Origin of the sequence: Lutibacter sp. A64 (assembly GCF_022429565.1) — a bacterium.
Classification (GTDB): Bacteria; Bacteroidota; Bacteroidia; order Flavobacteriales; family Flavobacteriaceae; genus Lutibacter.
Genome location: NZ_CP092487.1, coordinates 150,001 through 207,671 on the forward strand (window position 1 = coordinate 150,001; position 57,671 = coordinate 207,671).

Here is a 57,671-nt window from a genome sequence, read left to right on the forward strand (position 1 = left end):
TTATTGAAGGTTTTTTTATACCCTTTTTTTTATTTTTACTATTATATCTTTTATTACTATTTCAACTCTAATCTTTATTTTCTATTTATATTGACTCATTCTCAAAAGTTGTGTGTGAAATGAAAAAAAGTTAGATTTTTGTAAAAAAAATATTTGGACAATTATCTAGACCTACTGAAATTCATCTTACCAGAATTTCTGATCAATCACTTAGATTTAGTTAAGAGTACTAAAAAAGGTGAAGTAATGCAGCTATATTTTAAGAACGTAATATAGTGCCAAAAGAAGAATTTACTAGTATCTTAGTAGCTTACGGATTCCACAAAGAAGTAACTATTCAAGATTTTCCATTTAGAGGTAATACAGTTTATTTACATGTAAAGCGTCGCAGATGGCTGGATAAGGAATCTAAAGATGACTGGAATTTAGTAGCACAGGGAACGTGAATGACAAATGAGCTCGCTTCTTTTTTAAAAGAAATTAGTAGATACTAGAATTTGGTATTCCTACAAAAATGATTACATTTTTAAGCGGCTCGTTTAGTTTTGGTATTTTTTAATATTACCCCAACAACTAGCGCTTGTACTACAATTTTTTTTGAAAGAACATCAATTACTGCTTAGTTTTAAATGTTTTTAGATAAATAGATTATATTTACAAATATTAATTCTTTTACTTAATTATGAAAAATCAAAATTATAAAAGCCATAGTAGATTGGTTTTTGGCTTTCACGGTATTTTATTTGTATTAATTGTAGCTTTACTTATTGGCTCTTTTAGAAATTTAATGAAATCTGATGTAAGCACAACTTACGGAGCTTATTTGTTAGTTTTTATTCCGTTTATTCTTTTTTTTATGATGTATTATATAAGAGCTTTCGCTTTAAAAGCCCAAGATAGAGCTATTAGAGCTGAAGAAAAATTACGATACTTTATTTTAACAGGAAATACAATGCCAGATAAAATTACAACGCGTCAAATTATAGGTTTGCGCTTTGCTTCAGATGATGAATTTGTAGCTTTGGTAGATAGAGTGTTGAATGAAAATTTATCAGAAAAAGAAATTAAAAAAGCAATTAATAATTGGAAACCCGATACTTATAGGGTTTAATATAAATCATTATAAATAGCTTATAATGATTTATAGTTAAGAATATTTAAAATTTCTTTTTTCATTATAAGCTCTTACTTTTAGTGTTATTACCGCTATTATAAAATAAATTATAGTAAGCGCCCATAAGCGATACCAATCATAAATAACATCATTAAAAGTGGCTTCCATTTGAATTAATTTTACAAAACCTGTAATTCCAGATGTTGATGGCAATAGTTTTGCTAACTGCTGGTAAAAAACAGAGAATCCTTCCATAGGAAAAGACAACCCGCTTAACATTAAAGACGGTACAGATAATAATACTAAAAATATTGTAGAATCTTCTCGTCTTTTAAAAAGACTACTAATTGCAATTCCTAAGAAAATTACAGCTGTTAAATATGGTAATGAAAACAAATAAATTTCACCTAAAGACGCTCTAATAGGAATATCAAATATGGTATAGATTATTCCAATTTGAATAGGTAATATAACCGCAAATATTAACGAATACAAACTAGCTTTGGCTAATAAAACCGGCACTGTTCCGCCTTTATGTAACAATCTAGGGAAATTAGTATGTATAGATTTATCTTCTTTTCTAGAGCCATTAATAATACCAATTCCCATTAATATTACCAATTGAACTATTAAAGCTGTAAGTATTGGTATTAAATATGTTGCATATCCAGCAGATGTATTAAATAAGCTTGTAGAAATAGGCTGTATTGGACTATAATTTTTCTTTGCAATTGCTATAGGCGTACCACTAGACATATCCTTTTTTATAACAATTCCTGCATTAAAAGTTCCTGTTGTTACTGTAATATCAACTAATACTTTTTTATAAAAAATCATATTTGAAGCATCGGAAAAAGACGTAATAGTTGTTTGTTTTCCGCTTCTAATATCTTTTTCAAAGTTTTTAGGAATAATTACAATTCCCATCACTTTTTTAGCATAATAATCTCTTTTAGCTTCTTGAATGTCGGTGTAATTTGTAATTGTTTTTGTGCCTTCCGAAGCATCTAGCATTGCAATATAATCTCTACTTGTTTTAGAGCTATCTTGATTTACAATAGCTACAGGAACATCTGTAATAACTTCTTTAGAATAGATGTATGTGTATATTGTTAAAATACCAAATGTTACTAAAAGAAATGTACTAATTACAGCTTTGTCAGATTTTATAGCATTCCATTCTGTAATAAATGTATTTTTAAATGAAACCTGAACTCTATGATATTTTTTATATAAATTTTTCATTATTAAATACGTTGAAGAAAAGCTCCCTGCTTTAAAAGTTTTTTTAGCTTATTGTAACTTAATAAAAGAGGTGCAATTGTTAATACAACCAATGCGCAAATGGAATAAAATGAGTAATACACAGGTATTCCCCTTTGCGTTTGATCTAAAAATAAATCTAAGAAATGTGTAAACGGAAATAATTCACTCATCCACTGTAATACTTTAGGCATACCAAATATTGGAAACGTAATTCCAGAAAAGGATAAACCCACAGCAGCAAAACCAGATCCAAATGTTAGTGCTTCTCTAAAACTTTTTCCTATTACTAAAAATAGAATAGCAAAAGCTTGTGATGCTGTTATTAATAGAAATAAAGAGAGTAAAACTACGGCTTTATTTCCATGTAAAGGAAAATCTTCAAAAACAAACATGGTAATTAAAAGTATGATGCCAACTAAAAAGAACCACAGCGTATAAGGCGTAATTTTACCCAAAACTATTGTTGTTATATTGCCTTTTCCTATATTATAAAGCTTTTCTCCTTTATTGAATTTTAAATCGTTTCCAAAACAATAAATAGTGGTCAGTATTACAAATATTTGGAAAAAGAGGGTTAAAAATCCCGAATTTAAATAATAGGAGTAATTGGTATATGGATTAGCAAATACGTGATTATTTTGGGTTATTGGTTGATAATTGGTTTTAGCTTGCTCAATATAAACACCTTTTTTTAGTTGTTTTTGAACATTTATACCAGCAGATATAATTCCAATAGCCTTTTTAAACGCTTTATTTTCTAATCCAGAAGCCAATAACAAGTTACTATTAAATTGATTGATAATAGAAACTTGTTTTCCTTGATTAAGATCTTTACCAAAATTTTTAGGAACAGTAACTAGCCCATAAACTTTTAATTCTTGAATTAATTTTTCGCCTTCTAATTGGCTAGTAGGTTTAAAAGCCACTTTTAATTCTGGAGTTGCTTCTAATTGACTAATTATATTTCTTGAAGTTGAAGAATTATCTAGATCTATAACAGCTATTGGTAAATCTCGGGCAACACCATTATTTAATAAGCTAAGGAAAAATAGCATAGAAACAAATGGTAATATTACCGCAAAAATAAACATAGACTTGTTATGAAATAACATTCTAAATTCGCGTTTTACAATATGTAAATACGATTTCATTTTATTTATTAAATTGTGAATAATCAATTAAAATACTCATCCCTGGGCGTAATTCTGTCTCTGAAGTTTTTGGCGTTGCTTTTATTTCAAAAGTTCTAATGTCAAAATCACCAGTAGATTTTGTGGCATTCCAAGTAGCATAATCACCTAAAGCAGCTACATAATAAATTTGAAAAGTAATTTCTTTATTTTCTAAAGCAGGAACCGTAGCCTTAAACTCTGAGCCTTTTTTAAAATTATAAAGATCTGTTTCCTTTACATTTACTATGGCGTAAGAATTTGATAAATCTACCAAGTGGGCTACAGGATAACCAGCTCCAATTAATTCGCCTTCTTCAGGTAAAAAATCCAATACTTCTGCATCTATAGGACTTATAATAAAACGCTCGTTTTTATAACTTTCTAACTCACTTAAAGCTCCTTCAGCTTTTCTAACTAAAGCATTTGCAGCTTCAATATCTTCACTTCTTGCACCCTTTAAAGCTAATTGATATTTGTTATACGCTGCTTTTTGATCGTTTAAAGCTGCTTCTTTTTTAGCAAAAACTTCATCTTTTTGTTGTTCCGAAACCACACCATCTTTAAATAAATTTTCAATGCGTTCGTATGATTTCAACATAACATTTGCACCTGCTGTTGCTTTTTCATATAAACTTTTATAAGCATTTATTTCTTCTTTTCTTGCGCCATTTCTAGCTTTATCTTTTTGTGCATTTGCAGCATCTTTAGCGGCTAGAGCTTGTAATTCTCTAGCATCTATTTCTGGACTTTCTAAGGTAGCTAATAATTGTCCTTTTGTTACACTTGTACCTTCTTTTACTTCAATAGATTTTAAACGTGTTGGTAATTTTGAAGATAAATATATTTCTTTAGCTTCAACTCTACCTTGCAAAATAGTTGTTTTTGGTTTGCTAATAAACCATATTCCTGTTAGCACTAAAATTAAAATAATAATGGTAGTGACAGCTGATTTTATAACTTTTGAATTTTTCATTTTCGATTTTAAATTTGATTCAAGAAATTTTCTGTTTTATTTAGACTTACCATTAATTCGCCATAGGTTGTATTATAATGGTAAAGCGCTTTCATTTTAAATAATTTTATTTGAGTTAATTGAAGTGTTGCATCAATAACTTCTAGAGAAGTACCTGTTCCTTCTTCAAAAGCACGAGTTCTCATATACTTTAATTTTTCAGCTAAAGCTAAATCTGCTTCTAAACTATTGTATTGCTCTCGTTGTTTTTCTAATTCGTTATATAGCTTTTCGGTATAGGTCAATAAATTTAATTTTGCTTGTTTTTCTAATTCTTGAACTTGTAAAACTTTATGTTTTGCGGCTTTAATTTTATGTTCTCTTTCAAAGCCATTAAACAATTCCCAAGAAGCACCAACACCAACTAACCATTTTGTTTTTAAAAGTGATAAGTTATTTTTCCAAAACGTATGCTTACCAAATAAGGCTATTTTTGGAAAATATTCACTGTTTTCAACTTTAATGCCAACTTCAGCTAGTTTTTCATTTTTTTCTAAAAACTTTAATTGTTCATTTTCTTGAATCATTTCTTGTTGAAATTCATTTAATGAAGGTTGTATTAGTGGACTTATAAAATCTGTAGAAGTTGTATTAAACGTTGCGTCACCAATTAAGTTTTTAATGGCTGTGGTAGCTAAAGAAACATCTTTATGCGCAGCTAACAACTCGCGTTTAGCATTAGATAAAGCAACTTTTGCATTTAAAGTTTCTACTTCAGGAATTATACCGTTTTCAAATAATTTAGTAGCGTGATCGTTGTGCAATTGTATTGTTTCATACACTTTTTGACGTAAATCTTCTGCTTCTTTGGCCAGCTTAAGTTTAAAATAATAATCGATTAATTGAATTGTTAAAGCATTCGTTTTTATTTTATGGTGGTTTTCTGAAAGCTCATATTTAATTTTTGAAGCTTTATTTGCAGCATTTATTTTTCCTCCAGCAAATATTGGCCAATTAATATCTGCTGATGCAAAACCTAAATTTTTATCTTGCAATGTAAAATTCCAATCTCCTAATACCGAAGGGTCGGCGACACCAAGAAGTCCGCTAACCATTGTACGTTGTTCATTTAAATCGACTTCTATATCGTTGTCTAAATTTAAATAAGTTGCAGAAACACTAAGTGACGGGTACCCTAATCCCTGTACTGCTTTTTGCTCTTCCTGTTTTGCATTTACTTCTTCTTGAGAAGCATTTAAATCACCATTTTTTGAAAGCATTAAACTGTAAGCTTCTTTTAGTGATAACTCTTGCGCCGTAATACTGGCAGTAATAAAAACTAATAAAAATGTAATTTTTTTTACAGTTGGTTTTAACACCAAATTTAAATGAGTAAGCATTGTTAATTATCTTGTTTTAGTATATTTAAAATGTTATTTGTAATGTAGTTAACCTTATCTTTGTAAGGGTCTTCTTCTTCAATACCTAAAAAATTATTCTTTTTATAATGAACATAATCTATGGCATAAATAAGTATGTGATAACTTAAATCTAGAATTCCAACATTTTTGCCAATTTCACCAGATTTTTTACCAATATTTAAAAGTTCTTGCATTAAAGACAAGCCTTTATCTTTTAAAATATCTGGTATTATAAAGTTATCATTGTGTAATAGTTGGTAAAAGAAATTGGAGGCTTCAGTTTCGTTTATGGCAAATACAAATCTGTTTTGAATAAAGATTTTGATAATAGGAGCGATGCTTGTGTGTTTTAAGTTAATTAGAAATTCTAATTCACCTATTATAGAGTTAATTTTATCAAAATATAATTCATCAATCAACGCTTGTTTACCACTGTAAAGTCTGTATAAATAACCACCACTAACATTTGCATTTTTAGCAATCATAGCGATAGTAGTTTTTTCTATTCCACAGTCAACAATGGTTTTCATAGTTGCTTGTTTTATACGAGCCAATTTCTCTTCATCTATTTTTCTAGCCATTTATTTTAAAAATTAAAATCTGACTGCAAATATATGAATAAACATTCATTCATTAATTATTTTTTTAATTTTTTTATTTATAAACGATATTCTTTATAATTTAGACGCATGTATGCTATTTTAGATTGTAATAGTTTTTATGCCTCTTGCGAGCGTGTATTTAAGCCTAATTTAATAGGGAAACCCATAGTGGTTTTATCTAATAATGATGGTTGTGTAATAGCGCGCAGCAGTGAAGTAAAGGATTTAATTCCTATGGGAGCAGAAGCTTTTAAGTACGAAGCTGTTTTTAAAGAAAATAACATTCATGTGTTTTCGTCAAATTATTCATTATACGGAGATTTAAGTACACGGGTAATGAATATTATTCGGCTATTTTCGCCAGATGTTGAAGTCTATTCTATAGATGAAGCTTTTTTTAAATTAGATCATATTAAAGATGAAGATTTAGAAGCGTATGTTTTAAAAATTAAAAAAACTGTTGAAAAATGGGTAGGAATTCCAGTTAGTATTGGTGTAGCACCTACAAAATCGCTATCTAAAGTAGCAAATAAAATTGCGAAAAAATTTACAGACAGAACAAAAGGAGTGTATGTTATTGCTTCGGAAGAACAACGAATTAAAGCCTTAAAATGGACAAAAGTTGAAAATGTTTGGGGAATAGGGAGGCGTATTGCAAAAAAACTAAAACAATTAAACATTAATACGGCTTATCAATTTACGCAGTTACCAGATCAATTTGTAAAAAAACAGTTTTCAGTTGTTGGTTTACGATTAAAGCAAGACTTATCGGGTATAGAGGTTATTGGAGCTGAAAAAATACAGGACAAACAAAATATATCTACTACGCGTACTTTTGAAAAAGCCTTGCGAGATTTTGAACCTATAAAAGAACGTATTGCTACGTTTGCAAATTCATGTGCTCAAAAATTAAGAAATCAAAGGTCGGAGTGTACTTATTTATACGTTTTTTTAAGAACTAGTAGTTATACAGAAATAAAGCGAAATGTTGGAATGGTGGTACATTTACCGTATGCTACAAATTCTAGTATTACTATTTGTAATTTTGCAATTAAAGGTCTTCAACAATTATATGAAAAAGGATATAATTATAAAAAAGCAGGTGTAAATGTTATGGGAATTCGCCCAGAAAAAGTACATCAGTTTTCTTTATTTTTAGACGAAGCGCCTAAACATAAAGTTTTAATGAAAGTTATGGACCGTATAAATTTAAAATACAGAACTCCAAAAATTAAAATAGCAAATCAAAATTTAGATAAAACTTGGAAAATGAAACAAGAGCATTTGTCGCCAAGATATACAACGGTAATTGATGAAATAATAGAAATTAAATGCGATTAAAAAAAGAAATAGCAACTGATAAATTAATGTTTTATGTTCCAGAAAAATCGGTACATATAAAACGGCCAATTGTAAATGAAGATATTGCAGCTGGTTTTCCTTCGCCTGCTGAAGATTTTAAGGAAATTAGAATCAGTTTAGATAAAGAATTAGTACAAAACGAAAATGCTACTTTTTATGCGCGTGTAAGAGGAAACTCTATGATTGATGCCAATATTGAAGATGGCGATTTATTAGTAATAGATAGAAGTATTGAAACTAGAGATGGAAAAATTGCTGTGTGTATGTTAGATGGTGAATTTACGATTAAACGCTTAAAAGTTGAAAAAGATTGTATGTATTTAATGCCAGAAAATAGCAATTATAAACCTATAAAGGTAACAGCTGAAAACGAATTAATTATTTGGGGAATTGTTACTTATGTGGTTAAGAAAGTTTAAAAGTTGAAAGATTTATAGTTTAAAGGTTGAAAAGGTGTAATATTGAGTTAAGAGTTAAGAGTTAAGAGTTATGAGTTATGGAGTATGAGTGGAATGCGTGAGCGGTTGAAGTGGTATCCTTTTGCTTTTTTGCAAAAGATTTAACGGAAGACGCGACGGCAATTTTTTTGCCGGCACGCCCAAATTATATTAATTATTTAAAACACTTCGTGAAATAACAATTTTTTGAATTTCTGAAGTGCCCTCGTAAATTTGTGTAATTTTAGCATCTCGCATTAAACGTTCTACGTGGTATTCTTTAACAAAACCATAACCACCGTGAATTTGAACGGCTTCAATAGTAATTGCCATTGCCATTTCTGCCGCATATAATTTAGCCATTGCTCCACTTAAATCGTAATTTAACTTTTGATCTTTTTCCCAAGCAGCTTTTAAGCATAACATACGCGCAGCTTCAATTTGAGTTGCCATATCGGCTAATTTAAAGGCAATAGCTTGGTGTTTGCTTATTTCTTTGCCAAAAGATTTACGTTCTTTAGAATATTTTAAAGCTAATTCGTAAGCTCCAGAAGCTATTCCTAATGCTTGGGATGCAATTCCAATTCTTCCACCAGCAAGTGTTTTCATTGCAAATTTAAAACCAAAGCCATCTTCTCCAATTCTATTTTCTTTAGGTACTTTTACATCGGTAAACATTAAAGAATGTGTATCTGAACCTCGAATTCCTAATTTATTTTCTTTTGGTCCTACAACAAAGCCATCCATTCCTTTTTCAACAATTAAAACATTAATACCCTTATGTCCTTTGCTAACATCTGTTTGTGCAATAACTAAATAAACGCTTGCATTATTACCATTTGTAATCCAATTTTTTGTACCGTTTAAAAGGTAATAATCGCCCTTGTCTATAGCTGTTGTTTTTTGAGAAGTAGCATCAGAACCGGCTTCAGGTTCGCTTAAACAAAATGCACCAATAATTTCACCAGTAGCTAATGGAACTAAATATTTTTGTTTTTGTTCTTCGGTTCCATAAGTTTCTAATCCCCAACATACTAATGAGTTGTTTACAGACATTATTACCGAAGCTGACGCATCAATTTTAGAAATTTCTTCCATTGCTAATACATACGAAACAGTATCTAAACCACTTCCTCCATATTTAGGATCAACCATCATTCCTAGAAAACCAAGTTCTCCCATTTTTTTTACTTGTTCAGCTGGAAATTGTTGTTGTTCGTCGCGTTCAATTACACCTGGTAATAGTTCTTTTTGAGCAAAATTACGTGCAGCATCGCGTATCATTATTTGTTCTTCTGTAAAGTTAAAATCCATAATTGATAAAAGTTATTAGTAAAAAGTTGCTTATACACAAATATAAGTTTTTTTTTAGATTGTTTTTTATTAAAAATGTAAAGGCGGAGAAATATAGGTATGAAAAGAATTATACTTCTTAAAAAAAACTTGTTAAAATACGTATTAGATTTTAGTATATTTACAGCCTCATTAGTAATTATATTAAAAAAGAAATTACAGTGGTTTTAACTATAAAAGTATATTGCTGTAAAAATTGAAATAATACATTTCTTTTAACAAACAGTGTATTTATGTTTTTAATACAATTTTAAATTATTATCATCGTTAAAGAAAAATAAAATAAAGAATAATCTATGTTATTAACAATGTTACAAAATTCAGACGATTTGTTAAACGAAACTATTTCTGAAGAAAAAACACTTTCAATTTATAAATTAATTATGGATGGAGGCGTTGGAGGTCAAGTTATTATTGCTATTTTAATTGTATTATTGGCTGTTGCGCTATACATATATTTTGAACGATTTTTTGCCATAAAAGCAGCTGCAAAAACCGATAGTAATTTTATGAATCAGATTAGAGATCACGTTTCACATGGTAAATTAGATGCAGCAAAAGTGTTATGTGCACAGGTTAATTCTCCAGCTTCACGTTTAATTGAAAAAGGAATTTCTAGAATTGGAAAACCTTTAGCTGATATTAATTCGGCTATTGAGAATGCGGGTAGATTAGAGATTTATAAATTAGAAAAAAATGTTCCTGTATTAGCAACTATTGCTGGGGCTGCACCTATGATTGGGTTTTTAGGAACCGTAATTGGTATGATTGTAGCAATTCACGAAATTGCAAATGCAGGTGGCCAAATAGATATTAAAATGCTGTCAGATGGATTATATACTGCTATGACAACTACTGTGGCTGGTTTAATTGTAGGTATTATTTCGTACATACAATACAATCATTTAGTAGTTAGAACTAATAAAGTTGTATATGAAATGGAGGCAAAATCTGTTGAGTTTTTAGATTTATTAAACGAGCCAATTTAAAATTATTCAAAGATTAAAACATTAAAAAATTGAAAGATTAAATGAAGATTTTCAATTTTTCAATTTTCAATAATAAATAAAGCAAATGGATATTAGAGGTAGAAATAAAGTAAATCCAAATTTTAACATGTCGTCTATGACAGATATTGTGTTTTTACTCCTCATTTTTTTTATGATTACTTCAACATTGGTTACAACTAGTGCTTTAGATATTTTATTGCCTAAAGCAAGTGGTAAAACCGAAAATAGACAATCAACGGCTGTAAGTATCACAAAAAATTTAACCTATTATATTGATAGTAAAAAGGTAAATGAAAACAGTTTGGAACAAGACTTGTTAAAAGTATTAGCAGGTAAAGACAATCCAACCATAGTTTTAAGAGCAGAAGAAGGAGTTCCTATCGAAAAAGCTGTAAAAATTATGGATATTGCAAATAGAAACAGATTTAAAGTAATATTAGCAGTAAGACCAAAATAAAAAATGTTCAGCTTTTTAAATACAAAACATAAAAGAAAATCCGTCGCTATAACTAGCGCTATAATGTGCTTGTTATTAATTCTAATGTTTTTTGTTGGAATGACTTATTTAGATCCACCTGAAGAATATGGAATAGCAGTTAATTTTGGTACTTCAAATGTAGGGCAAGGAAATGTGCAACCAAAAGAACCTTTGGCACCAGCTCCAGAACAAGTTGAAGAAGAGATAGAAGAAGTACAAGAGGAAATTAAAGAAGAAGTTGTTGAAGAAAGTACAGTTGAAGAAGTAGAAGAAGTTTCTGAAGATGTAGCTACGCAAGAGAGTGAAGAGTCCATCGCTATAAAAAAGAAAGAAGAAGCTAAGAAAAAAGCAGAAGAGATTGCCAAACAAGCCAAACTTCAAAAAGAAAAGATAGAACGAGAAAAACAAGCCGCAATTGCTAAACAAAAAGCCGAAGAAGCAGAAAAAAGAAAAAAATTAGATGCTTTAATTGGTGGTGTTAGCAATTCTGAAGGAACTGCAACAGGTGGTGAAGGAAATGACAATGAAGCTGGTGATAAAGGTAAAATAACTGGAGACCCTAATGCTAGTGGATACTATGGAAATGGAGGCGGAGGAGGAGAAGGTGATTATAACTTAGGTGGTAGAAAACCTTTAAACAGGCCAAAGCCAAATTATATTTGTAATGAAGAAGGTTTAGTTGTTGTTAGTATTGAAGTAGATACTAACGGCCGTGTAATTAAAGCTACTGCAGGTGTAAAAGGGTCTACAAATACAGCAACTTGTTTATTAACACAGGCAAGGGAAGCAGCTTTAAAAACTACCTGGCAGGCAGATTCTAATGCTCCATCTAAACAAGTAGGTACTATAAAATATAGATTTTCGTTATCTAAATAATTTTAATGAATTATAACAACACCCTTAGTTGGATGTTTTCTCAGTTGCCAATGTATCAAAGGCAAGGAAACACCGCTTTTAAAAAAGATTTAACCAATAGTTTAGCCTTATCTAAACATTTAAATTTTCCAGAAAAAAAGTTTAAAACCATTCATGTAGCTGGTACAAATGGCAAAGGATCTACCAGTCATATGTTAGCTTCAATTTTACAAGAAGCAGGTTATAAAGTTGGTTTATATACGTCTCCACATTTAAAAGATTTTAGAGAGCGTATTAAAATTAATGGTACAGTTATTCGTAAAATTGATGTCATAAATTTCATAAAAAAGAATACTGAATTTTTAACCACGCATCAGTTGTCTTTTTTTGAAATGACGGTTAGTTTAGCTTTCGAATGTTTTGCAAAACAACAAGTAGATATCGCAATTATTGAAGTAGGCTTAGGCGGAAGGTTAGATTCAACAAATATTATAACTCCAGAAGTTTCTGTAATTACAAATATAGGGTTAGATCACACACAATTTTTAGGGGAAACATTACCCGAAATTGCTTTTGAAAAGGCAGGAATAATAAAACCAGCTGTTCCTGTTGTAATTGGTGAATTTCAAGAGGTAGTTTTTCCAGTATTCGAGAAAATTGCTTTAGAAAAAAATGCGCCGCTATTTTTGGCTTCAAAAAATTACAAGGCTAATTATCTGTCCGACTTAAAAGGTAGTTATCAGCAGCATAATATAAAAACTGTTGTAAAAACTATTGAAGTACTCAAGGAAAAAGGGTTTAGAATTTTAGAAGAAAATATACAGCAAGGGCTCTTAAATGTTAAAAACAATACAGGCCTCTTAGGAAGGTGGCAACTTTTAAATACTTCACCTAAAGTTATATGCGATACAGGGCATAATAAAGAAGGTTTGGGTTATGTGTTAACTCAGTTACAAAATGAAGAATTTGAGACCTTACATTTTGTTTTTGGAGTTGTAAATGATAAAGATCTAAAGGGAGTTTTACCTATGTTTCCAAAAAATGCTACTTATTATTTTTGTAAGCCAGATATTCCAAGAGGATTAGATGCCGAAAAGCTACAGTTACAATGTACATCTTTTGGTTTAAAAGGAAAAAAATATAGCTCGGTACAAGTTGCTTATAAAGAAGCTTTAAAAAAAGCTTCAGATAATGATTTAATTTTTATTGGAGGAAGTACTTTTGTTGTTGCTGAAGTTGTTTAATAATTTAGCTTGTATTTTAATATTTTTAATATTTTTATTGAATACTTATTAAATTAAGTGATTAAATTTTTTTTTTTAAAAGATTGATAAAGAGCGTTTTGTTTTTTTAATAAAAAAAATAATTAATTATATGTCATTTTTATAGCAAAAACCTTTGGCAAATTAAAAATAGATTATATATTTGCATCCGCTTAGGGCAATTAGCTCAGTTGGTTCAGAGCACCTCGTTTACACCGAGGGGGTCGGGGGTTCGAATCCCTCATTGCCCACCAAAGTAAATCCTACTAGAAATAGTAGGATTTTTTTTATGTAAAACTTTTGTGAAGTTAAAAATAGGTTATATATTTGCATCCGCTTAGGGCAATTAGCTCAGTTGGTTCAGAGCACCTCGTTTACACCGAGGGGGTCGGGGGTTCGAATCCCTCATTGCCCACCAAAGTAAATCCTACTAGAAATAGTAGGATTTTTTATGCATTATATTTTGGTGAAAGGCTTATTCTGGATCAATCCTAATTGTTGTGTTTAAGCAAAAATTGTAGTTAATCTATATAGGAAAAATTCTACATTTTTAACACCTATAAATTGAGTTCTATCCATTTTTAAATAACTTTTCAAATTTTAACATTAAAAAAATCTTCTGGTTCTATCTAATACTTTTTATAAGTTTAGAAGTGGGCAGAAGATTTTTTATACAAGAAAACACGAAATTGCTTAATATACAGTATGTATTTTAAATAATTAATTTAAATTTTTAACTTGCTGGTATTGATTACTATGTGGAAATACTTTTATTAATGTATTTAAAACATTTTCAGCTTTAGTAGAATCTCCTTTATTTTTATAAATAGAATAAGCTAAAGTTAATAGCTGTTCATTGTTCGGATATTCTTTTAAAGCTTTTGTAATGGTTTTAATAGCTTCTTCGCTGTTACCTAAATCATTTTGCATTACAGCATAATAGTAGTGATTTTGAGCATCATTTTTAACTACAGACTTAGCGGTTTCTAATGTTTTAAAAGCCTTTGTTTTATCACCTATTCTAATATAAGCAAAAGCCAATGCTTGATATGCCATTGAAAAGGTTTTATCTATTTCTATAACTTCTTTTAATAACGAAATGCATTCTTCATTTTTACCTTGCATTCTTTTTAAGTCAGCGTAGTTAATTTTTACAATTAAATTTAAAGTATCTAATGCCACTGCTTTTTTAAAGTAATCTTCAGCCTGATCTAATTTACCTAAGCCTATAGCTGCAACACCTATAGATGATAATCCTAAAGAGCGATCTTGCCAATATAATAATTGATTGATGTATTCTTTCCTTGCTTTATCAACTACTTGTTTTTGCTTTGTAGGTAAATTTGTTGTAGGTATGTCATAAATTAAGCTGTTGGCCATATGTCTAACACCATAAACGGTATCATTAGCTAAAGGTAAAGCATATTTGTATTGTTGTTGCTTAGATAGACTTCTTAAAGATTCTAATCCAGCTCGTCTTACTAAAGGACTTGTAGATGCTAGTGCCATTTTTAAATTTTCAAAAGCTAAAGGGTTGTTGTTATAATCTTGAAATCTAATTGCAGTACCAACTACAATATTAGCCATATCTTTATCATTAATAACTTTATTTAAGTCTGATTGTGCATCTGGTTTATTTGTTCTTATATTATGAAAAGCAAAGCCATAATGTGGTATTGTATCATATTTATTACCATACCAATTTTTAAATTCTTTAGCAGCCCACTCGTTAGATTTATCTGTATGACAATTATTGCAGGCATTTACAGCTCCTGTTTTTACACTAATATCAGGTCTTGGAATTCGCATACTGTGGTCTGAACGCGGGTCAACTACCATTATGGTAATTTTTGGTAAATGGCAACTTATACAGCTTGCTCCAGTTCCGTTTTCGTCATGTTTATGATGTTCTTTGGTTTTGTATTTACTAGGCATATGACATTGAAAACAAACATTTTCTTTACCACCTTTTAATTCTCCACTATGTACATTATGACAATCTTTACAAGTGACACCTTTTGCGTACATTTTGCTTTGTAGGAAAGAGCCATACACATAATCTTCGTCATTGTTAGTACCATCGTCATTATATAAAGGATAATCTAAATAAGCTATTTGGTGTGTATGTTCAAGTACTTTTCCAAAGATATATTCATCTGTTAGTTGGGCTCTTCTTGAATGACAACGACCACACCATTCTACTTGCATATTTGAAGTTCTAGGTTTTGAACGCGTAACTTTTGCAGTTTCAGGATCTATAATCCACCTACTAGGGTCTCTATCCATTATATCGAAGACAAATCCCATATTTTCTACATTTTGAAGTGTGTCTTTTGCCCATTTTTCGTGTAGATCACCTGGTCCGTGGCAAGCCTCACAAGAAACATTTATTTCATCAAAAGTAGTATTGTAAGCTTGTGTATCTGGGTTGTAATTTTTTTTAACATTGGTTGAGTGGCATTCGGCACACATATAATTCCAATTCTGTAAAGCTCTACCCCAATTTAGTTCATCGTGTGAAGCTATAAACTCATCAGGATATAAGTGCTGCCATTTTTGACCTCCATCTTCTTTTGAACGTGAATCCCAAAAAGGAGTAAGTACTTGTAGACTACCCTTAGGGAATATAACTAAGTATTGTTGTAAAGGGTAAACTCCAAAGGTGTATTTAACTTCAAAATCGGCATATTTTCCATCAGGTCCTTGTGTATTGACCATAAACAAGCTGTCTTTTTTAAAGAAGGTACTAGTTACACCATAAATTGTATATTTTATATTGTTAAAATCACCCAAAACAGTACTATCTGTTGGTAATTGCATAGCTAGTTGATGGTCTGATCCCATCCATTCATTGTATTCAGTTTGGTGGCACTCAATACAATTTTTAGAGCCTATAAAACCTTCATCGTGTTTATGATTGTTTAATGCAATTTGAAGAGGAGAGTATTCACTTTCTTTTTTTGAGTTACAAGAAATAAAAATAAAACTTAGAACTAAAATTGAATATTTAAATAATAAGTAATTGAGTTTGGGTGAATTTACTTTTGCATTCATTTTAATAAAATATTAAATGTAATATTTACGTTTTAAAGAGCTAATTTAAGCAAAATAGATGTAAATATTTGTGTTTTAATTTTAATTAAAATACTCTATTAGAAATAAGGCTATTAAAGTTTTAAAAATGAGATTTTATATTTTAAGTTAAGTTGTGAGAAACTTTAAAGGGCTCTTTAAATAGAAATTCAAAAATATAATTGAAAATAAATAACATAAAAATTTATACTTTTGTAAAATCACAAATATTTTAATATAATTTTTGATTATTTCTAAATGTTAAAGAAAAGTTACCTACTAATAATTCCAATTTTACTTTATTGTATAGGGTTAACGGCACAAGAAGAATCCCTTAAGTATTCTGAAAAATTAAGTATTTCTAACGGTTTAGCTCATAATGGGGTAACTTCAATTTTAGAAGATTCTAGAGGGTTTTTATGGTTTGGAACTTATGATGGGATAAATAGGTATGATGGATATGAGGTGAAAACATATAAAAATACCATAGATCAGAATATTTTAATAAGCAATAGAGTTAGAGCAATTAGTGAGGACGAGAAAGGAAATTTATGGTTTGGAACTGATGAAGGAGTTTCTATTTACGATGTATCTAAAGAAAAATTTGAGAAGATTTATTCAAATCAACTTCTAGGAAAAAATACAAGTGGTCCTATTGTTAGAAATATTTTAATTGCAAAAGAATTAGGTTTAATAGTTTGTTTAACTGAGGGGAATGGTGTTGCTTTATTTAATGAAGATCACTCATTTATAGGTCGATATATTCCAACTGGAGAAAGTTTTGATAAAAATATTTTGTTTTATAAAGGTATAAAGTTAAACAACACTAACTATGTTTTTACCACTTCAAGCGGTTTAATTCTTTTTAATTTAAAGACTAAGCAATTTAAAAAATTATTAGAAAATAAAATAGATTATTGTAACTCAGTAATTAAATTAGATGAAGAAACGTTACTAATTTCATTATTAAATGGTGTTGCTTTTGTAGATTTTAAAATTAAAAATGGGGCATTTAATTTTAAGCTAGTTCATAAATCTCTTGAAAATTATCAATTTAATAGTTTATTATTAGACCCTTTACAAAAATTATGGTTAGGTACTTTAAATGATGGGTTAATTAAAATTGATGATGTTAATTCTTTGAAGAATCTACCTCCTTTTAAAATTAAATCATTTAAGGATGGTATGAAAATTTTAAGAATGAGTTCTTTAGTTGCTACAAAAAATAATTATTGTTGGGCTGCAACCTTTAATAAAGGCCTCTATAAATTTAATATTAATCAAAATCCGTTTAAATATTATAATATAAAAATGGGACATAAACATGGATTGCTCACAAATAGTGTAACACATGTTGCTCCTTTAGATGATGATAGGGTTTATTTAACTGCGAGTTTTGGAGGTATGGCATTATTTAATACCAAAACAGAAAAGTTTGAAAAAGTTCCTTTAAAACTTTCAAAGCAACAGTTGCTAAATATATCTTCTGTTTTTGTAGATTCTAAAAAAAATGTATGGTTTAGAGCTTATAGGGAAAAGTTTTTATATAGACTTAAAAATGGAGAATCTTTATTAGAGAAAGTAGTTTTAGAAAATCTTTCAACAACAGATAATATTGGTATACGTTCTTTTACGGAAGATAAATATGGAAATATTTGGATAGGATTAAATAATGACGTTTATAAAATATCACTTAATAAAAATAATAAGATTATAAATGTTGAATCCTTAAATAAAAACGTATTATTTAATGATGAAAAATTATCACTCGCACGTTATATATATGCCGATCCAATTTATAATTATATATGGATAGGGGCCGATTCTGATGGTTTATTTAGAATTAGTTATAAAGAAAATGATAAGGTTGAAGATTTAAAGATAGACAGGTATGTAAAAGATGCTAAAAATCCATTATCTATATCAAGTAATTTTGTAACATCTATTATTCGTTTGCCTAATGAAGATCTTTGGGTTGGAACTGAAGGTGGAGGGATTTGTAAGGTTTTAAATAGCGATAGTAATCCTGAGTTTATAGCTTATACAGAAAAGAATGGTTTGTCTAATAATGTTGTAAAAAGTATTTTATATGATGATGATTATAATTTATGGATTTCAACAAATATAGGCCTCAACAAATACAATGCAAAAGAAGCTAGTTTTAGAAGGTTTAATGATTCTGATGGGTTGCCTTTTGAGGATTTTTGGTTTGCAGCAAGTAGGTTAGGAAATGGCAATATGTTGTTTTCTGGTTTAGACGGATTTTGTTATATAAATCCAAAAAATATAAAAAACGATGAAAAACTTCCAAAATTAGAATTTGAAAACTTTAAGTTGTTCAATAAATTAATTTTACCTGGAGATACTGTTAATAATAGAGTTTTATTAAAAAAACATTTAACCAATTCTGAAATAATAGAGTTAAAGTATAATGAGAATGTATTTTCTTTAGATTTAACAAGTCTGCATTTTTCTAATCCCGAAAATCATAAATTAAGATACAAATTATCACCCATAAATGAAGATTGGGTAGAAGTGCCTTCTAGTCAAAAAATAATTTATTACAATGGACTTCAGCCAGGGCCTTATGAATTAAATGTTATGGCGTCAAATTCATTAAATGAATGGACAGAACCAAAGAAGTTAAAAATTCTAATTACTCCACCATTTTGGAAAACAACTAAGGCATATTTTCTTTATATTTTATTAATTGGGTTAATTATATTTTTAATAGTTAGAGTTATTTTAAAAATTCAATCGTTAAACTATAAAGTACAAATAGAACAAATAGAAATTAATAATGTAAAAGAATTAAATAAGGCAAAACTTCAATTTTTTTCTAATATATCACATGAAATAAAAACTCCTTTAACTCTAATATCTGGACCTATATCAATTTTAATAAACCGTTTTAAAAATAATGCAGATGTAAAAGAAAAGTTAGAAATAGTTAAGCGACAATCAAAAAAGATTTCTCAATTAGTTGATCAAGTTCACGATTTCCAAAGGTCTGATGCCAATTTGTTAAAAATGCATTATTCAACTTTTTGTTTTGATACCTTTATTAATGAGTTGCTTACAGATTTTAAATTTTTAGCAAATAATGACAACAAAAATATTGAAATTATAAGAGAATCCGATGAAATATATGTGTCTGCAGATAAAGATAAGCTAGAAAAAATATTAAACAACTTATTAAATAACGCCTTTAAGTATACCAAAGCAAAGGATTCGATTAAAATTATATATAAAAAAGAACACAATAATTTAGTGTTAAAAGTTTGTGATACTGGTAGGGGAATAGATAAAGATGATATAGAGCATATTTTTGAACGATTCTATCAATCTCAGAAAAAACACAACACCTATATTGGAGGCTCAGGTATAGGTTTAGCTTTTTCTAAACGTTTAGTTGATATGCATTATGGTTATATTAAAGCCGAAAGTGAGTTAAATGAAGGAACTAAGTTTACAATAGTTTTGCCAATTGTACAAACAGAGTTTAATGAATATCAAAAAGAAAAAGAACTTGAAATATTAACCGCAGAAAAAACATATACTCCAAATCAAAATTTTGAAAACAATGATGATTTAAGTGGAATTGAAGTTAATAGTGAATTTGCTAATTCGAAAATATTTTTTGCCGAAGATAATAGTGACATGAGAAAGTTTGTTTCTGGAGTACTTTCAAATTTTTTCCAAATAAAATCATTTGTAAACGGAAAAGAGTGTATTAATGAAATGGAAAACGAATGGCCAGATGTTGTTGTAAGTGATGTTTTAATGCCAGAAATGAACGGGTTTGATTTATGTAAACGTATAAAATCTAATATTAAAACAAGTCATATTCCAGTAATTTTATTAACAGCTAGTACTGCTATTGAAGATCAATTACAAGGCTTAAAAGATGGTGCTGATTCTTATATTAAAAAACCTTTTAATATTCAATATTTAATTACTAGAATTGAATCGATTCTTCAAAATAGAAAACAACTTAGAGAGCGTTATAAAATGGATTTTCCTTTGAATATTGATAGGGATGAAACTAACTCTAAAGATGAAGTTTTTCTTGAAAAATTGTATAATTTAATAAAAGAAAATCTAGATAATCAAAATTTAGATTTAAATTCTTTTGCTAAAGAATTGTATTTAAATAGAACTCATTTTTATCAAAAAGTAAAGGTGCTTACTAACCAAACGCCGTTTGAATTACTTAAAAATTATAGATTAAAAAAAGCAGCTGAATTTTTACTGCAAAAGAAAATTTCAGTAAATGAAGTGTATGTAATGACTGGTTTTAAAAGCCGCACACATTTTACCAAACTGTTTAAAGAAAAATACAATACTACACCCGGTAAGTACGCAGCAGAAACTAAGAAAAAGTTTAATTCTTAGTTATTAAGTTAAACTTATTTACCTTAACAGACATATAAATAATTTAGAAATACATTATAAGAGGTATTTGTAACTAAGTTTGGCATTAAACTTAAAAAGCAACTATCTCTTAACTATATGGCTAAAAATTTTTTTGTTTTGGAATAGATATTGTTTAAACAAGTTTAAATAAGATAATAATAATTTTTAAGAAAGGTTTTTAATGAAAAAACATAGAAAAATATTTAGTTCAATAGTTGTATTTTGTACACTAATTTTAACATCGTTAAATGCGCAAAATAAAATTACTTCAGTAAATACAAATAAAGGTGTTTATAGTATTGAAACCGACTACACAATTTTAAAAGTACGTCCGGCTAAAAATAATAAAAAATCTTACATAGTTGCTTCCAGTTTTGAAGGTACATTAATAGGTGTTTCTTATGAAGGAAAAATACTTTGGGAAAATAAATTATCTGGATTTATGAATCATGATATATGGTGTGAAGATATAACAGCAGATGGTAAAGATGAGATTTTAGTTGCAAATGCAAATGGAACAATTTATTGTTTAAATTCAGAAGGGAAAACCATATGGGAGTTTAAAAAGAATGATGCACCAATGTATGCTGTTTCTGTTGTAAGTAAAGAGAATAATTCTTTTGTTGTAGTAGGTGGTTTTGATAAAAGTATTTATTATCTATCTTCAGAAGGAAAAGAAGTTAAAGAGATAAAATCTAAAACGTATTCTATTGAAAAACCTTGGAGTAAGTATAAAAAAGAAATACCAGAAAGTAATGTTTCAACAGCAAACTTTATAAGATCAATTAAAAAACCTGACGGAACAGAGATATTAGTTGTTTTAGGAACTAATAACCATATGAATGTACCAGGAACTTTATACTTTTTTAATGTTTTAGAAGACATACCTTTTAAAAAAGTAAAAATTAAAGCTCCTTCAGAACTTAAAAATAAAATTAGAATTAGACCTTTAGGAGATTTTAAATCTGCCGATATAAATAACGATGGCACCGAAGATATTATTTTAGGAGCTTCAGCTCATGCAAATGATTTGTTAGTTTCTACATATGATTTAGCAAATGATAAGTTTAGCTTTCAGAGAATTAACAAGGTTAAATTTGGCTACGATATTGCACAAACAGTTATAATTAATCAGAATAATGAAACAACCTATTTAACAAGAGCAGGAAGTCAGATTCATTTATATAAACCAAATTCAATAGAAAAGGAAATTGAACGATTAGTTGGTACTTATGCATATAACGATGTGTATAAAGATGAAATTACAGAAAAGGTAATTTTGGCTAGTGCGCAAAGCGGAGGAAGCTGTATTCATATTATAAATACAAAGGATAAAAATTGGAAAAATGAATTTCAAAATTTAGAGCCAAAAGGTAAAATATCTCAGATTATAAAGAATACCAATACAATAAGAAAGTATTTAAAAAACTATAAAAAACCTTTCAATCAAAATGTGTCACAATCAGTTTATTTAATGACTGAAAGTGTTCCAGAAAGTGAGTTGGCATTAAAAAATGAAATTGATAGAAAGTATAAAAATCCAATTTTTCTAAATTCTTTATTTATGAAAGAAGTAGAGAAATTTGATAGATCTTCATTTTTAAATGATAAATATAAAAAAGCTAGAGATAGAAGAAAACAATATACACTAAGCCAGAATGAAGCAATAGATTATATTTCAAAAAGATTTAAAGACGAACCTGGAATAGCTTATTGGGCGGGTCATGGAAACGATCCATATATGTTTAGTATTAACACTACAAAAAGTGTTATAGATAATGCTAAAAGTAAAAAAACAGTATTAATTTATCCAGAAGTTGAAGATCATTCTAAAGAAAATTTAGATTTTTTAGTAAACGATTTAATTTACCCATTAGCAAAATATGCACAAGGTAAAAATGCAAATGTATTTTTGCGCTCTAAAAATATATTTTGGTTAGGTTCTAATTATTTAGACTCTTGGTCTAGATTAATGTCGGGAGAATTTGCTGATGTTTTTGTACCATCAATGGAAGAAACTACAGATAAATCTATGGAACTAAGTTTTGCTGGTCGAATGGGAATGTGGGCAAGCGGAGCTGTAAATAGTTGGGGAACAAGAGCTGTTCCAGATAATACTGCATTTGATCGTTCAAGGCAATTAGGATACCAAAGATTGCCAAATCACTTTTTACGAATGTTAATTTTTCATACTTCAAATGGAGCTCAGTTTATTAATAATTTCTCTGTAAATCAGGAGTATATAAGTATTTATTGGGAGTTGATAGCAAAAGGAGCTTTATATGTTCCAAAACGAAATGAAATAGTTAGTATTTCACCGGTTCATTTAAGTATGAAAGCCCCAGATCATCATTATTTAAATGATGGTGCCAATGTAAAATGGACTACTTTTTATAATCAAGAATTTGAAGAAAATAATCCATTTGTATTTAGTAGGTTAAATGGTACTTGGCCAGGAGCACCAGTTACAGAATGGGATTTTTCTAGATATGCTGCTGGAGTTAAAGAAAGGAGATTAAATTTTTTAGCACCTTATGAAAATGGATTGGTTTTAGTAACGCCACCACAAAAAGGTGTATTTGCTAAAAAAGATGTTCCTAGAGGTGAAATGGTAAATAATCTACATCCATTGTATAAAAATATAATGAAAGAATACATTACAGATGGACGTAATTATTATTCAGCAGATGGAAAACAAACTTATAGTGCAGATGAATATTATAAAGTAATTGAAAATGATATAAAACAAAGTGCTAAAAAATTACCAATAACAGTCTCTGGAGATGTAGCTTGGGTAGTTGCTCAAACTTCGCCAAAACATTTAAGATTAACATTAATTGATAATGGTTATATAAACCCTAAAAATAGTACGGCAATTGTAAGTTTTAATACAATTTCACCAATTAAAATAACAGATGTTTTAAGTGGTGAAGAATTTAAACAATCAAATTCAACAACAAGTATCAATATTCCATTGGGTGGGTTTAGATTTATAGATGTAGAATTGACCAATAAATTAGTGCGCTAATAGCTTGTTTAAATAATTATTGAAAACTACATTTTATTTATTTTTAAATACAAAAAAAATGAGTGTTATCGTAAATTTACTCAAGAATCATTAAAAAATATATTATATGAAAATTTTAAAAGCAGTATTATTAATTGTTTTTTTAGCAGCAATATCAAATGTAAATGCGCAAGATAAAACTAAGGCTGAAAAAAAATTAAAATGGATGGATAAAGATAAAAATGGAACTGTTTCTTTAGAAGAAATGAAGATTTTTTACAAAGGAAAAACCAATAAAAAAGGTGAGCCTCTTAAAGTTGATTTAATGTTTTTAGGTCTTGATAAAAATAATGACGAACAAATAACTTTAGAAGAGCTTAAACAACCAATTGATTGGAAATTGGCTAAGCAAAAAAGCAAAGAGAAAAAATAGTGTATTTAATTATTTGGATTAGAAATTTGAAGTTAATAAAAGCCGAAATGTTTATTTCGGCTTTTTAATGCATTATAGTGTAGGCTATGTAATAATTGAGAAACTACATAACTTATGTACTGAAAAGTACAATTAATAAACGAGTAACTACATTAAAAGTTTCTCTTATTTTTAATTTTATTGCAATAGAAAATTATTAAGGTTTTTATGTAAAAACTATTGTTTAATAATAGAATAACTAAAGGAATTTACATTATTAATATTCAAAAAAAGTTAATTAAAGTTATTGGTTTTTAGATTAAAAACTAATCATAGAATTAATTAAAGAAGTATAATTATATAAGAGAAAATATATTTTAAATGAAAATAAAAGTTTTAAAAATTAGTTTTTTATTTTTTGCCGTTATTTTTAATAGTTGTAAAAATGCGTCTAAAGAATCTGAAACCGTAACATTAATTGAAAGACCAAATGTTATTTTATTTGTAGCTGATGATCACGGAACAGATGCTTTGGGTTGTTATGGAAATAACGTAATTCAAACTCCAAATTTAGATAAATTAGCTTCCGAAGGAACGATTTTTAAAAATGCATATTGTACAAGTGCAAGTTGTGCAGCAAGTAGGTCGGTAATTTTAACAGGAAAATTTGGACACGCAACGGGTTCTTATGGTCATGTACACGATTACCATCATTTTAGCACCTATGATAATGTAAAATCGTTACCAGTTTTATTAGAAAATTCTGGGTATGAAACTGCTCGAATTGGAAAATACCATGTAGCACCAGAAACAGTTTATCATTTTAATACGGTTTTAGAAGCAGATCCAAGAAATACAGTTGAAATGGCAGAACAGTGTGGAAGTGTTTTAAATTCAGATAAACCATTCTTTTTATATTTCTGTACCGATGATCCTCATAGAGGGCAACCTTTTGAACCAGACCCTTGGAATGCCCCTAATAATTTTGGAAATAAGCCAGAAGGTTATAAAGGTGTTGAAACTATAGTGTATAATCCAGAAGATGTATTGGTTCCTAACTTTTTACCTGATACAAAAGAGAGTAGAGAAGAGATAGCTCAATACTATCAAAGTATTTCAAGAATTGATCAAGGTTTTGGTAAACTAATGAAAATGTTACAAGAATCTGGTAAAGCAAACAATACAATTGTAATGTATATTTCAGATAATGGAATGGCTTTCCCAGGAGCTAAAACAACAGTGAATGAACCAGGAATAAAATTACCGTGTATTATTAAAGATCCTACAAATTCAACAAAAGGAATTATAAATAATGCAATGATTTCTTGGGTAGATTTAACACCTACTATTTTAGATATGGCAAAGGTTAATTATAAACCAGAAGATTTTCATGGGAAATCTTTTAAAAATATTATAGCAGAAAAAAAAACTGAAGGGTGGAACGAGATTTATGCATCACATACATTTCATGAAATAACAATGTATTATCCAATGCGTGTAGTTAGAAGTGGTAATTACAAGTTAATTTGGAATATAGCTTGGCGTTTAGAATATCCATTTGCGTCAGATTTATGGGCTTCCTCAACATGGCAAAGTATTTATAGAACCAATGAAGAATATTTTGGTCCAAAAAAAATAAAAGACTTTCTATTTAGACCAGAGTTTGAATTGTACAATTTAGCCGAAGACCCTGAAGAGTTGAATAATTTGGCGCTACAAAAAGATTTTGAAAAAGAATTAGAAATTATGAAAACAAAAATGAAAGAATTTCAAATTAAAACGGAAGATCCTTGGTATATTATGTGGGGACACGATGCATCATTACAAGGAACAGGAGTTAATCTTTAAAAAAAAATAAATATAGAAAAGATGAAGAACACAATTTTAACATACCTTTCAATAATAGCTTTATTTATATCTTATCAAGCAAATGCAGTTGAAATAATTAATATAAAGCATGCTGATGGAGATATGGCATACGTAGTAAGAAAAGCAATTGAAGAGGCTAAAGAGAAAGATATTAAGTTAGTTTTTGAAAAAGAAAATTATACATTTCATACAGATTATGCAATTGGGAAATATTTATACATAACCAATCATGGTAATGGATTTAAAAAAATAATTTTCAATTTTGAAGGGTTTAATTCTGTAGAAATTGAAGGAAATGGGGCTGAATTTATTTTTAGAGGTCAGGCTGCTCCTATGGTTTTTGAAGGCTGCAATACAATTAAAGTAAACAACTTAACTATTGATTGGGATATTCCTTTTAGTTTTCAAGGTGATGTAATGGCTGTAAATAAACAAGAAGGTTATTACGATTTAAAACCATATACAGAGGGGTTCTCATGGGAACTAAAAAAAGGAAAAATTGAATTCCCTGGAATTAACCATTTTAATTTTAATTCTTTAGGTAGTTCATTGTCACATAATAAAGAGACTAAAGCAGTAGATTATGGTGCTTGGGATCAATCTTTAAGACCAAATTATGTTGAAAAGTTAGCAAACGGAAATTTGCGTTTTTATGATAAAAACATGAAAAAATTTCCAAGAATAGGATCTGTTTTACAGTCTAAAGGAGATAAAAAAAGTAACCGTTATGCACCAGCATTTTTAGTACGTAATTCAAAAAATATTCGTTTTAATAATGTAATTGTTCACCATGCCTTAGGAATGGGGTTTTTGTTTGAAAGATCTGAAGATATAGATATTTTAAATAGTGGTATTTTTATTAGAGAAGGGTCAGACAGAGTAATTTCTATAATTGCAGATGCTACCCATTTTGCTAATTGTAAAGGTGAAATTTTGATAGAAAACTGTCGATTTGAAGGAATGTATGATGATGGAACAAATGTACATGGTACTTATGTAGAAGTAACAGATATTTTAGATGATAAAACCGTTCGTTTTACGTTAAAACACGATCAACAAATGGGGTTTGAATTTGCTGGAATTGATGATGAAATTTGGTTTATTAAAAATCCTAATCCTCAACGTGCAGATGTAAATAAAGTGATTGATGTAAAAGTAATTAACGATTATTATTCAGAATTAACATTTGAGAATAAATTACCTTCAGATTTAAAAGTAGGGGATATTTTAGAAAACAAAACTTGGAATCCTACTTTTACTATGCGTGGAAATATAATTCGAGACCATAGAGCAAGAAATATTATTATTAAAACACCGAAAAAAATAATTATTGAAGACAATGATTTATCATCAATGATGTCATCTATTATGTTAAGAGGTGAAACATTTTATTGGTTCGAATCTGGAAATGTAGAAGATGTTGTAATTAGAAATAATCGTTTTGTAGATTGTGCTTACGGAGGTGCAGAACATGCTATTTTAAAAGTATCTCCTCGTTTAGGAAAAACATTTGACCAAACAATTACATATGATAGAAATATTCTTTTTGAAAATAATACAATTGAAACTTTTGATAATCGTATTATTTGGGCAGATAGATTGGATGGTTTAATTGTTAGAAATAATACAATTAAGCAAACAACAACAGAAAAACCACAATATCCAAATGCATCTATGTTCGATTTTGAAAATTGTAAAAATATAGAGGTGTATAAAAATACTTATGAAGGAAATTGTACAAATGTTTTAAAAACAGATGCTGTTTCTAAAAAATCATTAAAGTTTAAAAAGAATAAAGGTTTAAAGGTTAAATTATAAATAATTTATGAGAATTAGACTTGTAATACTTGTAGTTTTTGGATGTTTTTGTCATTCAATACAAGCACAAAATGTAAAAGAATCTACGGTAGAGGTTGTGTTATTAGCAGGTCAAAGTAACATGGCTGGAGCTGGTAATTATGATGAGTTAGACGAAGCAATTAGGAATAGAGTTGAAGAAGTTTCGCATAGAGTTTCTTTAAGTTTTAATGGAAATGTAGCTAAACCATTAGCTTTTTATAATAATAAACCATCAGAGAAGTATCCATTTTTAAAACGTTTTGGTCCAGAATTGTTATTAGGTGTTACATTGGCTGAAAAATACCCTTCAAAAGAATTTTTATTAATTAAGCGTTCTCAAGGAGGTACGGCATTGTATGGGGCTTGGAATCCTTTTTGGAAAGAGAAAAAAGCAAAAAAAATAGAAAAAGGATTTAAACAAAATTTGCAGCTATTTAATATGCATATTGCTGATATTAATAAAAATTTAGAAGATTTAAAATCTAAAGGTAAAACGTATCAAATTATTGGGTTAGCTTGGATGCAAGGTGAAAATGATGCTATTTTAAAAGTAGCAGCAAAAAGTTATCAAAAGAATTTAAAAAAATTAGTAAAAGCATATCGAAAAACATTTAATGTACCTAAAATGCCAATTGTTATTGGGCAAATAAATTCAAGATATGGTATAGACGGTGGAGCGAATTTAGTACGACAAAATATGGAAAAGTTTGTAAATCAAGATAAGTATGCTGCAATTATTAGAACTTCAACTGATACATTGTGGAGCGATTTTCCAAAACATACTGATAATGTACATTACAATACCGAAGGACAAAAATGTTTAGGAATTGCTTTTGCAAAGGCATTATTCAACTTCAAAAAAAAATGAATATAGGTTTTTTCAAGAATGTAAATTAGCTTAAACTAAGAACAACTATTAGAGTGAAAGATCTAGATAAAATTAATATGATTTATAAAGTTTATACACCAACTACTTATTCTAAAACTAAAAAACACCAATAATAATTGTAATTTAGTCCTAAAGGAAATAGAAATGGTATTTTAAGCCACATGAAAGAAAGTGCTGAGAAATTTAGATGGATTTTGGTTGGATGTGATAAGCTTAAAATGGAATGAAGAATGAAGTCTTAGAGCAAAAAATGGAAGATGAAGTTATATATGGGCGATATTTTAAAGAATATTCCACAAGATTCTCATAGGGTTTATTTAGTAGGATCTTTTGGCGGAGCAATGCGCATATTGTTTAATAATATAAGGCCTGAAAAGTATGCAGGTGTTATTGTATATGGCGGATAGCTAGAAGGGAAAGATTATTAGGATAAAAATTATCAATTAGGAATGTTAGTTGTAATTGTAAATGGAGAGAAAAATAAAGGAGCAAACAATTGGAAAGAAATTGATTCTAAAATATTATTAAAATAAAATTGTGAAGTAAAACAAGTTTTCTCATTCTCGAGGTTATAAAATTGTATCGAGTAAAATTACTTCTGAAGTTTTAAGTTGGTTAAATAACAATTAAAAATCTAATATTTATTATGAAATGTTTTTATTTAATATTTACACTGCTAGTTATTGAATTAGCAATAGCGCAAGTAACGCCAAATTCATTATTTCAAAATAATATGGTACTGCAACGTAATCAGCCAATTGCAGTTTTTGGAAAGGCTGTTTCAGAAAAAACAGTTGAAATTATTTTTAAAAATAAACTCTATTCAGCCAAAGTTAAAGATGGTTATTGGAAAGTATTTTTAGACGAATCGGAAGCTGGAGGGCCTTTTACACTAACAATTAGAGGGAATAACGAAATTGTTATTAAGAATATTTTAGTTGGAGAAGTTTGGTTATGTTCTGGACAGTCAAATATGGAAATGCCTGTAAAAGGAAATAAAGGGCAGCCAATAAACGGTAGTAATTTAGCCATTTTAAAAAGTGGAAATTCGAAAATTCGATTTTTTAAAGTAGGAAGAAAAACAGCTTCTAAACCTTTAGAAACCTGCGAAGGTGAATGGAGTTTAGCAATACCTTCAACAGTAAAAGATTTTAGTGCAACAGCATATTTTTATGGAAAATTATTGCAAGAAACATTAGGTGTGCCAATTGGATTGATTTCTAGTAGTTGGGGAGGAACTCCAGCAGAAGCATGGACACCTAAAGAAGTTTTAGATACAGATTTAAAAGAGTTTACTCATTGGAAAACAGATATGTCTTTACCTCAAAAATTACCTTCTCAATTGTATAATGGTATGATTCACCCATTGAAACCCTACACAATTAAAGGGGTTATTTGGTATCAAGGAGAGGCAAATAAAACATACCATCAATCTTATACAAAATTATTCTCGTCAATGATAAAAAGCTGGAGAACTAAATGGAATCAAGGAGATTTTCCATTTTATTTTGTGCAAATTGCTCCATTAGCTTGGGGAGGTGTTGATCAAGCTTTTTTACGCGAAAAACAATTAAGAACAATGTTAACTGTTCCCAAAACAGGAATGGCTGTTACATTAGATATTGGAGAAGAATTTTGTATTCACCCAGCTGAAAAACAAAAAGTAGGTGAACGCTTAGCTCTTTGGGCATTGGCTAAGGATTATGGTTTTGAAGACATTCAATTTAGTGGGCCTGTTTATAAATCTATAAAAGTTAAAGAGGGGAAAGTTACTGTTGAGTTTGATTATGCGCCAAATGGGGTTACAAATTTTGGAAAAGAAATGTCCGGTTTCCAGGTTGCAGGAGACGATAAAATATTTCATGAAGCTGAGGTTAAAATAACAAAAGGTATATTAGAAGTTTGGAGTAAAAATGTTTCAAATCCTATTGCAGTACGCTATGGTTGGGATGCTTGGATTAACGGTTCTATTTTTAATACTGCAGGATTGCCCGCATCGTCTTTTAGATCAGATGATTGGGAAGAATAATTTTTCAAGTAGAAATATGCAAATTTCAATAAATAGCAAAATAGTATTCAGAAATACATTTAAATGGGGTAAAAATTAGGTTTGCTCCATTTTTTGTTTTGAAATAAACTATTAGATACATTTTATGAACTCTTAGTAACATACGTTTTTATTTTTAATTATTAATTTGATTATTGATAAATAAACTTTAAAATTTATGGTATTATTTAATATGTTTAAAAAAGTATTTGTACTAGCTTTTATACTGGTATCAGTTGTTGTAAATGCTCAATCATTAGATAAGCAGGCAAAAGATAAAATTAGAAAACTTGAAAAGCTAATTAAAAAAGCAGAAAAGAAAAATATAGATGTTTTAAAAGAAAAAACTACGGTTAGAACAGCTGAAATATTTTTAAAAAATGCAGCTTGGGATGAAGAAAATGTAGCCATAAATACCAAGAGTTTTCAATTGGTACCTTCATTTAAAAAAGATGCTTTAAAAATGGCTGAAAATTTAGCGACTTTTGAACGAAATGATGTGATTTTAATGTTAGATGACGCTATTGATTTTTTACAATTATTGATTGATGAAAAAGCCTATAGAAAACCGAGTCCAAATGTAGATTGGAGAAAAGTAATTGTAGAGGAAGATCAATTAACATTTAACGGACGTCCAGTTTTTTTAGCAGATTATACTTGGAAACCAAAAGTAAAAAGCTTAACAGAATATCATGGAAATCAAGATGGTTTCTTTTTAACACCTTCTTATGTAGTTAAAGAAGACGGAACCGTAAATCGTAATAAAATAAAAGAATTAACCACTAAACCAGAAGGATCTTTGGGGTTTATTTTTCTAAATCATAAAACAATACCTAATTGGGCAGAGCAAAAATATGGTCCAAATTATGGAATGCGAGAAGATACCTATACTGCTTATGATATTGATAATCCAGGAGCAAGAGAAATTCAACAAAAATTGTTAAAAAGTGTTGTTCCATTAATGGCAGGTAAAAAATATACACAGCTAGGCTATATGTTATGTAACGAACCACATTTTTATACATATACAGATGCTACAAAGAATAAATTACCATGGGCTTCGGGAGGAGTTTCTCAATATACAATTGAAAAATTTAAAGTTTGGTTAGCTACTAAACATAAAAATATAAAAGTCTTAAATAACTTGTGGAATACTAATTTTAATAGTTTTAATGAAGTTGTAATTCAAATTCCTATTGATATTAGTTTAAAAGGAACTCCAATTTGGTATGATTGGACTTCTTTTAATATGGATAGAGTAACAGATTGGTATTCGTTTTTAAAATCAGAAATTACAAATTATGATTCTGAAGCTAAAGTACATTTAAAAATTATGCCAAATCTTTGGACTGATAATAAACGTGCCCATGGTATAGATTTGGAAGCTTTAACAGAGTTAAGTGGAATTATTGGAAATGACTCTGGGGCTGATCATACTTATACTTGGGGGAAACCTCATGAATGGCAAAAATATTATGCTTTTGAATGGAGAGAGTTGTGTATGGGTTTTGATTTTATGAAATCTGTAAGTCCAAATAAAATAAACTTTAATTCAGAATTACATTATTTATCAACTGTTAGGTCTAGAAATTTATATTTAGATCCAATGTATGCAAGAGCAACTTTTTGGTTGGCACATTCCTATGGAATGACCGCAAGTCAAATTTGGTATTGGCCAAGAAATGAAGATGGGTCAATTTCTAAAAAAGCTATAAATGATAAAGGTTATGCAGGTTCAAATAATATGCAACCAAGAGTCACCAACGAAGTGGCAACTACATTAATCGATTTAAATTCGTATTCAGAAGAAATAATGAATATACAGCGTCAAAGAAAACCATTAAGAATTTTTTATTCAAAAACTTCAGCAATAAATAAAGAAGCACATATGGATGATCTTTATAAATTATACAAGTCCCTTAACTTTGAAGGAATATCTTTAGGTTTTGTAACCGAAAATATTATAAAAAAACAAGATGACAATAATTGGGATGTTGTATTGGTTTATAAAACCCCTTTTGTTACAACTAATGAATTAAAAGAACTTCAAAATTATTTAGATAATGGTGGAATTGTAATTGTTGACAATGAAAGTTTATTGAAAAATGAATACGGAAAAACACAAATAAGTTTAGAACAATCTAAAGGAACACTTATTAAGTTGAATTCTTTTTCAAAAATAAAAGAGAAAGCATTGTCTATTTTAAACAATAGAAACTTACTACCTGAAGTTGCTATTTCTGAAACAAATTCAGCAGATACAAAAGGTTGTATTTGGAAAGTGGTAAAAAATAAGGCAGGAAATAATGTGCTTTCTGTAGTAAATGTTGGTAAATCAAATGCCACTTTAGAAATTATGTTAAATGGAAGTTCAGAAATTGTGTGTAAAGATTTATTAAAAGGAATTGAAGTTAGTTCAAACCCAGTATTAAAACCTAATGAAGTATTTTTTGTTGAAGTAACAAAGTCAGAATAAAAAACAATAATTTATGAAAATCAAAGCACCATTCTTGTTAGTCGTTTTTTACCTTTTTTTAGGTTTTAAAATTGAGGCTCAAAATAAACCAAATTTAATAATAATCCATACAGATGAACATAGTTTTAGAACCTTAAGTTGCTATCAAGATATAATGTCTGAAGATCAGGCATTTGTTTGGGGAAAAGGAAACAATGTACAAACACCTAATATAGATGAAATTGCACGAGAAGGAGCAATTTGTACAAGTTACTATGCTTCATCTCCCGTTTGTACACCTTCTAGGGCTTCACTCGTTACGGGTTTATATCCACAAGCTACCGGAGCACCAAAAAATGGAATGCACATTCGTGAAGATATACCAACATTTGCAACAATCTTAAAAGACGAAGGTTATGCAACTTCTTATGTTGGGAAATGGCATTTAGATGGTCATGAAAAATATACTTTTGATATTAAATATAAAGCGGGTTTTGAGGATAATAGGTATATGATGCGAGGAGGTCATGCTCCTTATTTTCATATTAAAGATGGTAATATAAAGGGAATTAATGATAAAGTTGCAAAAAAATTACCTGCAGATGAAATAATTCATGTAACCGATTTTTTTACAGATAAAACTCTTGAGATTCTGGAACGTGATAAAAACAAACCATTTGCATTAATGTTATCTATTCCAGATCCTCATACCCCAGATTACGCAAAGCCACCTTATAATACTATGTATAAAGATATGGATATAACACCTCCAAAAACTATGGATCCAGCGTATACAGCAATAAAACCATCTTGGGCAATTGGTACTGAAAATACTAATGAAGCGATTGGAAAACAGGCATTCAATAAAGAAGCCTTACGTCAGTATTTTGGAATGGTAAAACATATAGATGATAGTGTTGGTCGAATTTTAAAATTTTTAGATGATAATAATTTAACAGATAATACCATTGTTATATTTACTTCAGATCACGGAGATATGTTTTTTGAACATAATAGAAGAAATAAAGGAGTTCCATACGAAGCTTCAGCAAAAATTCCATTTGTTATTCGTTATCCTAGGAAAATTAAATCAGGAAAAGTGATTAATACAGCTTATACCAATGTAGATTTTACGCCAACAATATTAGGTTTAATGGGAGTAAAAACTTCCGAGAAATTTCATGGCATAGATACTTCAGAAGACTTTTTAAACGATGAAAAAGAAATAACAAGCGATAGAATTACATATTATGCTAAGTCTGGTGGATGGTGGGTAGCTGCGGTAAATAATCGTTATAAATTAGTATTGGATAAAAAAGAAAAACCATATTTATTTGATCTTAAAAAGGATCCAAACGAATTGATTAATTTTTATAACGATAAAGATTATAAAGAAATTGCTAAAAAATTACAAACAGAATTATTTAAGCAAATGAAAGCAGTTGATGAACCAGGTTTAAAAGGAAAGAGAGCTTATATAATTGAATAATTATAAGTTTAACTAGTACTTTTAATAAAGTACTTAAAATTAACTAAAAGAGACACTATTTTTATTAAAGAATACAAAAAAATAGGGTTTGTAAATTACTTTAGTCAAGTAAACCTAAACAATAATATATATTTTTATTTAAATGAAACGTAGAAAATTTTTTAATACCAGTGCAAAAGGAGCTTTGGCAGCAGGGTTGTTTCCCTTTTTTGGTGATATAACTGCGCAAACATCAGAGGGAACAGATAAAAGGTTATTTAATTGGAATGAAGGTGTAGAAGGTCAAATTAAAAAGGATTTAATTAGAAAAAAAACATTAAATGTAGATGTTGTTGTTGTAGGTGGTGGTATGTCTGGTATTTCAGCGGCTGTTTCTGCCGCTAGAAATGGAGCAAAAGTAGTTTTAGTTCAAGACAGACCAGTTTTGGGTGGAAATGCTTCAAGTGAAATGAGGGTAACTGTAAATGGAGTTCAAAATTTACAAAATAAACATAGAGTTGAAAGAGAAACAGGTATTGTTGAAGAGCTTTTAATTGAAAATTGGCATTACAACCCACAAGAATCATATCCAGTTTGGGATCACGTTTTATACAATTATGTAGTTCGTGAAAAAAATCTGACTTTGTTGTTAAATACAACAGCAAAAGATGTTTTTATGGATGGAAATAAAATTAAATCAATAGTTTGTCGACAGCTAACTACAGAAACAGATTTTACGTTAAACGCAGCAATTTTTTGCGATTGTTCTGGAGATGGTTTAATGGCGGCTACTGCAGGAGCAGAATTTAGAATGGGAAGAGAAGGAAAAGCAGAATTTAATGAAAAATATGCTCCCGAAGACCCAGATGGTTGGGTAATGGGAGATTGCTTTATGATGATTACCAAAGATATGGGAAGGCCAGTACCATTTTATCCTCCATATTATGCCTTGCCATTTAATGCTAAAAAAGCATTTGAAGATAAGCATAGAAAAATAAAGCAAGTAAAAGAAGGTTTTTGGTGGGTAGAATTAAGTAGTGATACCGATATTATTGGAGAAAGAGATGAAATTAGACATCGTTTAATGGCTCATTTTTATGGGGTTTGGGATCATATTAAAAATTCTGGAGATTTTCCAGAAGCAGCCAATATGGCCTTAGATTGGATAGGCTCAATTCCTGGAAGAAGGGAGTCTAGAAGATTTATGGGAGATTATATCTTAACAGAAGGAGACTTACTAGGAAATACTCAATTTGACGATGCAATAGCTTTTGGTGGATGGAGTTTAGATGAACATTGTCCTGGAGGAATTGAAAACCTAGATGAACCAGCTAGTTATTTTCATGCACGTTTTAGTGAAGTTTATCAAATACCATTTAGATGTTTATACTCAAAAAATATTGAAAATTTATTATTTGCAGGTAGAAATATAAGTGTATCTCATATTGCGTTGTCTTCAACTAGAATTATAGGAACATGTTCAATGTTGGGACAAGCAGCGGGTACTGCTGCAGCAATGTGTGTTCAAAAAGGAGTAAATCCAAGAGGCTTGTATAAAAAACACATGAATCAATTGCAAGAACAATTACTTAGAGATGATTCTTATTTTCCTAATAGACCTGCTAATGATCCAATGGATAAAGCTAAAAAAGCAGACCTAATTGATGCTTCATCAACTTCTTCAGGTAATGTTAAATTATTATTAGATGGTGTTTCTAGAGATGAAATTGATAAACCTCACCATTGGCAGTCAGATGGTTTAAATGCTGAATTACAATTAGAATGGAGAAGCCCTGTAAATTTAACAAGTGTTGAAATGAAGTTTGATACTAATTTACAACGTAAAATGATGATGCATAAAAATCCTAAAAAAAACGAAGGACAAATTTTAGAAATTCCACCAGAACTTGTAAAAAGTTTTGTGGTTGAAGCTAGAGTTAAAGGAAATTGGGAAAAATTAGGAGCGGTAGATAATAATAAAACTCGTTTGGTAAAAGTTATTTTTGACAAAATAAAAACAACTGCAGTACGAGTAAAAATTAATGAGACTCACGGTGCTCCAAATGTTAAAATGTTTGAAATTCGTTGCTATTAATTAAGATAACTATATGAATATTGGTTTTAAATTTTTTCTTATAGTTGTTTCACTTTGGATTCTTTATCAAAATAGCGATACTAATTTAAAAAAAAAACAACTAAAATTACACACGAGGTTAAAGTACACCATCCTGGAAAAGGGATAGATAATATAGCGCAAGTTCAATTAATTGAAATTCAAAATAATAAAGGACTGTCTATAGAATTTTATATGGATGTAAAATCTGTAATTTGTTTAGAAAATGTATGTAAAGTAATACCTGTAAGGGTTTATTGGAATAATTTGGGGCAATACTTAAAATATGAATTGAATGAAGGTGCTACTTTAGAAAAATATGAAGCAGATTTATTTGAAAAAGAAGATTATATAAAATTACATGCTATTTTATTAAATGAAAATTCACCTTTTAAAAGTGTGCAAGTAGATGAAATTTTAAAAGTAACTGACGAAAGTCATAATGAAGTTGATGCAGTTTCAGGTGCAACGGCATTAGATTTAAATGAAGAAGATACGGTTAAAGGAGCAGCCTTAACTTGTTATACTTTATGGCATTGGACACATGGAGATATTCAATCAATAATTAGAAATATCACAGGTTTATCTTGTAAATCAAAAGATTTTAAGTCTTTTTTAAAAGATGATGATGTAAAATTAAAATTATTTTCAATAGAACAATTAGTAGCTACTAATTTCTATAAAAAAGATGTAACAGAAACTGTAATTAAAGAAACTATAAAAAATCCTACTTTAACAAAAGCTTCAATTAACTATTTAGAGAATGCTTCAAAAAATATATATTTATCAGCTTCATTAAGGTTAATTAAGAAGGGAACTAATTTACAGAAAATATTGGTTTTAAATTCTTTATTAAATACTAAAAAGGAGATTTCTAAAAGTTATTTAGATGAATTGAGCAATGAAGCTTCTGGTTTAAATTCATTTCAAGAAGTATCATTATTTTTAAAATTAATGAGAATTAAAAATTCAAATTCAAAAAAAGTGAAACAAAATGTATTTCCTTTACTTAAACAAGATTTTATTATAGGAAGAAATGTTTACTGGTTTTTAAAAGAACAGAAACTTAATAAGGATGAAATTATTATCCTGAATGAATTTCAAAAACAATATAAAAATGAATTGTAACAGAATAAATAACAGTATTTAAATAAAATAAAAATGAAAATTAATTATTTAAAATTTTTTGTAGTAGCCCTTTTTGTTAGTCTATTTTTTTCTTGTGCACCTAAAACAGAAAGCAAGATAGTAGAAACTAAAAAACCAAATATTTTATGGATAATAGCAGAGGATTTATCACCTTTTATGGGGTGTTATGGAGATACAATAAATAAAGGTCATACGCCAGTAATAGATGAGTTGGCTTCTGAAGGAGTTTTGTTTAAAAGAGCTTATTCCACTGCACCAGTATGTTCTGCTGCAAGGTCTGCTTTTATAACTGGTAAAATGCAAACTACAACAGGGACACACAACCATAGATCTAATAGATTTACTAATGGAGAAGTGGTTCCAGAAAATTTACAAATTAAGTTACCAGAAGGAATGAAAACAATTCCAGAATTAATGAAAGAAGCTGGCTATTTTACATTTAATAGTGGTAAAGATGATTACAATTTTCATTATGATAGAAGGGCTATGTATGATGTTGGAACTAAAGAAGATTATGTTGCAGGAATGAATGGATGGCAAGGTAATTTTGCTATTGATTATATGACGGTAAAAGATTACGTATGGAATTCTCGCACAGATAAAAACCAACCGTGGTTTGGTCAGGTTCAAATAATGGGAGGGAAAAAAGATGCAAAATATGTACGTGAAGGTGAAGAATTGGCAATTAACGATGTTCCATTACCTCCATATTTTCCAAATATTCCATCACAACGCAAAGCTTGGACAGAACATTATAATGCCAATAGAGGATCTGATGTTACTGTAGAAAAGATATTAAAACAATTAGAAGAAGATGGTGAATTAGAAAATACAATTATATTTTTCTTTTCAGACCACGGAAGTCCTTCATCATTACGTCATAAGCAATTTTGTTATGAAGGAGGAATGTTAGTACCTTTAATGATTAAAGGAAATCACCCAGAATTAAAAGCTGGACTTGTTAGAAATGATTTAGTTTCTTTACTAGATGTATCAGCAACAACCTTAGCAATGGGAGGAGCAAAAATGCCTGATTATTTAGACGGACAAGATTTGTTTGCTTCAGATTATAAAGCTCCTAAATATGTAGTTGGAGCTAGAGATAGATGCGATTATACTATAGATAGAATTAGAACTGTAGTCTCAGAAAAGTACAGATATATCAGAAATTATTTTCCTGAAAGACCTATGATGCAAGCTGGTTATAGAGATAATAAACCTATTGTAAAAGATTTAAAGAAACTACACGAAGAAGGAAAGTTAACTCCATATCAAGATAAACACTGGTTTGGCGTAAGACCTACTGAAGAATTTTATGATTTAAATGAAGATCCAGATCAAATGAATAATTTAGCTGGCAACCCTGAATATGCAGAGGTATTGAAAGAACATAGAGAATATTTAGAAAATTGGATTAAAGAAACTGATGATCAAGGGCAATATCCAGAAGCTTCAGCTCAATTAAAAGCAACATATGATATGTGGAAAGATCGCCCACGTTTTAAAAATGCAAAAATTAATCCAGAGTACGATCAATTTAAAACAGAAGAATAATTCTAATTTTCGGAATAGTATTTGACTTACTCAATTTGTTACAAACACTTAAGATTCTAAAATGAATAAAATAAATAGTTTTTTTATAGTATTGCTTATTTCAATTTCAAGTTTTGCACAAAGCTTTTCTATTGATGGAAGTGCCATTAGAAGTACTATAACAGCAAACGTTAATAATAAAACCGTATTGTATATTTCAGAATTGGAAGGAGGTTTATCTTCCTATACAATGAATGGAGAAAAACGTTGGACTATTCCAACACAAACACCAGCAGTTTTATTTGAAATTGTTGCAGCAGATGTTAATGGTGATGAAAATGAAGATGTAATTGCCGCTAGTGGAGATGGGACTATTTATTGTTATGGTAGTACAGGTAAATTACTTTGGAAATTCACTTCAAACCACAAAATTCGTTTTAATGAAGTAGCTGTTGTAAATAATGGAAAAATACAAATTTTTGCAGGTGGAAATGATTATAATTTATACGAATTAAATGCAGATGGAAAATTAGTTTCAACAACTAAGGTTGAAGGAGTTTTTAGAAAAATTGAAGCAGGAAATTTTATAGAAGCTAATAAGCAATCATTGTTTGTTATGACCTACAATCACGATAAATTTCGTTGGGAGTTTATGGGGTTTTTAAATCCTGAAACAAAAGAAATAATAAAAAGTGTTTCAATTAAAGAAAAACAGTTGAAAGATTTGAGAAAAGCAATGGTTACGGATATTTCAATTGCTGATATAAATAACGATAATAAGGATGATGTGTTGTTTTTTGCAGACATTTCCTTTACGCCGTTTATGATGGCGTTAGATTCAGAATTTAATGTATTAGCTCAGTTTAAAGCTACCAGAAAAGAAATACAACGTTATGGACATTCACAAGGAACTTATTTGCCAAATAGTAAGGAAATAGTTTTTAAACATGGAGGTATTTTATTTGTGTTGGATGCTGAAGGAAATTTACTTCAACAAGCAGGAAAAAGATATGGAAGTATGGTTTTTAACGATTTCACTTTTGAATCTACATCAAATAAATTAATTGCCTCAGGTGAAGTTGACGGTGGTAATGCCTTATATTTTTATAATTTAAATGACAAAAAATGGTGGGAAACCTCTTTTGAAAAAGAAGGTAGAATGTTAGAGGTTGAAGAGAATTTAAATACACTATATCAACAAACTTTAAAATTTACACCTCCTAGTTATCAAAAAAAATCGAAGAAGGATTGGGTAATGATTACTTCTAAAGAAATTGACCCTCAAGTAGAAAAGCTGAAAGGACAAGATATAAAATTTGTAATTCAAAAAGCACCAAAGGAAAGTACAGACCGTTCTCATTTGGTTGAAGTTATGGGAGACGTTGCTTTAAAAAAAGATAAACGTGGTAAATATTTAGATTCTAGGGAAGATATTGTTGAAATGGCTAAAGATTACGAAAAACAAGGGCAACCTTTTACTTTTTGGGCAGGACATGGAAATGATCCTTTTTATATTCAAATTGAAACATTGGAGCAAATTTTAGAAGTGGCTCCAAATACTTGTTATGGTTTTGTATATGCTGAAATGGCAGATGTTGAAGATCCTAGAGTTAAATATTTTGTAAATGAATATATGCCTCGTTTGGCAAAAGCCATTCGAAAAAATAACAGAGCAAAATTATATTTTAGATATAAAAATATGTTTTGGGCAGCAACTTCGCATTTACCACTTTGGAAAGATATGTTTTTTTCGGGAAAATATAGCGATATTTTAGTGCCAGCTTCAGAAGATACAAGCAATAGAACGCAAGATTTAAATTTAGTTGGAAGAGTAGGAATGCATTCAGGAGGTTATGTTAATGATTATGCTATGCGTTTGGTAGATGATAATCCTACAAGCTGGAGACCTTTAACTCCAGGAGGTCAAAATTCTATTTCTCCATATTTAAGACAAGGTGTAATTATGGCGGCTTACGGTGCACGTTATGGAGTAATTGTAGATAATAATTTTACTGAAGAACCAGGTCTTAATGTGTTATTTGCTTTAATGAAATCTGGAGTGCTTCCAATTGTAGAGCCAGAAAATATTCAATCAATCGGTACCTGGCATTTAATAAAAAATGTAGATGAAAAATTGATTCATTCAGTAGACAATCATCATAATTTAAAACAATACAATTCAGATGATGTAAATGCAGTGTTTTCTTTAAGTCAAATGCATTGGGCTGGTGCAAGTATTCCAGAATATGATTTCTCAAATGCTGCTTTAGGTGTAAAATACAGATGGTTAAATTATATGCCAGAAATGCCATACGGTATGGTTCCTGTAGCACCAATAGAATCTAAAGAAAATTTGCAAAAAAAGAATATTTCTTATGTTGTTTCTAATGCTAAAGTTGGGTTTGACGGGGAAGCTGAAATTCCTGCAAATCAATTTGGTGAAGTTATAAAAGCAACTGTTGAAAAAGGAGAGAAAACCTTGCCTATTATAGTTAAAGGAGCTTCGTGGTCAGTTATTAAATTAGATAAAAATCATTCACGATTAATTATAGTAGATCCTGGGTATATTTCGCCTAAAGAAAGAGTAGTAACTGTTACATTTCAAAATAATAAACCTAAATCTGTTGTAGACATTTTAAGTAACGAAGATTTAGAAGTGAAGAATAATTTAATGAGAGTAAAAGTTCCGGCTGGTTCAATGCGGTTTTTAGATATTGCCTATTAGTATTTAATTGATTTATTGATAATATTTATATCGAGGATTTTTTTGAAAGGTCCTCGATATTTATTTTATAGAGATATTAAAACAAATTAAATTTAACGGTAAAGGTAATATATACTGAAATAAAGGTAAATTTAACTAATTGCAAAATAGAACAAAATGCTTATTTTGTAAAGAGCAGATTATAATAAAATGAAGAAAGAATATAGTAAATTCTTTAAAAATTTAATATCACATAATATAATGAAAATATCAAAATTAGTCTTTAGTGTGCTACTTGTTTTTGTGTTTTTTTCGTCAGTTGCACAACAAAACGATTGGGAAAACGAATTAATGTTCGAACAAAACAAAATGCGATCGCGTGTTCCAACGTATTCATTCAAAAATCATCAAGACGCTTTAAACGGAGATAGAAATATCTCTAGAATGAAATCCTTAAACGGTACTTGGAAATTTAACTACGTGGGAAAATCTTCTGATAGACCTCAAGATTTTATTGCAAAAGATTTTAATGGAAATTCAAAAGATTGGAAAGATATTCCTGTGCCTTCAAACTGGGAGGTAGAAGGGTTTGGACAACCAATCTACTCGAATATAATATACCCTTTTACACCAGATATTTTTAATGGAGGAACTAGAAATTTTAATTATATGGGACCACATCCTCCACAATTTCCATATGTAGAAAAATATAGAGACAATCCTGTAGGAAGTTATTATAGAGATTTTACAATTCCAGAAGATTGGAATAATCAATCAATAATTCTTCATTTTGGAGGAGTTTCTTCTGCTTTTTATGTATGGGTAAATGGTGAAAAAGTAGGGTATAGCCAAGGAAGTAGATTGGCTGCTGAATTTGATATTACTGAATATATTTCTGAAGGAAAAAATAGAGTAGCTGTGCAAGTTTTTAGATGGAGTGACGGAAGTTATTTAGAAGATCAAGATATGTGGCGTTTAAGTGGTATTCATAGAGATGTAATGCTTTTAGCTCAACCAAAAATTGCGTTAAACGATTTTTTTGTTAGAACTAAATTTGATACTGATTTAAAAGATGCAAAACTAGAAATTAGACCAATTGTTTGGGTAAAAGGAGATGAAGAAAAATTAAAAGGTTGGAAATTAAATGCGGAATTATATAATGCAAATAATGAAAAAGTATTAGAAAAACCAATGTCTGCTTCAATAGAAGCTATTCATTTTGAACGTTGGCCACAACGCGATATTACAAAATTTGCTTTTTTAGAAGCGAATATTAAAAATCCTAATAAATGGTCTTCAGAAAATCCATATTTATATACTTTAGTAATTGACGTTACTGACCCAAATGGAAATGTAGTTGAATCTAGAACTCAGAAAATAGGATTTAGAAAAGTTGCTTTTAGCGATAAAAATGAACTATTAATAAATGGTAAACCTGTAAAAATTAAGGGAGTAAATCGTCACGATCACAGTCCAACAAAAGGAAAAGCATTAACTAGAGAAGATTTAGAAGCTGATATAAAATTATTAAAACAATTTAATTTTAATGCAGTGCGTACTTCTCATTATCCTAACGATCCTTATTTTTATGAGTTATGTGATAAATATGGACTGTATGTAATGGATGAAGCTAATATTGAAACGCATCATTTAGGTAGTTATGCTCCGCAACAACCAAGTTTAACAATACCTATTTTAAGTAGAATTATGCGAATGGTTGATAGAGACAAAAACAACCCAAGTATTATTTCTTGGTCTATGGGTAATGAAGCTGGGTCGGGTCCAGCTTTTGCTGCGGCAGCTGGTTGGATTAGAGATTACGACCCGTCTCGCTTTATTCATTATGAAGGTGCTCAAGGAGATCCTACTGATCCAGATTATAAAGAAGGAGAAGAAGGGCAAAAAATATTTAGAGGTCCTGCACATGCAAATCCAGATGACCCAGATTATGTTGATGTATTGAGCAGAATGTATCCTGAAATTTATCAATTAAAAGCAATGTCTGAAAGTAAACATATAGAAAGACCAATTATTATGTGCGAGTATGCGCACGCAATGGGAAATTCAATAGGAGGTCTTGGTGAATATTGGGATTTAATTAATTCTAAACCCAACCTTATTGGTGGTTTTATTTGGGATATGATAGATCAAGGTTTAGAAACAACAAACGATAAAGGTGAAAAATATTATGCATACGGTGGTGATTTTGACGATGTTCCAAATGATAAAAATTTCTGTATTAATGGTGTTTTTTCACCAGATAGAAAACCGAATCCACATGCGTGGGAATGTAAATATATTTTTCAACCATTTAATTTTGAAGATGTTGATGTGAAAAATGGGGAAATTTCAGCAATAAATCATTTAAACGTTACTAATTTAAATGCTTATGAAGTTAGATGGTCACTTTCTGAAAACGGTAAAGAATTACAAGCTGGTATTTTAGATAATGTAGATGTAAAAGCAGCAACTACTACAACTTTAAATATTCCATTTAAAAAAGTGCGTTTTAAAGACAATGCAGAATATTGGATAAAAGTTAGCGTTCACGAAAAAACGGATCGTTTTTGGGCTTCAAAAGGTTATGAGGTAGCTAAAGATCAAATTTTATTGAAAGCTAGAACGTTTTCTAATGAATACGTCTCTACATCAAAAGCTGTAATTACTTCAACAGAAACAAATAATGAGATTATAGTTAAAGGAAAACAGTTCTCAGCAAAAGTTTCTAAAACTACAGGAGAATTAATCTCTTTTATTTCAAATGGAACCGAACAAATAATTTCGCCTTTAAAGCCAAACTTTTTTAGACCACCTATAGATAATGATTTAAGAGGTGCTAGTAGTAAAATGTTTAAAGAATCAAGAAAATATTGGGAGTTTTTAGATGAAAAATTAAAAACTACATCTGTTAAAAGTTCTGCAAACAATACTAATGAAATGCTAGTTATTGTTAAAAAAGAATTTAATAATGAAGTTAAATTAGAAATTAGTTATAGATTTTTAAGTGATGGACGTATTGTGGTGAAAATGGATATGGATGCTAAGGAATCTTTACCAGGTCTTGTTAGATATGGTATAACAATGGGAGTTCCTAATAAGTATAAAAATACTACATTTTATGGAAAAGGTCCTTGGGAAAATTATATTGATAGAAAAAGAGGTGCTGAAGTTGATGAGTTTACTTTTAAAACAGACGATTTGTTTTATAACTATATATTTCCACAAGAAAATGCAAATAGAAGCGATGTGAGATGGTTAAAATTAGCTACTTCAAACAAAGCTAAAACAGGATTGTCTATTAAAGGTTCTCCAGAATTTGGATTCTCTATTTGGCCATATTCAGCAGATAATATTGTAAAAGCAAAACATCCATTTGATTTAGAAAAACAAGGCTTTTATACCTTAAATTTAGATTTAATTCAAATGAGTGTTAATGGAACTTTATCTGAAACTTTACCTCAGTTTATAATTCATTCAGGAAACTATACTTTTGAATTTATAATTAGTAACTTATAATTTTAGTATCAATATAACACGGTTTATATTTTAATAGATAAATTTAAGATATCAGTAGATTTTTATTTATAGTGACATATTTGAAACTATGAACTACATTTTATTTAAAAGATATAGTGTTATTTGGTATTATAATTGTAAAAAGGTAATAATGAAAAAATATTTAATTGTACTGATTTTATTAGTGAATGTTTTTGTTGGTTTAGCACAAGAAAAACCAAATGTATTATTAATCATGGTAGATGATATGAATGATTGGGTGGGAGCGTTTGAAGGAAATCAACAAGCAATTACACCTAATATTGATAAATTAGCCGAAAAGAGTATTGTTTTTAAAAATTCTTATTGTTCAGCAGCATTGTGTAACCCTTCAAGAACAAGCATGTTAACAGGTTACAATCCTTCAACAACAGGGGTTTATGGGAATAATGAAGTTTTTAGAGAAATGGAAGGTTTTGAAAATACGATTACTTTACCACAATACTTTGAACAAAATGGTTATAGTACAGCTGCTGCAGGTAAAATATTTCATAATGCTAGAGGGGGTAAAGAAGAACCAAAACATGGAAGTGATCCAGGGTCATTTCAAGTAGAACGTATTGGAAATGCTGGTACGGTATATCCAGATGCTAAAGATAGACATTCACATGGCTTAAATTTAAAAGAATATGGCGTAAAAGGATCGTTTTTAAGATCTTTTGATTGGTATGGCACTGATACAACAGATGAAGAAAATAACGATTGGAAATCAGCTGAGTTTTGTGCAGATTATATAAATCAAGAACATGAAAAGCCATTTTTTGTAGCTTGTGGTATTTTTAAACCTCATTTACCGTGGTATGCTCCAAAAAAATATTTTGATCTTTATAATTTAGATGAAATTCAATTGCCAGAAGTTTTAGAAAATGATTTAGCAGATGTTGGTAGAATGGGGAATAATATGGTGAAAAAAGGTGTTCATAAGGCTGTTTTAGATACTAATAAATGGAAAGAAGCTGTTAGAGCCTATTTAGCAAATATTTCTTTTGCAGATGCTTGTATAGGAGAGTTATTAAATTCATTAAATAAAAGTCCTTACGCAACAAATACAATTGTTGTTTTAATGGGAGATCACGGTTGGCATTTAGGAGAAAAAGAACATTGGTCTAAAAATGTACTCTGGGAACGAGCAGCCAAAACTCCATTATTAATTTTTGATCCAAGAAATAAAGAATCTGGTGTAAGTACTAAAATTGTATCTTTAATAGATGTTTACCCTACTTTAATTGATTTATGTGGGTTACCAGCTAAAGATGATTTAGATGGTAAAAGTATTAAAACATTACTAAATAATCCAAATAACAAATGGAATGAAGTAGCACTGACTTCTAAAGCAGTAGAGATGCATTCTTTAAGAAGTGAACACTATAGATATACGGTTTATCCAGATGGTTTTGAAGAATTATATAACCATACCATTGATCCAAATGAATGGACAAATATTGCGAATGATAAAGCAAATGAAGTGATACTTCAACGTTTTAGAAAAATATTGAAGAAAAAATTAAAATAGTAACTAATGAAATATTTAATATTTTTAGTACTTATCACCCTTATAGTTTTTCACAAAATAAAGATGTTTATGTTGTTTTATTAGCAGGGCAAAGTAATATGGCGGTCATGGAAATTATGAAATTTTAGATAATTCAGTAAAAGCAAGAATTGAAAAAGTAGCAGATAGAGTGTTGTTAAGTACTTCGGACAATCCTAAAATAGCACCAAAACCACTTTCATATTATACTATAGAATCTGAAAAATACGATTTTAATAAGCATTTTGGTCCAGAAATATTTATAGGCTTAACATTGGCTGAAGCAAATCCAAATCAAGAATATTTATTAATAAAAAAGGCTGTTGGAGGAACATCATTATATGGTGCTTGGAGCGCAAATTGGATTGAAGAAAAAGCTGATTTTGCAGAACGTGGTTCTAGAAAACAACAACAATTATTTCAAGCTCATTTACAATTAATTGATAATAACTTAAAAAGGTTGATTTTAGAAGGTAAATCATATAAGATTTTAGGTTTGGTTTGGATGCAAGGTGAAAGCGATACCAACAAAGAAATTACAGCTTTAAGCTACAAAGAAAATCTTCAAAATTTAATAAAAGGGTACAGAAGCCATCTAAATATAGAAAATTTACCATTTGTAATTGGTCAGGTAAACCCACTACCAAGAAAATTTAAAGAAGGCCCAGCTATGGTTAGAGATGCTATGGAACAAGTTTCGAATTCAGATGATACCATTGAGATTGTTAAGACTTCAACAGATAAAAACTGGAATGATTTTCCAAAACATTCCGATAATTTACATTACAATACCGAAGGTCAAAAACGTTTAGGAACTGCTTTTGCAAATAAAATTATTACTTTAAATATATAGCGTTATTTTTTTACTTATTTAAATTTTTTGTAATCACCCGCAGCAATAAGAGTTGTTTGTTTTTAGAAATTTCTCAGTTAATATTATTGACAGCACTAAATTAGGTTTGGCTTCTAGTGTATTACAAAGAAGTTATAAAGTAGAAAAAAGAACTTCAAATGTAATTATTCCATTTCTTATTTTATCTTAATTCGTTTACGAATGTTTAAAAAAGCTTGTAGTTTACACTGTCATGTGCACAGTTTATATAATATTTCTTAAAGATAAATTTTAAATATCATTAGGTAGTTTTTTACTATAATTTAAAGGTGTTTACTAATAAATTTACAGTCAAATACATTTTCTAAACTAATAGAAACATATTTATTAAAATATAGAAGGACTTTTACGATGTTGAAAATGTTATAACATATTTAATAAAATAATACAGATAACTTATGATTTCAAAAAAAACAATTTTAACCGCATTTGTAGCTTTTGTAGCAATGCTATTTATAACTTGTAAAGGACAGGGGGAAAAACAAGTTTCAACTAATAAAGAAAATAAAAAACCAAATATTGTTTTGTTATTTGTAGATGATTGGGGTTGGGCAGATGTTGGTTATAGAAATCCGCTTTTTGAAACACCAAATATAGATCAATTAAAAAGTGACGGATTAGATTTTAATAGAGCTTACATTCCTACACCAACTTGTAGCCCTAGTAGAGCTGCAATATTAACAGGTAAAGAGTCTGTTAGAATGGAGATGCCACGTCATATTTCAGGTAATCCAGAAGTAGAAAAATATAATTTATGGCCAAAAGATCCTGTTCAAATGCCTTCAATAAATTATTTGCCTTTAGAAGAGGTAACCTATGCAGAGCGTTTAAAAGAATATGGATATTATAACGCGTTTATTGGAAAATGGCATTTAGGTCACCAAGCTCATTTTCCAGATAAGCAAGGTTTTGATGAAGTATACGGAACCACTAATGCAGGACATCCTAAAAATTATTATTACCCATTTTTTAAGCAAGAAGATGATCCAAAAGGATTCTTAAAATCAGGATTGAAAGAAGGAGATTATTTAACTGAAGTGCTTACTAATAAGGCCACAGATTTTATTAAGAATTACGATAAACAAGATCCTTTTATGTTGTCTTTTTGGTATTATACAGTACACGGTCCTTCAATTGGTAAAAAAGAATTATTAAAAAAATACCAAGATAAAGGAATGGAAGGGAAGTATGCACATCATGGGGCAATGGTTGAAACATTAGACAAATCAGTAGGTAAAGTTAGAAAAGCTTTAGAAGAAAAGGGAATTGCAGACAATACTGTAATTATTTTAATTTCAGACCAAGGAGGTGCGTATTCTAATGCTCCTTTAAGTGGTGGAAAAAAAGGAGGTAATACTTTAGGTGAAGGTGGAGCTCGTGTTCCTTTTATAGTATATTATCCAGGTGTTACTAAGCCTAAAAGTGTAACTGAAATTCCAGTGCAATCTATTGATTTATATCCAACTATAATGGAGATAGCTTCAGGTAGAAAGTTTGATGGAGATGGAATTCAAGGAAAAAGTTTAATGCCAATTATTAAAGAACAAAAATTTGAAAGTCGTAAGTTATTTTTCTTTAGAAGTTATGAAGATCAGTATGCAGCTGTAATTGATGGAGATTGGAAACTGATTAAATATCATAGTGGTAAATTTCAATTATTTAATGTTACTAAAGATATAAGTGAAAAGAATGATTTAATAGGAAAAGGTTTAGAAATTGAAGAAACATTAAAAATTGCTATTGCTAATTGGGAAAAAGAAGCTGTTCCAGTGTACTAAACAAAAACAAATATAAAATGAAATTATTTAAGCAGTTATTAATTGTCTTTACCGGAGTTATTCTGTTAATCTCTTGTAATGAAAATAAGGTAAAAAAAGAAACTAAAGAAGTTAATACTTCCCAAAAAGCTAAGAAATTAAGTAAACCTAATATTGTTTTTTTATTAGCAGATGATATGGGGTATGGTGAATTAGGGTCTTACGGACAACAAACTATAAAAACGCCTTTTTTAGATGATTTAGCTAGTAAAGGTTTACGGTTTACAGACTTTTATGCTGGTACTTCAGTTTGTTCACCTTCTAGAGCTGTGTTAATGACAGGAAAACATACTGGACATGCAAGTATAAGAGGAAACAAAGGGAATATAAACAATAAATGGGATAGAGTTCCGCTTAAAAAATCTGAAATTATAATTCCTGAAATGTTGAAAGAAGCAGGATATCAATCTGCAATGATTGGTAAATGGCATTTAGGTGTCCCAGAAGATGTAAGTACTTGGGCTAAAGGAAGAGGTTTTGATTATGCTGTTCAAGAACAATGGGGAGAAGATAAAAATGGGAATGAGATAGATGAACGTGTTCATTGGGTAAATAATAACCAAGATTCTATTTTTTATAATTATAATGATTACTCTTGTTTAGATGAGTTTAGAACCAATTTTGCATTGGATTATTTAGATAATAAAGATGAAGATAAACCATTCTTTTTATACATGTCTTACAGAATTCCACATGCACATGAATACTTTTTAAGTAAAAATGATTTATATCTAGATAAAATTGAAGAGTGGCCTGAAATTGAAAGACGTCATGCTGCTCGCATAACAATGTTAGATACTCAAATTAAACGTTTATTTGATAAGTTAGAAGAAAGAGGTGAATTAGAGAATACAATAATTATTTATACAAGTGATAACGGTCCTACTAATGAGAATTATCACGATTATCGATTTTTTAATAGCTCAGGAAATTTAAATGGATATAAAAGAGATGTTTATGAAGGTGGTGTTCGTGTACCAATGATTGCTTATTGGAAAGATAAAATTAAACCAGGCGAGTCTAACCATCCATCAACGTTTTACGATATTATGCCAACTCTAGCAGAAATTGCAGGAATAGAAGCTCCAAAACAAACAGATGGTATTTCAATAGTACCTGAGTTGTTCGGAAAACCACAAAAAAAACATGATTATTTATATTGGGAAATTCAAGAAGGTAAAAGTATTAAAGGCTTCCGTCAGGCTACTCGTTTTGGAAAATGGAAAGCTGTAAGATATGGAGACAATTATCATACAGAAATTTACGATTTAGAAAAAGATTTATACGAGCAAAACGATATTTCTGATGCCCATCCAGAAATTGTTAAAAAAGCAAATGAGATTTTAAGAAATGCGAGTGTTAAAGATGAACATTGGCCTTATTCAGGAGGGGTTTTTAAATAAAAAATAGATTTAAATGAAAAATATAATAGTATATCCATTCTTGTTAATTTTAGTTATAAACTTAACAAGTTGTAAATCGCAAGAAAAGGAAAGTGTTGAAGTTAAAAAACCAAATATTATTTGGATTATGGCTGAAGATATGAGTACCGATTTAGAGTGTTATGGAATGCCAGCCGTAAAAACTCCAAATCTTAATAAAATGGCAGCAGAAGGAATTAAGTTTAATAATTGTTTTGTAACCAATTCTATTTGCTCACCAAGTAGGTCTGCAATGATGATTGGTACACATCAAGTAAAAACAAATTCACACAACCATAGAAGTAATAGAGACGTTCCTTTAGATAGCCAATTTACACCGTTTACTCAAAAATTAAGAGAGGCGGGGTATACAACTATTTTGGGAAATCAATCAGTAATGAAAAAAGGTAGAAAGATTGATGTGAATTTTAAGCATGAACCAATAGGGGAATGGGATGGAAAAACAAAATTTGGACTGTTTGATAAATACGATACAATTAAAAAATCTGATGAACCATTTTTTGCTCAAATTCAATTAGTTGTTACTCATAGAGGCGAATGGTGGAATGAGGTTCGTGAGAAATCTGCACACCCAGTAAATCCAAATGATGTAGTGTTACCTGAATATTATGCGGATGATCCGGCTATAAGATTAGATTGGGCTAAATATTTAGACCAAGTAGAATATATGGATAATGAAGTAGGAATGATTTTTAAAGAGTTAGAAGATAAAGGGCTGGCAGATAATACTATTGTTATTTTTATTGGAGATAATGGTCGTTGTAATATTAAAGGAAAAGGATATTTACACGATGCAGGGTTGAGAATTCCTTATATTATTCATTATCCAAAAGGTTTAGAAGGAGGTCAAGTAAGAGATGATGTTGTGAGTTCAACCGATATTACTGCTACTATTTTAGATTTTGCAGGTGTTGAAATTCCAGATTATATGAGTGGTAAACCTATGTTTTCAGATGATTTTGAGCGTGAGTATGTGTATGCTGCACGAGATTTATGGGATGAAATTCCAGAGAAAATGAGAGCAATTACTTCAAACGAATGGAAATATATTAGAAACGATAAACCAGAAATTCCTTTTGATGCACATCAAGCTTATTTAGAGTTTTATCGGCCAGCAGTACACATAATGAGAGGTTTAAAAAAAGAAGGAAAATTAAATGCAAATCAAAGTTTCTTTTTTGAAGATTCAAAACCCTCTGAAGAATTATATAATTTAAAAAATGACCCTCAAGAATTGGTAAATTTAGCTAATAACCCAAACTATGCTTCAGTTTTAAAAATGATGAGAGCAAAAACAAAAGCTTATGATGAAGAGTTTAAACCAGTAAGTGATATTTATGAACCAAAATCAGTACAAAACACGGTTGATTTAGTAGAATGGATTAAAACTGAAAAACCTGAGGTTTATAAGAAAATGCAACAAGGTGTTGAAGTTGGTTTTAAGAAGTATGGTGCTGAATATAAAAAAAATAAAAAACAAATAAAATAATATATAGATGAGAATTGTTAAATTAATTGGAATTTTATTTTTTACAGTATTTGCCTTGCAATCTTGTAAAAAAGGTGCAACACATGAAATAAGTATAAATTCAGATTGGAAATTTAAATTGCTAAGTGACTCCAATCTTACTGAAGATAAAATGCATTCAATTGAGTTTGATGACTCAAGTTGGCAACAAGTTAGTTTGCCACACACAGCAAATATTGAACCACTTGTTGTAAATAACCAATGGCAAGGGATTTGTTGGTATCGTAAAGTTTTTGATGTTCCAAAAAATGAATCGGATAAGAAGGTGTTTTTAGAATTAGAAGCAGCTATGAACTATTCTAAAATTTGGATTAATGGATTAGAGGTTTCATCGCATCATGGAGGTTATTTACCAGTAGTAGTAGATATTACAAATTACTTAAAAAGTGGTGATAAAAATGTAGTTGCAATTAGATTAGACAATACAGATAACTTGGTAACTGGTCCAAAGCCATTAAAAAGATTAGACTTTAATATGTATGGTGGTTTGTATAGAAATGCTTGGTTAACTGTAAAAAATAAAGTATATATTTCAAATCCAATTTTAGAAAATAAAGTAGCGGGTGGAGGTATTTTTATTACCTATCCAAAAGTTTCTAAAGAAGAATCTACTATAAATGTTAAAACTCATATTGTAAACGAAGAGAGAAACGCTAGTAATTTAGAAGTAAAACACGCTGTTTATTATAAAAATGAATTGGTTAAAGAAGTGACTTCATCTGATGTTTCAATTATGGCAGAATCAGATGTTGAATTAGAAGAGCAAATTTCTATTGTAAATGCAAAACTTTGGTCTCCAAAAGATCCTAATTTATACCATTTAGAAACTTCAGTTTTAATTAATGGAAATATAGTAGATAAAAGAACTACGCGTTTTGGAATTAGAGAATTTACATTTAAAAACGATGAATTATATATAAATGGAGAAAAAACATTTTTAAGAGGTGTAAATCGCCATCAAGAATATCCTTTTGTTGGTTATGCTTTATCTGACAATGCTCAATATAGAGATGCTAAAAAAATTAAAGATGGAGGCTTCAATTATATAAGATTATCTCACTACCCACATTCACCTGCATTTATGGATGCTTGTGATGAGTTAGGAATAGTTGTAATTGATGCAATTATGGGATGGCAGTTTTATAATGATACCGATTCTTTTAGAGAGTATTGCTATAAGTCAGCTACAAATTTAATTCGTAGAGATAGAAATAGACCAAGTGTTTTAGCTTGGGAAGTTTCGTTAAACGAAACAAAAATGCCCATCTTTTTTATGGAAGAGTTAAATAAAATTGTACATGCAGAGTATCCAGGAGAACACGTATATTCTTGTGGGTGGATGGATGATGTTTATGATATTTATTTACAAGCGCGCCAACATAGAATTTTACATCCTCATGAATTAAAAGAAAATCAGCCTTATTCAGTTTCTGAATATGGAGATTGGGAATATTATTCTAAAAATGCAGGTTTAAATCAAGATAAATTACCAAATGAATTAAGAGATGAAATGAGTAGTAGACAACCACGTGCAAACGGTGAGGTTGGTTTATTACAACAAGCATATAATGTTCAAGAATCTCATAACGATAATTTAAATACTAAAGCATATTCAGATAGTTATTGGGTAATGTATGATTACAATCGTGGATACCATGATAATATAGAATACTCTGGATTAATGGATATTTTTAGATTACCAAAATTTGGATATTATTTTTATCAAAGTCAGAGAACTGTTGAAGATGGTGTTGTTTTAAAATTGGCAACATATTGGAACGAAAAATCACCAACTGATGTAAAAGTTTACTCAAACTGTGATGAGGTGAAATTATTTTTAAATGATAAATTAATTGCAACGCAACAACCAGATTCAGATAAGAATACAACCAATTTAAATCATCCACCATTTACCTTTAATGTTGGTTCTTTTGAAGCAGGAACCCTAAAAGCAGAAGGATTTATTAATGGTAAAAAAGTTGCAGAAGATATAGTAATCACACCCAAAAAAGCAACAAGTTTAAAAGTTTGGTTGGACGAAAGTGGGAAAGCTCCAGAAGCAGGAGTAAATGATGTATTATTCTTATACATTGCTGCTGTTGATGAGAATGGAACTATAATTCCTGAATTTTCAGATGAAGTTGAATTAAATTTAGAAGGAGATGTTGAAATTATGAATTTAGAAGCTATTAAAGCAGAAGCAGGTATTGCATCGGTTTTAATTAGAATTGGAAAAAAGAAAGGTGAAGTTAAAGTAATCGCTAAATCAAGAGATTTAATAGGTGAGTTTAAGTTAAACATTGAATAATAAATTTAAAATGAGTTTAATAAAAATAAATAATTTAATACTTTTTATATTATTAACGGTTAACATAGGAGCACAAATCAAACCAGATTTGAAAGTACGAAAAAAAGAAAACTTTAATAAAAATTGGAAATTTATTTTAAACGATACTTTAGAATTTAGTAATGAAAACTTTTATGATACTAATTGGAGAAATATAGAATTACCACATGATTGGAGTGTTGAACATGAGTTTAGTGAAGAAAATTCAGGAAGAAATGCTTGGCTACCAGGTGGAATAGGCTGGTATAGAAAAGAATTTATTTTACCCGATAATTATAAAAATAAACAAATTGAAATTCAATTTGATGGAGTTTATAGACACTCACAAATTTGGATTAATGGAGAACATGTAGGGATTCAATATGATGGGTATACCAGTTTTTATTTTGACATTTCACCATATTTAAAGTTTGGTGAAAAGAATGTTATTGTTGTAAAAGTAGATAACTCTGTACAGCCAAATTGCAGATGGTATTCAGGATCAGGTATTTATAGGAATACGTGGTTGTTAATTTCAGATAAATTACACATTGCTAATTGGGGAACTTATATTACAACACCAGAAGTTTCAAAAGAAAAAGCAATTGTAAATATTGAAACTACGGTTGAAAATTTTAAAGGAAATGTAGATTTTAATTTGAAAACTATCGTATACAATTCAAAAGGTGAAAATGTTGGTTTTGCTGTAACAGAAATTAATGCCACACTCATGAAAAAATATACTTTAGAACAACAAATAACAATTGATTCACCAAAATTATGGAGCGATAGAACTCCTAATATGTATGTTGCAATTACTCAAATAGTAGTTGATAATAAAGTAGTAGATGATTATAAATCAAATTTTGGTATTCGTAGCATTCGTTTTGATGCAGAAAAAGGTTTCTTTTTAAATGGTAAAAACATAAAAATGAAAGGTGTTTCTTTACACCATGAAGCTGGAGTTTTGGGAGCGGCTGTACCTATTGAAGTTTGGGAACGAAGATTAAAAACATTAAAGGATATTGGGTGTAATGCCATTAGAACTGCTCACAATCCAGCTGCACCAGAATTTATGGATTTATGTGATAAAATGGGCTTTTTAGTAATGAATGAATTTGTAGATAAATGGTATGATAATGTGCCTTATGCAAATAGCGATTTAACTAGTACTTTTTTTAATCCAAATGGTTTTGGTGATTCTAATTTTTATCTAGAATGGCAAAAGAATTATCAGCAAACTGTTTTTAGAGATAGAAACCACCCAAGTGTTATTATTTGGAGTGTAGGAAATGAAAATCATAGTCCTGGAGATAATCGACAAAATTATGGATTAAAAAAATACGCAAGTTTTGTTAGAACTCTAGATCCAACACGACCAGTTATATCTGGAATGGAAAGAGGAAGAGATGGTGATCCTACAGAAAAAGTAAATGACATTATTGAAAGTTGTTCGTATATGGATTTAATAGCTTTAAATTATGGGGAACAATGGTGTAAAGAAATAGGAAGTCGTAAACCCGGAAAACCATATGTAAGCACAGAAAGTTATGTGTACTTTAATAGTACACCTGAAAAAAGGTTTGCTAATATAGAAAAATCTCCTTGGTTAGATGTTTTGGAGAATGATTTTAATATGGGCTTGTTTCTGTGGTCTGGAATCGATTATTTAGGAGAATCTAAAAAATATCCTAAATTAGGTACAGATACTGGTTTGCTTAATTTAGCAGGTTTTAGAAAAGAAGTTTCTTATCTATATGAAGCCTTTTGGTCTGAAAAGCCTATGGTTAGAATTGCGGTTTATGAAGGTGATGCAGATGATTTCTCAACATCTGGACGTTGGGGAGTACCACCAATGAATGAAACTTGGAATTTAGAAAAAGGAAAAGCTTATGATTTAGTAACCTATACAAATTGCGAGTCAGTAGATTTATATTTAAACGGAAAGAAATTAGGGAATAAAAAATTATCGGAAATTGATAATTTTATTATGAAATGGAGAGCTATTAATTATCTACCTGGTACTATAAAAGCAGTAGGTATTATTAATGGAAAAGAAGTATGTGAGTTTGCTTTAAATACGGCAGGGAAACCTCATCATTTTAATTTTAATACCTATAAAAAAGAAGGATTAAAAGGTGGTGATATAGTACAAGTTGAGGTTGAAGTAGTGGATGAAAAAGGAAATTTAATAGGTCATAAAGAAACTGAGTTGAATTTTAAAATTGAAGGAGATGCAGAAATAATAGGAGTTACAAATGGAAGTATAGATGATACTACTGATTACTTTAATACAATTTCAAGGTTTACTAAAAAAGGAAAA

36 protein-coding genes, 2 tRNA genes and 1 pseudogene (1 of these 39 running past the window's edge) are annotated in these 57,671 nt (G+C 29.4%); 32 read left to right on the forward strand and 7 right to left on the reverse strand.

Annotation, left to right across the window (positions count from 1 at the left end):
* The first annotated feature begins 275 nt into the window (after positions 1-275).
* Positions 276-446: an ISAon1 family transposase N-terminal region protein gene (locus MKD41_RS16440; RefSeq protein ID WP_441328193.1), complete on the forward strand. Its 171-nt coding sequence runs from the start codon at positions 276-278 to the stop codon at positions 444-446.
* A gap of 236 nt (positions 447-682) precedes the next feature.
* On the forward strand, positions 683-1,111 hold the full coding sequence (locus MKD41_RS00715; RefSeq protein ID WP_240243534.1) for a DUF6526 family protein: 429 nt from the start codon (positions 683-685) through the stop codon (positions 1,109-1,111).
* Between the two features lie 36 nt (positions 1,112-1,147).
* Here the strand turns inward: MKD41_RS00715 and MKD41_RS00720 are convergent, their stop codons facing one another.
* From MKD41_RS00720 to MKD41_RS00740, 5 genes are read right to left on the reverse strand one after another with little or no spacing between them, the layout of a single operon-like run.
* Positions 1,148-2,359, reverse strand: coding sequence for an ABC transporter permease (locus MKD41_RS00720; protein ID WP_240243535.1), 1,212 nt, complete (start codon positions 2,357-2,359; stop codon positions 1,148-1,150).
* Positions 2,360-2,361: 2 nt separating this feature from the next.
* Positions 2,362-3,531: an ABC transporter permease gene (locus MKD41_RS00725; protein WP_240243536.1), complete on the reverse strand. Its 1,170-nt coding sequence runs from the start codon at positions 3,529-3,531 to the stop codon at positions 2,362-2,364.
* 1 nt (position 3,532) lies between these two features.
* Complete coding sequence (locus MKD41_RS00730; protein WP_240243537.1) at positions 3,533-4,525, reverse strand: HlyD family secretion protein; 993 nt, start codon at positions 4,523-4,525, stop codon at positions 3,533-3,535.
* An 8-nt stretch (positions 4,526-4,533) separates the two neighbouring features.
* A complete protein-coding gene (locus tag MKD41_RS00735; RefSeq protein WP_240243538.1) occupies positions 4,534-5,904 on the reverse strand; it encodes a TolC family protein in 1,371 nt (456 codons plus the stop codon).
* Positions 5,905-5,906: 2 nt separating this feature from the next.
* On the reverse strand, positions 5,907-6,506 hold the full coding sequence (locus MKD41_RS00740; protein WP_240243539.1) for a TetR/AcrR family transcriptional regulator: 600 nt from the start codon (positions 6,504-6,506) through the stop codon (positions 5,907-5,909).
* Positions 6,507-6,614: 108 nt separating this feature from the next.
* Here MKD41_RS00740 and MKD41_RS00745 point away from each other — a divergent pair, with 108 nt between their 5' ends.
* Both MKD41_RS00745 and MKD41_RS00750 read left to right on the forward strand, forming a co-directional pair.
* On the forward strand, positions 6,615-7,868 hold the full coding sequence (locus MKD41_RS00745; RefSeq protein WP_240243540.1) for a Y-family DNA polymerase: 1,254 nt from the start codon (positions 6,615-6,617) through the stop codon (positions 7,866-7,868).
* Positions 7,859-8,308 (forward strand): LexA family protein, encoded by a 450-nt coding sequence (locus tag MKD41_RS00750; protein ID WP_240243541.1) that lies wholly within the window; start codon positions 7,859-7,861, stop codon positions 8,306-8,308. The genes MKD41_RS00745 and MKD41_RS00750 overlap by 10 nt, the downstream gene beginning before the upstream one ends.
* Positions 8,309-8,497: 189 nt before the next feature.
* On the opposite strand, the gene MKD41_RS00755 is transcribed toward MKD41_RS00750, so the two are convergent.
* Positions 8,498-9,640 (reverse strand): acyl-CoA dehydrogenase, encoded by a 1,143-nt coding sequence (locus tag MKD41_RS00755; protein WP_240243542.1) that lies wholly within the window; start codon positions 9,638-9,640, stop codon positions 8,498-8,500.
* 347 nt (positions 9,641-9,987) lie between these two features.
* Between MKD41_RS00755 and MKD41_RS00760 the strand changes: the two genes are divergently transcribed.
* The 6 genes from MKD41_RS00760 (at position 9,988) to MKD41_RS00785 (ending at position 13,702) form a co-directional block, all read left to right on the forward strand.
* Positions 9,988-10,668 carry a MotA/TolQ/ExbB proton channel family protein gene (locus MKD41_RS00760; RefSeq protein WP_371824144.1) on the forward strand — a complete coding sequence of 227 codons (681 nt, stop codon included), beginning with the start codon at positions 9,988-9,990 and terminating at the stop codon, positions 10,666-10,668.
* An 85-nt stretch (positions 10,669-10,753) separates the two neighbouring features.
* Positions 10,754-11,146, forward strand: coding sequence for an ExbD/TolR family protein (locus tag MKD41_RS00765; RefSeq protein WP_240243543.1), 393 nt, complete (start codon positions 10,754-10,756; stop codon positions 11,144-11,146).
* 63 nt (positions 11,147-11,209) lie between these two features.
* Positions 11,210-12,043 (forward strand): energy transducer TonB, encoded by an 834-nt coding sequence (locus MKD41_RS00770; RefSeq protein WP_240243544.1) that lies wholly within the window; start codon positions 11,210-11,212, stop codon positions 12,041-12,043.
* Between the two features lie 5 nt (positions 12,044-12,048).
* Entirely contained in the window at positions 12,049-13,266 is a 1,218-nt protein-coding gene (locus MKD41_RS00775) for a bifunctional folylpolyglutamate synthase/dihydrofolate synthase (protein WP_240243545.1), read from the forward strand.
* Between the two features lie 194 nt (positions 13,267-13,460).
* Positions 13,461-13,538: transfer RNA gene (locus MKD41_RS00780), tRNA-Val, on the forward strand.
* Positions 13,539-13,624: 86 nt separating this feature from the next.
* Positions 13,625-13,702 (forward strand) — tRNA-Val (locus MKD41_RS00785).
* A gap of 302 nt (positions 13,703-14,004) precedes the next feature.
* Here MKD41_RS00785 and MKD41_RS00790 read toward each other — a convergent pair.
* Complete coding sequence (locus MKD41_RS00790) at positions 14,005-16,338, reverse strand: tetratricopeptide repeat protein (RefSeq protein WP_240243546.1); 2,334 nt, start codon at positions 16,336-16,338, stop codon at positions 14,005-14,007.
* A gap of 276 nt (positions 16,339-16,614) precedes the next feature.
* Here MKD41_RS00790 and MKD41_RS00795 point away from each other — a divergent pair, with 276 nt between their 5' ends.
* The 22 genes and pseudogenes from MKD41_RS00795 to MKD41_RS00900 form a co-directional block, all read left to right on the forward strand.
* Positions 16,615-20,751 carry a hybrid sensor histidine kinase/response regulator transcription factor gene (locus MKD41_RS00795; RefSeq protein WP_240243547.1) on the forward strand — a complete coding sequence of 1,379 codons (4,137 nt, stop codon included), beginning with the start codon at positions 16,615-16,617 and terminating at the stop codon, positions 20,749-20,751.
* 202 nt (positions 20,752-20,953) lie between these two features.
* A complete protein-coding gene (locus MKD41_RS00800) occupies positions 20,954-23,800 on the forward strand; it encodes a hypothetical protein (RefSeq protein WP_240243548.1) in 2,847 nt (948 codons plus the stop codon).
* A gap of 106 nt (positions 23,801-23,906) precedes the next feature.
* A complete protein-coding gene (locus MKD41_RS00805) occupies positions 23,907-24,212 on the forward strand; it encodes an EF-hand domain-containing protein (RefSeq protein ID WP_240243549.1) in 306 nt (101 codons plus the stop codon).
* 360 nt (positions 24,213-24,572) lie between these two features.
* Positions 24,573-26,039 carry a sulfatase family protein gene (locus MKD41_RS00810; RefSeq protein ID WP_240243550.1) on the forward strand — a complete coding sequence of 489 codons (1,467 nt, stop codon included), beginning with the start codon at positions 24,573-24,575 and terminating at the stop codon, positions 26,037-26,039.
* 21 nt (positions 26,040-26,060) lie between these two features.
* Positions 26,061-27,878, forward strand: coding sequence for an alpha-1,3-galactosidase-related protein (locus tag MKD41_RS00815; protein ID WP_240243551.1), 1,818 nt, complete (start codon positions 26,061-26,063; stop codon positions 27,876-27,878).
* Between the two features lie 7 nt (positions 27,879-27,885).
* Complete coding sequence (locus tag MKD41_RS00820) at positions 27,886-28,767, forward strand: sialate O-acetylesterase (RefSeq protein ID WP_240243552.1); 882 nt, start codon at positions 27,886-27,888, stop codon at positions 28,765-28,767.
* Between the two features lie 278 nt (positions 28,768-29,045).
* On the forward strand, positions 29,046-29,195 hold the full coding sequence (locus MKD41_RS00825; RefSeq protein WP_240243553.1) for a hypothetical protein: 150 nt from the start codon (positions 29,046-29,048) through the stop codon (positions 29,193-29,195).
* A 239-nt stretch (positions 29,196-29,434) separates the two neighbouring features.
* Positions 29,435-30,817: a sialate O-acetylesterase gene (locus MKD41_RS00830; RefSeq protein WP_240243554.1), complete on the forward strand. Its 1,383-nt coding sequence runs from the start codon at positions 29,435-29,437 to the stop codon at positions 30,815-30,817.
* Between the two features lie 196 nt (positions 30,818-31,013).
* Positions 31,014-33,311, forward strand: a complete 2,298-nt coding sequence (locus tag MKD41_RS00835; protein WP_240243555.1) for an alpha-amylase family protein — start codon at positions 31,014-31,016, stop codon at positions 33,309-33,311.
* Positions 33,312-33,324: 13 nt separating this feature from the next.
* The gene (locus MKD41_RS00840; RefSeq protein ID WP_240243556.1) at positions 33,325-34,779 is read left to right on the forward strand and encodes a sulfatase family protein; all 1,455 of its coding nucleotides are present in this window, start codon (positions 33,325-33,327) and stop codon (positions 34,777-34,779) included.
* Positions 34,780-34,921: 142 nt separating this feature from the next.
* Positions 34,922-36,853 (forward strand): FAD-dependent oxidoreductase, encoded by a 1,932-nt coding sequence (locus tag MKD41_RS00845; RefSeq protein WP_240243557.1) that lies wholly within the window; start codon positions 34,922-34,924, stop codon positions 36,851-36,853.
* 213 nt (positions 36,854-37,066) lie between these two features.
* The gene (locus MKD41_RS00850; protein ID WP_240243558.1) at positions 37,067-37,999 is read left to right on the forward strand and encodes a hypothetical protein; all 933 of its coding nucleotides are present in this window, start codon (positions 37,067-37,069) and stop codon (positions 37,997-37,999) included.
* Positions 38,000-38,032: 33 nt separating this feature from the next.
* Positions 38,033-39,574 carry a sulfatase family protein gene (locus tag MKD41_RS00855; protein ID WP_240243559.1) on the forward strand — a complete coding sequence of 514 codons (1,542 nt, stop codon included), beginning with the start codon at positions 38,033-38,035 and terminating at the stop codon, positions 39,572-39,574.
* Positions 39,575-39,635: 61 nt separating this feature from the next.
* The gene (locus tag MKD41_RS00860; protein WP_240243560.1) at positions 39,636-42,278 is read left to right on the forward strand and encodes a hypothetical protein; all 2,643 of its coding nucleotides are present in this window, start codon (positions 39,636-39,638) and stop codon (positions 42,276-42,278) included.
* A 240-nt stretch (positions 42,279-42,518) separates the two neighbouring features.
* Positions 42,519-45,773, forward strand: coding sequence for a glycoside hydrolase family 2 TIM barrel-domain containing protein (locus MKD41_RS00865; RefSeq protein ID WP_240243561.1), 3,255 nt, complete (start codon positions 42,519-42,521; stop codon positions 45,771-45,773).
* Between the two features lie 151 nt (positions 45,774-45,924).
* Positions 45,925-47,325, forward strand: a complete 1,401-nt coding sequence (locus MKD41_RS00870) for a sulfatase (protein ID WP_240243562.1) — start codon at positions 45,925-45,927, stop codon at positions 47,323-47,325.
* 115 nt (positions 47,326-47,440) lie between these two features.
* Positions 47,441-48,196 (forward strand): annotated as a pseudogene (locus MKD41_RS00875) (sialate O-acetylesterase); the annotation flags it as partial.
* A gap of 437 nt (positions 48,197-48,633) precedes the next feature.
* The gene (locus MKD41_RS00880; protein ID WP_240243563.1) at positions 48,634-50,013 is read left to right on the forward strand and encodes a sulfatase; all 1,380 of its coding nucleotides are present in this window, start codon (positions 48,634-48,636) and stop codon (positions 50,011-50,013) included.
* A 17-nt stretch (positions 50,014-50,030) separates the two neighbouring features.
* Complete coding sequence (locus tag MKD41_RS00885) at positions 50,031-51,455, forward strand: arylsulfatase (protein ID WP_240243564.1); 1,425 nt, start codon at positions 50,031-50,033, stop codon at positions 51,453-51,455.
* Between the two features lie 13 nt (positions 51,456-51,468).
* Positions 51,469-52,983 (forward strand): sulfatase family protein, encoded by a 1,515-nt coding sequence (locus MKD41_RS00890; RefSeq protein WP_240243565.1) that lies wholly within the window; start codon positions 51,469-51,471, stop codon positions 52,981-52,983.
* Positions 52,984-52,990: 7 nt separating this feature from the next.
* A complete protein-coding gene (locus MKD41_RS00895; RefSeq protein WP_240243566.1) occupies positions 52,991-55,330 on the forward strand; it encodes a glycoside hydrolase family 2 TIM barrel-domain containing protein in 2,340 nt (779 codons plus the stop codon).
* A 10-nt stretch (positions 55,331-55,340) separates the two neighbouring features.
* A protein-coding gene (locus tag MKD41_RS00900; RefSeq protein ID WP_240243567.1) for a glycoside hydrolase family 2 TIM barrel-domain containing protein crosses the window boundary here: on the forward strand, positions 55,341-57,671 show its 5' portion. Its footprint extends 102 nt past the window's final position; the window shows 2,331 of its 2,433 coding nt (coding positions 1-2,331); the start codon lies at positions 55,341-55,343; its stop codon lies beyond the right edge, outside the window.

Excerpts from the sequence above, each read along its gene's own strand:
- MKD41_RS00850 (WP_240243558.1), top strand. The coding sequence starts at position 37,067 with ATGGATGTAAAATCTGTAATTTGTTTAGAAAATGTATGTAAAGTAATA.
- MKD41_RS00765 (WP_240243543.1), top strand. The coding sequence starts at position 10,754 with ATGGATATTAGAGGTAGAAATAAAGTAAATCCAAATTTTAACATGTCG.
- MKD41_RS00830 (WP_240243554.1), top strand. The coding sequence starts at position 29,435 with ATGAAATGTTTTTATTTAATATTTACACTGCTAGTTATTGAATTAGCA.
- MKD41_RS00735 (WP_240243538.1), bottom strand. The coding sequence starts at position 5,904 with ATGCTTACTCATTTAAATTTGGTGTTAAAACCAACTGTAAAAAAAATT.
- MKD41_RS00725 (WP_240243536.1), bottom strand. The coding sequence starts at position 3,531 with ATGAAATCGTATTTACATATTGTAAAACGCGAATTTAGAATGTTATTT.
- MKD41_RS00730 (WP_240243537.1), bottom strand. The coding sequence starts at position 4,525 with ATGAAAAATTCAAAAGTTATAAAATCAGCTGTCACTACCATTATTATT.
- MKD41_RS00815 (WP_240243551.1), top strand. The coding sequence starts at position 26,061 with ATGAAGAACACAATTTTAACATACCTTTCAATAATAGCTTTATTTATA.
- MKD41_RS00720 (WP_240243535.1), bottom strand. The coding sequence starts at position 2,359 with ATGAAAAATTTATATAAAAAATATCATAGAGTTCAGGTTTCATTTAAA.
- MKD41_RS00795 (WP_240243547.1), top strand. The coding sequence starts at position 16,615 with ATGTTAAAGAAAAGTTACCTACTAATAATTCCAATTTTACTTTATTGT.
- MKD41_RS00865 (WP_240243561.1), top strand. The coding sequence starts at position 42,519 with ATGAAAATATCAAAATTAGTCTTTAGTGTGCTACTTGTTTTTGTGTTT.
- MKD41_RS00715 (WP_240243534.1), top strand. The coding sequence starts at position 683 with ATGAAAAATCAAAATTATAAAAGCCATAGTAGATTGGTTTTTGGCTTT.
- MKD41_RS00800 (WP_240243548.1), top strand. The coding sequence starts at position 20,954 with ATGAAAAAACATAGAAAAATATTTAGTTCAATAGTTGTATTTTGTACA.
- MKD41_RS00755 (WP_240243542.1), bottom strand. The coding sequence starts at position 9,640 with ATGGATTTTAACTTTACAGAAGAACAAATAATGATACGCGATGCTGCA.
- MKD41_RS00870 (WP_240243562.1), top strand. The coding sequence starts at position 45,925 with ATGAAAAAATATTTAATTGTACTGATTTTATTAGTGAATGTTTTTGTT.
- MKD41_RS00820 (WP_240243552.1), top strand. The coding sequence starts at position 27,886 with ATGAGAATTAGACTTGTAATACTTGTAGTTTTTGGATGTTTTTGTCAT.
- MKD41_RS00895 (WP_240243566.1), top strand. The coding sequence starts at position 52,991 with ATGAGAATTGTTAAATTAATTGGAATTTTATTTTTTACAGTATTTGCC.
- MKD41_RS00740 (WP_240243539.1), bottom strand. The coding sequence starts at position 6,506 with ATGGCTAGAAAAATAGATGAAGAGAAATTGGCTCGTATAAAACAAGCA.
- MKD41_RS00775 (WP_240243545.1), top strand. The coding sequence starts at position 12,049 with ATGAATTATAACAACACCCTTAGTTGGATGTTTTCTCAGTTGCCAATG.
- MKD41_RS00810 (WP_240243550.1), top strand. The coding sequence starts at position 24,573 with ATGAAAATAAAAGTTTTAAAAATTAGTTTTTTATTTTTTGCCGTTATT.
- MKD41_RS00825 (WP_240243553.1), top strand. The coding sequence starts at position 29,046 with ATGAAGTTATATATGGGCGATATTTTAAAGAATATTCCACAAGATTCT.
- MKD41_RS00855 (WP_240243559.1), top strand. The coding sequence starts at position 38,033 with ATGAAAATTAATTATTTAAAATTTTTTGTAGTAGCCCTTTTTGTTAGT.
- MKD41_RS00745 (WP_240243540.1), top strand. The coding sequence starts at position 6,615 with ATGTATGCTATTTTAGATTGTAATAGTTTTTATGCCTCTTGCGAGCGT.
- MKD41_RS00835 (WP_240243555.1), top strand. The coding sequence starts at position 31,014 with ATGGTATTATTTAATATGTTTAAAAAAGTATTTGTACTAGCTTTTATA.
- MKD41_RS00890 (WP_240243565.1), top strand. The coding sequence starts at position 51,469 with ATGAAAAATATAATAGTATATCCATTCTTGTTAATTTTAGTTATAAAC.
- MKD41_RS00750 (WP_240243541.1), top strand. The coding sequence starts at position 7,859 with ATGCGATTAAAAAAAGAAATAGCAACTGATAAATTAATGTTTTATGTT.
- MKD41_RS00760 (WP_371824144.1), top strand. The coding sequence starts at position 9,988 with ATGTTACAAAATTCAGACGATTTGTTAAACGAAACTATTTCTGAAGAA.
- MKD41_RS00805 (WP_240243549.1), top strand. The coding sequence starts at position 23,907 with ATGAAAATTTTAAAAGCAGTATTATTAATTGTTTTTTTAGCAGCAATA.
- MKD41_RS00885 (WP_240243564.1), top strand. The coding sequence starts at position 50,031 with ATGAAATTATTTAAGCAGTTATTAATTGTCTTTACCGGAGTTATTCTG.
- MKD41_RS00845 (WP_240243557.1), top strand. The coding sequence starts at position 34,922 with ATGAAACGTAGAAAATTTTTTAATACCAGTGCAAAAGGAGCTTTGGCA.
- MKD41_RS00880 (WP_240243563.1), top strand. The coding sequence starts at position 48,634 with ATGATTTCAAAAAAAACAATTTTAACCGCATTTGTAGCTTTTGTAGCA.
- MKD41_RS00860 (WP_240243560.1), top strand. The coding sequence starts at position 39,636 with ATGAATAAAATAAATAGTTTTTTTATAGTATTGCTTATTTCAATTTCA.
- MKD41_RS00770 (WP_240243544.1), top strand. The coding sequence starts at position 11,210 with ATGTGCTTGTTATTAATTCTAATGTTTTTTGTTGGAATGACTTATTTA.
- MKD41_RS00840 (WP_240243556.1), top strand. The coding sequence starts at position 33,325 with ATGAAAATCAAAGCACCATTCTTGTTAGTCGTTTTTTACCTTTTTTTA.
- MKD41_RS00790 (WP_240243546.1), bottom strand. The coding sequence starts at position 16,338 with ATGAATGCAAAAGTAAATTCACCCAAACTCAATTACTTATTATTTAAA.